Annotated in this window: 66 protein-coding genes (2 of these 66 running past the window's edge); 18 read left to right on the top strand and 48 right to left on the bottom strand. The window is 66.1% G+C overall.

Going from position 1 to position 52,551, the window contains the following annotated elements:
- Positions 1–4,035: the 5' portion of a MobF family relaxase gene (gene mobF / locus ACQPYR_RS43515; RefSeq protein ID WP_433635606.1), read on the bottom strand. It extends 1,791 nt beyond the left edge of the window; only the first 4,035 of its 5,826 coding nucleotides appear in the window; it begins with the start codon at positions 4,033–4,035; its stop codon lies off the left edge, out of view.
- A gap of 272 nt (positions 4,036–4,307) precedes the next feature.
- Between mobF and ACQPYR_RS43520 the strand changes: the two genes are divergently transcribed.
- From ACQPYR_RS43520 to ACQPYR_RS43535, 4 genes are read left to right on the top strand one after another with little or no spacing between them, the layout of a single operon-like run.
- Positions 4,308–4,856: a hypothetical protein gene (locus tag ACQPYR_RS43520; protein ID WP_433635607.1), complete on the top strand. Its 549-nt coding sequence runs from the start codon at positions 4,308–4,310 to the stop codon at positions 4,854–4,856.
- A gap of 28 nt (positions 4,857–4,884) precedes the next feature.
- Positions 4,885–5,595 (top strand): hypothetical protein, encoded by a 711-nt coding sequence (locus ACQPYR_RS43525; protein ID WP_433635608.1) that lies wholly within the window; start codon positions 4,885–4,887, stop codon positions 5,593–5,595.
- Complete coding sequence (locus ACQPYR_RS43530) at positions 5,592–5,903, top strand: hypothetical protein (RefSeq protein ID WP_433635609.1); 312 nt, start codon at positions 5,592–5,594, stop codon at positions 5,901–5,903. The genes ACQPYR_RS43525 and ACQPYR_RS43530 overlap by 4 nt, the downstream gene beginning before the upstream one ends.
- Before the next feature lie 9 nt (positions 5,904–5,912).
- On the top strand, positions 5,913–6,110 hold the full coding sequence (locus ACQPYR_RS43535) for a hypothetical protein (RefSeq protein ID WP_433635610.1): 198 nt from the start codon (positions 5,913–5,915) through the stop codon (positions 6,108–6,110).
- A gap of 252 nt (positions 6,111–6,362) precedes the next feature.
- Here the strand turns inward: ACQPYR_RS43535 and ACQPYR_RS43540 are convergent, their stop codons facing one another.
- The 17 genes from ACQPYR_RS43540 to ACQPYR_RS43620 all read right to left on the bottom strand — a co-directional run bounded on the left by ACQPYR_RS43540 (position 6,363) and on the right by ACQPYR_RS43620 (position 19,028).
- Positions 6,363–6,791: a hypothetical protein gene (locus ACQPYR_RS43540; RefSeq protein WP_433635611.1), complete on the bottom strand. Its 429-nt coding sequence runs from the start codon at positions 6,789–6,791 to the stop codon at positions 6,363–6,365.
- A 29-nt stretch (positions 6,792–6,820) separates the two neighbouring features.
- The gene (gene nrdH, locus ACQPYR_RS43545) at positions 6,821–7,066 is read right to left on the bottom strand and encodes a glutaredoxin-like protein NrdH (RefSeq protein ID WP_433635612.1); all 246 of its coding nucleotides are present in this window, start codon (positions 7,064–7,066) and stop codon (positions 6,821–6,823) included.
- A gap of 172 nt (positions 7,067–7,238) precedes the next feature.
- Positions 7,239–7,679, bottom strand: a complete 441-nt coding sequence (locus ACQPYR_RS43550) for a hypothetical protein (RefSeq protein WP_433635613.1) — start codon at positions 7,677–7,679, stop codon at positions 7,239–7,241.
- Between the two features lie 28 nt (positions 7,680–7,707).
- Positions 7,708–8,469 carry a hypothetical protein gene (locus ACQPYR_RS43555; RefSeq protein ID WP_433635614.1) on the bottom strand — a complete coding sequence of 254 codons (762 nt, stop codon included), beginning with the start codon at positions 8,467–8,469 and terminating at the stop codon, positions 7,708–7,710.
- The gene (locus tag ACQPYR_RS43560; RefSeq protein ID WP_433635615.1) at positions 8,466–8,681 is read right to left on the bottom strand and encodes a hypothetical protein; all 216 of its coding nucleotides are present in this window, start codon (positions 8,679–8,681) and stop codon (positions 8,466–8,468) included. Before ACQPYR_RS43560 ends, ACQPYR_RS43555 begins: the two co-directional genes overlap by 4 nt.
- Positions 8,682–8,758: 77 nt before the next feature.
- A complete protein-coding gene (locus tag ACQPYR_RS43565; RefSeq protein ID WP_433635617.1) occupies positions 8,759–9,739 on the bottom strand; it encodes a DUF3560 domain-containing protein in 981 nt (326 codons plus the stop codon).
- 154 nt (positions 9,740–9,893) lie between these two features.
- Positions 9,894–10,601 carry a hypothetical protein gene (locus ACQPYR_RS43570; RefSeq protein ID WP_433635618.1) on the bottom strand — a complete coding sequence of 236 codons (708 nt, stop codon included), beginning with the start codon at positions 10,599–10,601 and terminating at the stop codon, positions 9,894–9,896.
- A gap of 220 nt (positions 10,602–10,821) precedes the next feature.
- Positions 10,822–11,253, bottom strand: coding sequence for a hypothetical protein (locus ACQPYR_RS43575; protein ID WP_433635619.1), 432 nt, complete (start codon positions 11,251–11,253; stop codon positions 10,822–10,824).
- A gap of 199 nt (positions 11,254–11,452) precedes the next feature.
- Positions 11,453–12,334 (bottom strand): hypothetical protein, encoded by an 882-nt coding sequence (locus tag ACQPYR_RS43580; RefSeq protein ID WP_433635620.1) that lies wholly within the window; start codon positions 12,332–12,334, stop codon positions 11,453–11,455.
- 146 nt (positions 12,335–12,480) lie between these two features.
- Complete coding sequence (locus tag ACQPYR_RS43585; RefSeq protein WP_433635621.1) at positions 12,481–13,797, bottom strand: hypothetical protein; 1,317 nt, start codon at positions 13,795–13,797, stop codon at positions 12,481–12,483.
- A gap of 251 nt (positions 13,798–14,048) precedes the next feature.
- Positions 14,049–15,437, bottom strand: coding sequence for a DUF3560 domain-containing protein (locus ACQPYR_RS43590; RefSeq protein WP_433635622.1), 1,389 nt, complete (start codon positions 15,435–15,437; stop codon positions 14,049–14,051).
- Positions 15,438–15,565: 128 nt separating this feature from the next.
- Entirely contained in the window at positions 15,566–15,886 is a 321-nt protein-coding gene (locus ACQPYR_RS43595) for a hypothetical protein (RefSeq protein WP_433635623.1), read from the bottom strand.
- 80 nt (positions 15,887–15,966) lie between these two features.
- Positions 15,967–16,698: a hypothetical protein gene (locus ACQPYR_RS43600; protein WP_433635624.1), complete on the bottom strand. Its 732-nt coding sequence runs from the start codon at positions 16,696–16,698 to the stop codon at positions 15,967–15,969.
- Between the two features lie 212 nt (positions 16,699–16,910).
- On the bottom strand, positions 16,911–17,312 hold the full coding sequence (locus tag ACQPYR_RS43605) for a hypothetical protein (RefSeq protein ID WP_433635625.1): 402 nt from the start codon (positions 17,310–17,312) through the stop codon (positions 16,911–16,913).
- 91 nt (positions 17,313–17,403) lie between these two features.
- Positions 17,404–17,961 carry a hypothetical protein gene (locus tag ACQPYR_RS43610; RefSeq protein WP_433635626.1) on the bottom strand — a complete coding sequence of 186 codons (558 nt, stop codon included), beginning with the start codon at positions 17,959–17,961 and terminating at the stop codon, positions 17,404–17,406.
- Positions 17,955–18,560, bottom strand: coding sequence for a hypothetical protein (locus ACQPYR_RS43615; RefSeq protein ID WP_433635454.1), 606 nt, complete (start codon positions 18,558–18,560; stop codon positions 17,955–17,957). The genes ACQPYR_RS43610 and ACQPYR_RS43615 overlap by 7 nt, the downstream gene beginning before the upstream one ends.
- 78 nt (positions 18,561–18,638) lie before the next feature.
- Positions 18,639–19,028: a hypothetical protein gene (locus ACQPYR_RS43620; RefSeq protein ID WP_433635455.1), complete on the bottom strand. Its 390-nt coding sequence runs from the start codon at positions 19,026–19,028 to the stop codon at positions 18,639–18,641.
- A gap of 98 nt (positions 19,029–19,126) precedes the next feature.
- Here ACQPYR_RS43620 and ACQPYR_RS43625 point away from each other — a divergent pair, with 98 nt between their 5' ends.
- Positions 19,127–19,333, top strand: coding sequence for a hypothetical protein (locus ACQPYR_RS43625; protein WP_433635456.1), 207 nt, complete (start codon positions 19,127–19,129; stop codon positions 19,331–19,333).
- Positions 19,334–19,352: 19 nt separating this feature from the next.
- Here the strand turns inward: ACQPYR_RS43625 and ACQPYR_RS43630 are convergent, their stop codons facing one another.
- The 3 genes from ACQPYR_RS43630 to ACQPYR_RS43640 all read right to left on the bottom strand — a co-directional run bounded on the left by ACQPYR_RS43630 (position 19,353) and on the right by ACQPYR_RS43640 (position 20,469).
- Positions 19,353–19,673, bottom strand: a complete 321-nt coding sequence (locus tag ACQPYR_RS43630) for a hypothetical protein (RefSeq protein WP_433635457.1) — start codon at positions 19,671–19,673, stop codon at positions 19,353–19,355.
- Between the two features lie 54 nt (positions 19,674–19,727).
- Entirely contained in the window at positions 19,728–20,018 is a 291-nt protein-coding gene (locus tag ACQPYR_RS43635; protein WP_433635458.1) for a hypothetical protein, read from the bottom strand.
- A 166-nt stretch (positions 20,019–20,184) separates the two neighbouring features.
- Complete coding sequence (locus tag ACQPYR_RS43640) at positions 20,185–20,469, bottom strand: hypothetical protein (protein WP_433635459.1); 285 nt, start codon at positions 20,467–20,469, stop codon at positions 20,185–20,187.
- 750 nt (positions 20,470–21,219) lie between these two features.
- Between ACQPYR_RS43640 and ACQPYR_RS43645 the strand changes: the two genes are divergently transcribed.
- Positions 21,220–21,396, top strand: coding sequence for a hypothetical protein (locus tag ACQPYR_RS43645; RefSeq protein WP_433635460.1), 177 nt, complete (start codon positions 21,220–21,222; stop codon positions 21,394–21,396).
- Between the two features lie 101 nt (positions 21,397–21,497).
- Here the strand turns inward: ACQPYR_RS43645 and ACQPYR_RS43650 are convergent, their stop codons facing one another.
- Together ACQPYR_RS43650 and ACQPYR_RS43655 are read right to left on the bottom strand one after the other, a co-directional pair.
- Positions 21,498–21,794, bottom strand: a complete 297-nt coding sequence (locus tag ACQPYR_RS43650; protein ID WP_433635461.1) for a hypothetical protein — start codon at positions 21,792–21,794, stop codon at positions 21,498–21,500.
- Positions 21,795–22,076: 282 nt separating this feature from the next.
- On the bottom strand, positions 22,077–23,126 hold the full coding sequence (locus ACQPYR_RS43655) for a DUF4192 family protein (protein ID WP_433635462.1): 1,050 nt from the start codon (positions 23,124–23,126) through the stop codon (positions 22,077–22,079).
- Between the two features lie 848 nt (positions 23,127–23,974).
- Here ACQPYR_RS43655 and ACQPYR_RS43660 point away from each other — a divergent pair.
- A complete protein-coding gene (locus ACQPYR_RS43660) occupies positions 23,975–24,160 on the top strand; it encodes a hypothetical protein (RefSeq protein ID WP_433635463.1) in 186 nt (61 codons plus the stop codon).
- Between the two features lie 163 nt (positions 24,161–24,323).
- Here the strand turns inward: ACQPYR_RS43660 and ACQPYR_RS43665 are convergent, their stop codons facing one another.
- The 16 genes from ACQPYR_RS43665 to ACQPYR_RS43740 form a co-directional block, all read right to left on the bottom strand.
- Positions 24,324–25,301 (bottom strand): phosphoadenosine phosphosulfate reductase family protein, encoded by a 978-nt coding sequence (locus tag ACQPYR_RS43665; protein WP_433635464.1) that lies wholly within the window; start codon positions 25,299–25,301, stop codon positions 24,324–24,326.
- Between the two features lie 81 nt (positions 25,302–25,382).
- Positions 25,383–26,294, bottom strand: coding sequence for a hypothetical protein (locus ACQPYR_RS43670; protein WP_433635465.1), 912 nt, complete (start codon positions 26,292–26,294; stop codon positions 25,383–25,385).
- A gap of 85 nt (positions 26,295–26,379) precedes the next feature.
- Complete coding sequence (locus ACQPYR_RS43675; protein WP_433635466.1) at positions 26,380–26,913, bottom strand: hypothetical protein; 534 nt, start codon at positions 26,911–26,913, stop codon at positions 26,380–26,382.
- 154 nt (positions 26,914–27,067) lie between these two features.
- A complete protein-coding gene (locus ACQPYR_RS43680) occupies positions 27,068–27,979 on the bottom strand; it encodes a hypothetical protein (RefSeq protein WP_433635627.1) in 912 nt (303 codons plus the stop codon).
- A 288-nt stretch (positions 27,980–28,267) separates the two neighbouring features.
- Positions 28,268–28,738 carry a hypothetical protein gene (locus tag ACQPYR_RS43685; protein ID WP_433635467.1) on the bottom strand — a complete coding sequence of 157 codons (471 nt, stop codon included), beginning with the start codon at positions 28,736–28,738 and terminating at the stop codon, positions 28,268–28,270.
- A gap of 101 nt (positions 28,739–28,839) precedes the next feature.
- Positions 28,840–29,577: a DUF2786 domain-containing protein gene (locus ACQPYR_RS43690; RefSeq protein ID WP_433635468.1), complete on the bottom strand. Its 738-nt coding sequence runs from the start codon at positions 29,575–29,577 to the stop codon at positions 28,840–28,842.
- Between the two features lie 122 nt (positions 29,578–29,699).
- A complete protein-coding gene (locus ACQPYR_RS43695) occupies positions 29,700–30,104 on the bottom strand; it encodes a hypothetical protein (RefSeq protein ID WP_433635469.1) in 405 nt (134 codons plus the stop codon).
- A 281-nt stretch (positions 30,105–30,385) separates the two neighbouring features.
- Positions 30,386–32,365 carry a ParB/RepB/Spo0J family partition protein gene (locus tag ACQPYR_RS43700; RefSeq protein WP_433635470.1) on the bottom strand — a complete coding sequence of 660 codons (1,980 nt, stop codon included), beginning with the start codon at positions 32,363–32,365 and terminating at the stop codon, positions 30,386–30,388.
- A gap of 159 nt (positions 32,366–32,524) precedes the next feature.
- Positions 32,525–32,668, bottom strand: a complete 144-nt coding sequence (locus tag ACQPYR_RS43705) for a hypothetical protein (protein WP_433635471.1) — start codon at positions 32,666–32,668, stop codon at positions 32,525–32,527.
- A 42-nt stretch (positions 32,669–32,710) separates the two neighbouring features.
- Positions 32,711–33,112, bottom strand: coding sequence for a hypothetical protein (locus ACQPYR_RS43710; protein ID WP_433635472.1), 402 nt, complete (start codon positions 33,110–33,112; stop codon positions 32,711–32,713).
- Positions 33,113–33,234: 122 nt separating this feature from the next.
- Positions 33,235–33,672: a hypothetical protein gene (locus ACQPYR_RS43715; RefSeq protein WP_433635473.1), complete on the bottom strand. Its 438-nt coding sequence runs from the start codon at positions 33,670–33,672 to the stop codon at positions 33,235–33,237.
- 69 nt (positions 33,673–33,741) lie between these two features.
- Positions 33,742–34,407, bottom strand: a complete 666-nt coding sequence (locus tag ACQPYR_RS43720; RefSeq protein WP_433635474.1) for a hypothetical protein — start codon at positions 34,405–34,407, stop codon at positions 33,742–33,744.
- 103 nt (positions 34,408–34,510) lie between these two features.
- Positions 34,511–34,708 (bottom strand): hypothetical protein, encoded by a 198-nt coding sequence (locus ACQPYR_RS43725; RefSeq protein WP_433635475.1) that lies wholly within the window; start codon positions 34,706–34,708, stop codon positions 34,511–34,513.
- On the bottom strand, positions 34,705–34,902 hold the full coding sequence (locus ACQPYR_RS43730; RefSeq protein WP_433635476.1) for a hypothetical protein: 198 nt from the start codon (positions 34,900–34,902) through the stop codon (positions 34,705–34,707). Before ACQPYR_RS43730 ends, ACQPYR_RS43725 begins: the two co-directional genes overlap by 4 nt.
- Before the next feature lie 26 nt (positions 34,903–34,928).
- The gene (locus tag ACQPYR_RS43735; RefSeq protein WP_433635477.1) at positions 34,929–35,351 is read right to left on the bottom strand and encodes a hypothetical protein; all 423 of its coding nucleotides are present in this window, start codon (positions 35,349–35,351) and stop codon (positions 34,929–34,931) included.
- Positions 35,352–35,577: 226 nt separating this feature from the next.
- Positions 35,578–36,567: a DUF4192 family protein gene (locus ACQPYR_RS43740; protein WP_433635478.1), complete on the bottom strand. Its 990-nt coding sequence runs from the start codon at positions 36,565–36,567 to the stop codon at positions 35,578–35,580.
- 837 nt (positions 36,568–37,404) lie between these two features.
- Here ACQPYR_RS43740 and ACQPYR_RS43745 point away from each other — a divergent pair.
- Positions 37,405–38,259: a hypothetical protein gene (locus tag ACQPYR_RS43745; RefSeq protein ID WP_433635480.1), complete on the top strand. Its 855-nt coding sequence runs from the start codon at positions 37,405–37,407 to the stop codon at positions 38,257–38,259.
- Positions 38,260–38,556: 297 nt separating this feature from the next.
- Here the strand turns inward: ACQPYR_RS43745 and ACQPYR_RS43750 are convergent, their stop codons facing one another.
- Positions 38,557–38,706 (bottom strand): hypothetical protein, encoded by a 150-nt coding sequence (locus ACQPYR_RS43750; RefSeq protein WP_433635481.1) that lies wholly within the window; start codon positions 38,704–38,706, stop codon positions 38,557–38,559.
- A 280-nt stretch (positions 38,707–38,986) separates the two neighbouring features.
- Positions 38,987–39,418: a hypothetical protein gene (locus tag ACQPYR_RS43755; protein ID WP_433635482.1), complete on the bottom strand. Its 432-nt coding sequence runs from the start codon at positions 39,416–39,418 to the stop codon at positions 38,987–38,989.
- A 120-nt stretch (positions 39,419–39,538) separates the two neighbouring features.
- On the opposite strand from ACQPYR_RS43755, the gene ACQPYR_RS43760 reads away from it, so the two are divergent.
- Entirely contained in the window at positions 39,539–39,730 is a 192-nt protein-coding gene (locus tag ACQPYR_RS43760) for a hypothetical protein (protein ID WP_433635484.1), read from the top strand.
- A gap of 77 nt (positions 39,731–39,807) precedes the next feature.
- Here the strand turns inward: ACQPYR_RS43760 and ACQPYR_RS43765 are convergent, their stop codons facing one another.
- Together ACQPYR_RS43765 and ACQPYR_RS43770 are read right to left on the bottom strand one after the other, a co-directional pair.
- Positions 39,808–39,990, bottom strand: coding sequence for a hypothetical protein (locus ACQPYR_RS43765; RefSeq protein WP_433635485.1), 183 nt, complete (start codon positions 39,988–39,990; stop codon positions 39,808–39,810).
- Positions 39,987–41,072, bottom strand: a complete 1,086-nt coding sequence (locus ACQPYR_RS43770) for a hypothetical protein (RefSeq protein ID WP_433635486.1) — start codon at positions 41,070–41,072, stop codon at positions 39,987–39,989. Before ACQPYR_RS43770 ends, ACQPYR_RS43765 begins: the two co-directional genes overlap by 4 nt.
- A gap of 114 nt (positions 41,073–41,186) precedes the next feature.
- Here ACQPYR_RS43770 and ACQPYR_RS43775 point away from each other — a divergent pair, with 114 nt between their 5' ends.
- Positions 41,187–41,999 carry a hypothetical protein gene (locus tag ACQPYR_RS43775; protein ID WP_433635487.1) on the top strand — a complete coding sequence of 271 codons (813 nt, stop codon included), beginning with the start codon at positions 41,187–41,189 and terminating at the stop codon, positions 41,997–41,999.
- A 57-nt stretch (positions 42,000–42,056) separates the two neighbouring features.
- Here ACQPYR_RS43775 and ACQPYR_RS43780 read toward each other — a convergent pair whose 3' ends face one another.
- Positions 42,057–43,325: a hypothetical protein gene (locus tag ACQPYR_RS43780; RefSeq protein WP_433635488.1), complete on the bottom strand. Its 1,269-nt coding sequence runs from the start codon at positions 43,323–43,325 to the stop codon at positions 42,057–42,059.
- Positions 43,326–43,438: 113 nt separating this feature from the next.
- Complete coding sequence (locus ACQPYR_RS43785; protein ID WP_433635489.1) at positions 43,439–44,653, bottom strand: helix-turn-helix domain-containing protein; 1,215 nt, start codon at positions 44,651–44,653, stop codon at positions 43,439–43,441.
- Positions 44,654–45,022: 369 nt separating this feature from the next.
- Here ACQPYR_RS43785 and ACQPYR_RS43790 point away from each other — a divergent pair, with 369 nt between their 5' ends.
- The 4 genes from ACQPYR_RS43790 (at position 45,023) to ACQPYR_RS43805 (ending at position 48,418) form a co-directional block, all read left to right on the top strand.
- A complete protein-coding gene (locus ACQPYR_RS43790; protein WP_433635491.1) occupies positions 45,023–46,399 on the top strand; it encodes a UDP-N-acetylmuramoyl-tripeptide--D-alanyl-D-alanine ligase in 1,377 nt (458 codons plus the stop codon).
- Between the two features lie 16 nt (positions 46,400–46,415).
- Positions 46,416–47,279 (top strand): phosphotransferase enzyme family protein, encoded by an 864-nt coding sequence (locus ACQPYR_RS43795; protein WP_433635492.1) that lies wholly within the window; start codon positions 46,416–46,418, stop codon positions 47,277–47,279.
- Between the two features lie 97 nt (positions 47,280–47,376).
- The gene (locus tag ACQPYR_RS43800) at positions 47,377–47,967 is read left to right on the top strand and encodes a hypothetical protein (RefSeq protein ID WP_433635493.1); all 591 of its coding nucleotides are present in this window, start codon (positions 47,377–47,379) and stop codon (positions 47,965–47,967) included.
- 49 nt (positions 47,968–48,016) lie between these two features.
- Positions 48,017–48,418 (top strand): hypothetical protein, encoded by a 402-nt coding sequence (locus tag ACQPYR_RS43805; protein ID WP_433635494.1) that lies wholly within the window; start codon positions 48,017–48,019, stop codon positions 48,416–48,418.
- Positions 48,419–48,537: 119 nt separating this feature from the next.
- Here ACQPYR_RS43805 and ACQPYR_RS43810 read toward each other — a convergent pair whose 3' ends face one another.
- The gene (locus tag ACQPYR_RS43810; protein ID WP_433635495.1) at positions 48,538–48,753 is read right to left on the bottom strand and encodes a hypothetical protein; all 216 of its coding nucleotides are present in this window, start codon (positions 48,751–48,753) and stop codon (positions 48,538–48,540) included.
- 128 nt (positions 48,754–48,881) lie between these two features.
- Between ACQPYR_RS43810 and ACQPYR_RS43815 the strand changes: the two genes are divergently transcribed.
- The 3 genes from ACQPYR_RS43815 to ACQPYR_RS43825 all read left to right on the top strand — a co-directional run bounded on the left by ACQPYR_RS43815 (position 48,882) and on the right by ACQPYR_RS43825 (position 51,031).
- Positions 48,882–49,124, top strand: a complete 243-nt coding sequence (locus ACQPYR_RS43815; protein ID WP_433635497.1) for a hypothetical protein — start codon at positions 48,882–48,884, stop codon at positions 49,122–49,124.
- A 17-nt stretch (positions 49,125–49,141) separates the two neighbouring features.
- Positions 49,142–50,539 (top strand): DNA recombination protein RmuC, encoded by a 1,398-nt coding sequence (rmuC, locus tag ACQPYR_RS43820; RefSeq protein ID WP_433635498.1) that lies wholly within the window; start codon positions 49,142–49,144, stop codon positions 50,537–50,539.
- A gap of 111 nt (positions 50,540–50,650) precedes the next feature.
- Positions 50,651–51,031, top strand: a complete 381-nt coding sequence (locus tag ACQPYR_RS43825) for a hypothetical protein (protein WP_433635500.1) — start codon at positions 50,651–50,653, stop codon at positions 51,029–51,031.
- A gap of 40 nt (positions 51,032–51,071) precedes the next feature.
- Here the strand turns inward: ACQPYR_RS43825 and ACQPYR_RS43830 are convergent, their stop codons facing one another.
- A complete protein-coding gene (locus tag ACQPYR_RS43830) occupies positions 51,072–51,473 on the bottom strand; it encodes a hypothetical protein (protein WP_433635501.1) in 402 nt (133 codons plus the stop codon).
- A gap of 192 nt (positions 51,474–51,665) precedes the next feature.
- On the opposite strand from ACQPYR_RS43830, the gene ACQPYR_RS43835 reads away from it, so the two are divergent.
- Positions 51,666–51,857, top strand: coding sequence for a hypothetical protein (locus tag ACQPYR_RS43835; RefSeq protein ID WP_433635502.1), 192 nt, complete (start codon positions 51,666–51,668; stop codon positions 51,855–51,857).
- On the opposite strand, the gene ACQPYR_RS43840 is transcribed toward ACQPYR_RS43835, so the two are convergent.
- Positions 51,854–52,551: the 3' portion of a hypothetical protein gene (locus ACQPYR_RS43840; protein ID WP_433635504.1), read on the bottom strand. The gene runs 130 nt beyond the window's last position; only the last 698 of its 828 coding nucleotides appear in the window; its start codon lies off the right edge, out of view; it ends in the stop codon at positions 51,854–51,856. The genes ACQPYR_RS43835 and ACQPYR_RS43840 overlap by 4 nt on opposite strands.

Raw genomic sequence — 52,551 nt, forward strand, 5'->3', positions numbered from 1 at the left:
GAGCAGGGCGCGGAACCCGCGACCGCGCTGCACCGATTGGTAGAGCACTTCGGGCAGGGCCCGGTCGAGTAGATAGCGGCCGCGTTCATCGGACAGCTGCCGTATGTAGGCCTCGTATTCCGCGCGCATGCGGGTGCGGCGGAGCGCGGGGTCGGGGGTGTCGTCGAGGTCGTCGAGCGCGGCCTGGCGCTCGGCGGCGGTGCGGGGCGCACCTGGCTGGTTGGCGGCCAGTTGCGTCGCGTCTGTGCCGAGCAGCCGGGCTCGCAGTTGTTCGGCGTAGTCGGCCAGTGCGATGTCCATGCCGGGATGCCGTGGCGGCACTGGGGGCACAGCGCCGGGATATTCGGCGTCGCGGACCGCGTAGAACCGGCCCCGGCTCTGGGTGGTGGACAGCACGGGGTGGGAGTTCATCGCGACGGCCGCCGCGATCAGTGCGTCGGTGTCGGTCAGGGCGTGGACGGCCAGGGTGTCGACCGGTGCGGTCGCCGATGAGGCGGCCGTGGTGTGGGGGAGGTGTTCGTGGATCCAGCGGTCGGCGCGTGCTCGGAGCACGGCGGTGGCGTCGCGGGCGGTGAGCAGGCTTTCACCGAGATCGGCTCCGCCCGCGGTGGTGATGTGGGCGACGAGTGCGCCGGTGTCGAGTCCGTGGTGATCTGCGACGGCGAGCGTGGCGAGCAGCACCGGCAGGTGCGCGCTGTTGCTGACTTCGTGGAAGATCGCGGCCGGGAGGGCGCGGTCGAGCAGGTAGCGCCCGCGCGCATCGGCGAGTGTCGCGGTGATCTCGTCGTAGATCTCGCGGACCCGTTTGGGGTCGGTGATGCGGGCCTGCTCGGTCCGCATCACCTCGGTAGCGGTCAAGTTGTCGTCTTCGCGGGCCATGACCCGCAGCCACATTTGACGCTCGGTGAGGGGCTCGTCCGGATCGTCGGGCTGGAGTTCGACACCGGGGTCGGGCACCGAATCGGTCGCGAGGAAGACGCCGTTGTATTCGGCGCCACGAGTCAGACCCACGTAGGCGAGCGCGCGGCCCAAGGTCGCGTTCATGAGTAGGTAGGCGCGTTTGACGGTCATGCCTTGCGCGCGGTGCACCGTGGTGGCGTAGCCGAGTTCGACGTGAGTTTTCACGTAGTCGGCGGGCAGTAGGACGGTGCCTTTGTGGTTCTCACCGGCCACGGTGAGCGACCCGTCCTCGTGCACTTTCCGGATGCGCCACAGGTCACCGTTGTCGACCGGTGATCCGCGGCGTCTACCGCCGGTGACGCGCAGCTGGTTGTTGTTGCGGCGGGTCACAATCGTGTCGCCGAGGTGTCCGTGCTGACCGTCGGAGAGCGCGATTCTGGGGCCGCTGGTCTTGACGCGGCCTTCCAGAGCGTGCGCGGTCTGGGCTGCGGCGTTGAGTGCGGCGACATCGCGGCGCGTGGCCGCCATCATCAGAGCCGATGTGCCTTTGGCGACGTCGCGGAGATAGGCGGTGAGGATCTTGTCGCGCAATTCGTCGGTCATGCCCGAGGTGATCCGGCCTGAGTCGGAGTACCACTGGAATGCTTGGCGGGGATCTCCGTTGCGGACTTCCAGGCTCGCGGCCGCTTCGCCGCGAGTCTTGAATCGGACAACGGTCACCAGCTCCGGCGCCTTGGTCTCTGTCGCGATCAGGCGCATCAGGCCGCCGGATTCGACAGCGGAGAGCTGGTACGGATCGCCGATGTACTTCACGACCGCACCGTGGCTGTCGGCGAGCTGCTGCAGCTCGAACAGGTTCGGGGTGCTGGCCATCGCAGCCTCGTCGACGAGCACCATCGTGCCCCGTGCTAGCCCCGGGTCGATGCCGTTGCGGGCCTGCCACAGCAGACTGTCGATGGTGCGGGCACGCACGCCGATGTCGTCGCTGAGCACGCGTGCGGCGGCGGCAGACGGTGCGAGTGCGATCACAGTGCGGCCGTCATCTGTCCACGCTCGCACCGCCGCTTTCATCGCGGTCGTCTTGCCTGCACCAGCTGGGCCGATCGCCACATCGAGCCGCATTCCCGACGTGCACAGGTGCCGCACGATGCTGCGTTGGCCCTCGTTGAGGCGGAAGTCTTTACCGTAGGTTGCGCGTCCTTCGTGTTCGACAGCGGCAATCGCTTTGTCGACAGCGGTTCGTGTGATGAATTCCGTTGTCGGTGTGAGCGCGGATTCGCGCATGTAGTTCTCGGCGGCGAGCACTTCCTCGGAGGTGTAGCGCAGTGTCGTCATGGCGAGGGTCTCGAATTGGCTCTCGCCGTTGCGCCGTTGGACGCTGAGCGGGGGTTCGTCGGGGTTGATGGTCAGCTGGATGCTGTGCCCGTCGCGTACCGCGCGCACGACTTCCTCGACGGCGGCGCGGTTGGCGGCATCGTCGGGGAAGTCGCACTCTTTCAAGCGGTCCTCGACGGCGGCGCGGATGTGCATCTCGTTCCAGGTTGCACGCCGCCGAGAAATCTTGTCGGTCATCTCCTCGGCGATCTGGCGCGGCTCGTAGACGGCGCGCTGTTGTGCGACTACATGGGCTTCTACCCGGTCAAGGAGGTTGTCGGGGCTGGTCGGATCGAGCAACCTGCGCACCTGGCCGGCTGCGGCCGCGTGCTCCTGTGTCGACGCGAATACACATCGGTCGAGTCCTGCGAACAGCGCCGCATCCATCGTCGCGGTGTTCGCGGCGATCACCGCGGCTTTGCCGCCGAGCTCGACTCCGACGGCGATCGCGACCCGTTCGGGATCATAGGGCCGGGGCGCTTCCGGGTGCTTGTGCATGTAGTCGATCTGGGCGACGAACTGCGGTCCTGTGCGCCCGTCACCGAGAAATTCCTGACCGCGCTCGTCCCATTCGGTGACCATCTCCCGCAGCGACTTCGGGATCGGCTTTGCGTCGCGAGTGTCGAGTGTCGCTTGCTGGGCGAGCTGGATCTGTATGCGCTTGGAGGGGTTGCGGCCGTGCGTCTCGCGGTATTCGGCCACCAATTGCTCGGTGCGGCGAACAATGTCCGCGCGGCGGGAGAAGTGGGCGATCATCGCGTCGCTGACGCCGTCGACCTCGAATACTGGCTCCTTGTCGGGGCCGCGTTCGCTCGTGCGGAACTTCCACGAAAGTTCGCGTTTGATCTTGCCGGTGATCCGCGCGTTGTACTGGCAACTGAGCCCTGTTGCTCCGCCGAACAGCGAGCGGGCATCCAACGAACTCCACTGCCCATCGCTGCCCATGATCTTTGTAGATATGGCGCAATGAGTGTGCGGGTTCGGGTCTCCGGTTCTGTTGTCGTAGTGCTCGAACATGGCAACCGCGAAGCCTTCGGCGTCGATCTGGCGGATGCCTCCACGGCCGCGGCGGGCCAGTGCGAAGTGGTCTTCAGCCCACTGGAGAGTTTCGAATACGGACTCGCGATGGATCCTCATGAGGGTTTCGCGCAATTTGTCGTCGGCCAATCCCCACAGAATGCTGACGGACTTGACCGGGGTGAATACGCAGTCAAAGCCGGTGACGGCACGGCGGGTTTGCTTCTTCTCCGCGCCCAGGGCCGCATTGATCTCGGCCTTGGTCGGCTTGTGTCCCGTCGTCATGCGCAGATGCTCATGCGCGGCGTCGGTGCGCAGAATCATGCGTTCGTCATGGTTGGGGCGGCGCTCGTGCTTGCGGATCCACTCGTCGATCTTGCGGTCGTAAATGACGCTGATCGGGGTCTTCTTGGTGGTGAACTCCGAGTGCATCGGACCGATCTTCGCGGCCTCGACAGCCTGCTTGGCGGTTCTCCCGGCGGCCAGTTCCTCGGCGATCAGTCGGTCGGCGTCCGGATGCAGTCCCTCACCGAAGAGTGCCTGCATCTGTCGTTCGGTGACTTCACCGGTCATCCCCAGCAGTTCAGCCCCTTTTCCGAACCATTCACCGGCAGGGGTGCCGTGCTCGGTGTAGTAGTCGGTCAGGTCACGTGAACGTTCGCGGTCGCGGTCAGCGGTCGCAACTTGACGTGTCAAGTATTCGTATCCGTCGCCCGCGTGAAGGGGGTGCGGACCGGACATCATGGTCGCGATCGTAGCGCGATTTTGCCGTTAGTAATGGAGAGTTTTTCTGGGGATCCACGATGGTGCAGAGGGTGTGTCGGTTTTTTTGGCTCTTTGCGGGGCCCTCTAGGGCCCCGTGCCCTTCGCCCTTCATCGGCCGATCGGGCGGGTGCGCGGAGCGTTGGTACGTGTGTTCGTGTGAGTGGTGAGTTACCGTTGGTGATTATGTGGTCTGGGTCGGGGGGTTGGGGCCTGAGCTGAGAACCGTTAGGCGAGTGGAAGGACGGGCGCGCATGGCACCCAAGCAACCCGCGAGCGGCGACGTGTCGGCACGCAAGGCGGCTCGACTACGCGCGACGCAAGCGACCAAAGCGGCGGCCGCCGTGCTCGCGGCCAACCAGACTGATTTGGCCGACTTCTTCGCCCGGCGTGCGTCGGCTGCCGAACGCCTCGCGACGGCGACGAAGCGCCGCGAAGATGCGATCGCGGCGGCCAATGCGCGCCGTGATCGAGCGATCGCCGCCGCGCACAGCGGATACGAGCGCGCCACCGCCAAAGCACTGGCGCGGCAAGGGGCGGCGCTGCTGCGCATCAAGCGGCGCGGCGCGACCGAAACCGATCTGCTGCGCTTGACCGAGTCGGAGGGCCTCACCAGCGGCGAGCTGCGCAAGATGCTCGCGGCGGCCGAGCAGCTGTCCGCGGCGGACGCTTCGGCGGTGGAGACTGTGGCGGAGACGGGCGAGTCGGCCGAGTCAGCGGAAGTCGAGTCGACTGGCGGTGACGCGGCCTGGGAAGCGTTAGGCGGCGGGGAACCGACCGAGTCTGTGTCGGTGGGTTCGTAGGGCGGGGTGTGTTGTCGTGTCCGGAGCGGTGCCTGAGTCGGAGGAGCCGACTCAGCTCGTGCTCTTCGGTGAGCTCCCCGCGCGTGCTCCGGGTGCCGCGAACCTGCGGCAGCGTTCTCGCGGGCCGGATTCGGCTATGCCCGATGGGGTGCTGAGGGCGGGCGACGCCGACGAGATCGCGCGGTTCGATGAGTTCGTGGTTCGCGGGCCCGCGCCCGAGGATTGCTGGATCTGGCGCGGCGCGATCAGTGATGACGCGTACGGGCGCTTCTGGATTTGGCGCAACGAGGCGCAGCTGGTTGTGCGGCCGCACCGGTACGCCCTCGCCCGATGGGGTGAGCCGGTGCCCGATGAGCTCAACGCACTGCACGGCGGGTGTGACAATCCGGTCTGTGTGCGATCACAGGCCCTGGACGGGGCACCGGCACACGTGTACCTCGGCACACAATCGGAGAACATGGCGAGCATGGGAGCCAAGCGGCGCGGCGGCGGGAGCACACCCGGATGGCGGCGCGATGGGCTGACCGTCGCGCAACGGGTGGCGCGGTCGCTGGCGCTGCGTGACGCGGTTCGCGACGGCTGGGACGGGCCCGCCGTGCGGGCGGTTCTGCTGCGCTCGGCGGCACCGGCGTTGCTAGGGCTGGAAGACCTCGGGCCAACGCAGGGCTCAGACACGTTAGGTACAAGTCCGGGTCGCGACGGCGACGCGGGAGAACAGGAAGATGGGGGCCGGGAATGACGGCGATCGTGTCGGTGGTGGCGCTGGGTGGTTTGCTCGCGTTGTTCGCATGGGTGTGCGGGTCGTTCGTGGCGCGCGTGGCGGGGGCTCTGCTAGTGCTCGACAGCCTGCTTCGGCTCTCGGCGAGCCTGCTGTATCCGGCCGGGCTGCTGGCCGGGCTCGTGTGGCTTGTAATCGGCCTGGCGCTGTGGCTGCTGGGGCACCGGCTGTATGTAGCCAAACATCGGCGCTGGCGCTCAATGCTCGCGGTACGGGCTTGGTCGCTTCCGGGGCTGCGCACGCTCGCACCGGTGCCGCGTCACGCGTAGCGCGGGCGCATGATGATCGGTGTCGGATCGGCGGCTGCTCACCGGCCGTTGTCAGGTGCGGTGCTCGCGTGGGAGGGGAGGCGCAGCGGTGATATCGGCATCGGTGGGCATCGGCTGACGGTGTACGGGCCGTGTGTGCTGGCGGTGGCTGGCACCGGCGTTCGCGAGGGTCGCCTGTGCCGCGCGGAGGTCCTACGCGGCACATAGGGGCGGCTCGCCGGTCTCGGGCCAGAGGCGAGTGGCACCGGGACAAGCGACGGGTGGTGTCAGACCGAGCCCGGTGGGGGTGCCCGTGCTGGATCGCGACGGCGCCGGCTGGGGTGACCGCCTCTGCGGCACCGGGCTGGGAGGTGATTGTGCGGGAGCTGCGCAGCTGGGGGACGGTGCTGTGTCGCGGTAGCTCATGTCATCGGTGACCGGCGGCCTGATGGCGCGTCGGCCGCGCGGGCGGCGGGTCCGTCAGCCAGCGCGGCGGGCCTCATAGTCGATGACCGAGACCGGGATGATGTCGCCTTCGACCACGGTGTGCGCCATGTCCTCACCCCACACCGTTTCGATCATCGCCTCGTATCGGCGTTCGATGTTCCCGGTCAGCACGCCGAGCGGGTACGTCTGGCCGATGATGCGGCCGCGCAGGATGCACAGCGGCTCACCGCCGCGGCAGCCGAACGTGTTGAGCCACAGGATCGGCGTGCCGGGCCTGAGCTCGTCGACGGGCGGCGGGTACTCGGCGCAGAGCAGCGCGGTGGCGGCCTCGAGGGCGCGTTCGAGACGTTCGGCGGCCTGGGTCTCGACCTCGGCGTCCGGGCTGTCGATGGCCATGCGGTGGGCCTGCACCGCCTCGGCCAGCTCGGCGGCGACGCGGTATCGGTTGATCGGTGCAATCATGACGTGGTCCTGGTTCTGGTGAGCGGTAGCTAGGCGGCGGTGCGGGCGAGTGCTCGGATCCGGTCGGGCCGGAACCCTGACCAGTGGTCGGCGGCCTCGGCGTGCTCGACGACCACGACCGGGGCAGTCAGGTAGCCGAGCGATATCACGTAGTCGCGGGCTTCGTCGTCGGCGCTGATGTCGATAACCGCGAATTCGATTCCGGTTTTGTCGAGTGCTACATATGTGGCGTTGCATTGCACGCACGCGGGTTTGGTGTAAACGGTGACATTCACTGATTTTCTTCTATCGATAGAAGTTTCCGGATCGAAGTCGATTCTATCGATTGCAAGACATTCGGACAATTGTCTTGCGGGAAATTATGGGGGCAATTTTCGACGGTATTTGCGGGTGCCGTTTGCAATTTCGGATGTCATTCCGGCCGCCAACCGGCGGCCGGAATTCGGATCATCTCACGGTGGCGAGGGCGGCGGCTTCGGTCTGATCGATCTCGGCGCGGTACCTGTCGACGTCGTAGTCGGGTATGAGCATCTGGGCGTCCTCGAGCAACAGGTGGGCCCGCTGGTGGTCGCCTGTTGCAGATGCCTTGTCCGCTTGCTCGACCAGTGCTTGTCCCTCTGCGATGCGCCGTGTCCGTCGCTCGATGCGGTCGGCCCGGCTGCGCGTGAGTACCTCGGGGTGCGCGTGGATGTATTCGGCCATCGCGTTGCTGATGACCTCGGTTCCGTACTTCTCGCGTAGCGGCTTGCAATATTTTTCGGCAGTGTATCGGGCGGCGCGCTCGGGTCCGAATTCGAAATGGCCGTCGTAGTTTTCTGCCGCGTATTCTTCAGCTACTGTTCCGAGCAATGCCTGATCGACCAAACCGAGCTTGATGCGGTTTTCCATAGCGGTATTCTCCTGATGAATTTCGGTGCTAGTGCGGCGGGTCGGGTTTGATGTGTCCGGTTGCCGATCGGGCGATCCGGTAGAGGATGCCGCTGGGTTTGCGTCGTGCTTCGACTTTGTCGGCGCAGTCTGTGCCGCAGGATTGGGCCGATGTGGTCGCTGAGTTCTTGGTTCGCCAGTGGGTTGTCCAGCTGCGGGGGCATCCGGCTTCGGCCCATGTTTTCCCGCATGCGGCGCATACCGCGGGTTGCCACTGGTCGCGGTGGATCACGGCGCTGTCGCCTTGGCATGCGAAGCAGTAGGTGATGGCGTTGGGGGCGTGCGGGCGGCCGCCGGGTCCGTCTTTCGATACGGCGCATCCACAGCAGGAGGTGACGAAGTCGGGATCGAGGGTTTGGGCCGCGATCTCGGTCAAGCCACACGCACAGATGATGTTGCCGGTGAGTGGATGTGCGGCGAACTGGTGCACGTGGCTGCGGCCGGTCGTCGTCTTCATCCATGCGCGTACCGTGTCGGCGCGGGCGTGCGCGACGGCGGCGGTGCGGCGGTAGTGCTCGGCCTTGTTGCGCCATTGCTGTGCGTACTCGGTTTCGGGCGGGCACTGCCCAGTTTCGGCGTCGGCGTCGGCGGCGTATGCCTCGGTGCGCGCCGCGCTGTCGGTGAGGTCGGTGATCGCCTGGTGCAGCTTCTCGAGTGGATAGGCGTTGCGGGCGAGCAGTGTTCGCAGGTCGGCGGTCGCTGCTTCGATCTCTTCGGCGGTGAGTGTCGGAGCGGGATTCGGGTTGGTCACCGTGCACGCTCGCTGAGCTCGCGGCCGGTCCGGCAGATCTGCATGGTGGGCTGCCAGGAGGCGTCGGCCTGGCTCCAGTGCGCTGGGCCGGGTGTGCCGCACACCGTGCAGTCGCTTTGTACGTGGTCGTAGTAGGTGTAGAAGGCATCCAAGTGGTCTTGGCCGCGAAACCCTTGTTCGCGGCGCGCTTGGTCGAATGTGCGATTGGCCATGGTCGTTCCTGATCGGGTTGCCCCTGGCACCGATGGCGGCCGGTGCCAGGGGATTTCATTGGGTGGCGGCGCTGTGCCTACGCCTTGGTCGTGGTCAGGTCGGCGGCTTTGCGGTGCTCGCGGATCTCCTGGTACGGCACGGTGCCGTTGTGGCCTGCGATGTATCGGCTTTCGACGGTGACGGTCTTCGCGTTGGCCCGGACCACGCGGTACCAGTCGCCGCGCACCTTGACGGCGTCGCCCTTCGCGACGTCGGCCTTGGTCAGCCCCAGGGTTTCGCCGTCGGCGATCTGCTTGGCGCGCACGGCTTTCCAGTGTTCGATGTCGTCGGCGCGCTGAGCCATCCGCGCGGTGACTTTCTCGCGGTATTCGCCTGATGCGGGCTTGTCCTCGTACACGTACGGTGGGCGGCCACGCTTGCCGCCGTCCAGGATCCGTTGGTCGGCGCGCTGCTCGGCTTCGAGTGTGTCGATGCGGTTGGCGACGGTGACGGGGTTGTGCCGGTGCTCGGTGGTGCGGGCGGCGGCTGCGGCGCGGCTGGCGGCTTCGTCGGCGGCGTCGTGTGCTTTGACGGACCGGCCGAGCGCATCCCATGCCTTTTCGATGCTGCGGCGATGCCGATGCTCGGAGTGATGGCCGATCTTGATCGGTTCGCCCATCGGCGGTACGCGGCCTGCGGCGCGGCGGCTCGCGGCATCAGCGGCGACGGCCTTGTCGGCGCGGCGGTCGGCCTTCGTTTCAAGGGCGTCGACGCGGTCCTCTTGGCGTTCGGCGCGGGCGGCTTCGGCTTCGGCGGCGCTGCGGTGGGTGCGGTCGATCTGGAGTTCGACGTCGAATCCTGAGGCGCGCAACGCTTTCGCTGCGGCGTCGATGTAGTAATCCTTCGGCTGGCGGTCTCGCGAGGACACGATGATCCATTGCTGGAGGCTGGGAGCCCACCTCCAGTGTCCGATGCTCTGGCGCAGTTCGGCCATGACTTCGTAGCTGCCGTCTCCGCGGCTGGTGCTTTCGAGCAGGGTTCCGTTTTCGGCGGTGTGGGCGATGGTCAAGGTGGTCATTCTGGTTGGCCTTTCGCGTCCTGTGCGGGTCGTTGTGTCGGGCGCGTAGGCTGCGCCGACACAACTCTATTCTAGCAATTTAACGCAAATCACGCAAATCACGCATTGCTGTCCTGTTGCGTTCTACGGCCGCCGCCGGCAGCGGCGGCGGCGGTTAGTCGTCGGGCGGCGGTGGGGGTTCGTCTTCCGGTGGGGTGTCGGTGGATGCTGGTTCCCTCGCCGTGGCCGGGTAGGCGAGTGCGCGCAGGGTGTGCACGCGGTGGCGGTGGGCGCGCCACTGCTGGACGGCTTCGCCGGTGAGCTGTTCGAGGTCTTCGATGTCTGCGCATGCTTCGGCCATTTGTGTCATGCGGCGGCCGATTGCCTCGAACGTTCGTCGGTAGCTGTCTTCGACGACTTGGCAGGCGTCGGCCCATAGGCGGACCGGCATTGCCATCGTGTAGACCTCGGCGACGTAGGTCACCAGTCGTGGCAGTGTCGGGCGGGTGGGGTAGATGTCTACGCCGTCGAGGTCGAGGGGGCCGCGGGCGCGTGCGATGACGGCTTGGGGTGTGGGCTCGGCTCCGGCGGCGACGAGGTGGCGGATCACCCGGATGACGACGGAGGGTAGGTATTCCTCGATGTCGGTGTCGGCGACGAGGGCCAGCACGTCGGCGGCTTGTGCGGTGGATGCGTTGAGTAGTGCGGCGACGAGGTGGTTTTCTGGTTTGGCGACGATCACGGTGCGGGTTTCGAGGTGTTCGGCGATCGCGGCGTAGACCTCGGCCTGTGGGTCGGTGTCCTCGTGGCGGGTTTCGGCGGGCTCGGGTGCTAGCCGGAGGTCGGGGCCCTCGGCGGCGGGGTGGTCGCTGTGTGGCTGCATTCCCCGTCCTCTCGTGGCCGAGTCGGCGAACCGCGCCCGTCGGGCGGGCGTACTGCTCGGGGCGCTGGCGCGTTGTTGTCGAGTGTATTGATGGCTTTGGGCGGTTGCCATGATCGTGTATTCCGTTCTGGCGCTGGCGTTCTCGTGCCGTGTTAGGTGGTCTCGATGCCTTGGGCCGGGCGGGTTGCGCGCGCGGCGGGTCGGGATGGGTTCGGGGTGCTTACCCTGCGGCGGCGAGTTTCGGTGCGGGCAGGAGCATCGCGCGGCGGTGTGTGGTCCAATCGAGTCGGGGGTTGATCAGCTCGGCGTCGTCGATGAGTAGGGCCGCGCGCTGGGTGTGTCCGGCGCGGTGGGCGGTGACGGCGGCCGCGGCGAGGCGTTGTCCTTCGCGTTCGCGCGCGGCGTGGCGGGCCGCGTATTCGGCGGGTGTGCGGGCGAGTAGTTGCGGGTGGCGCTGAATGTGGGTGTAGGCCTCGTACTGGAGGGATTTGAGTCCATAGACGGGGACCAGCGCCCGCAGGTCGTAGGCGGCGACGTAGCAGGCGGCGTCGTATGCCGCGCACGGGCATTCGAGGGGCGAGAAGTAGCCCGGTGCGTAGTCTTCGACGGCAAGAACGATCAGGGCGCGGTGGAGCAGGGTGATTGCGGGCATCGGTGGTGTCCTTCCGGCGTGTGGGCGGTGGCGGGTGTGGTTCCGGTGGGGTGGCGGGCCGGCATGGCGGACCGGTGAGGGCTGGGTGCTGGCCGCTCGAATTAGGCACAGCACGGAGCGCAGCGGAGTTCCGATTCCGCGGGGCTCCCGCAGACCACCGGGGCAGGTTCGGCTGGCGGTGGTCGGCGGGGATGGATGGCTACGCGCTGTGCGGGGCGCTGTCCTTGTAGGCGCGCACCATGATTTCCAGGCCGGGGCCTGCGTTGACGCCGTAGAACGTGCGGTGGCCGCGCCGGAATTTCCACCAGTGCGACCGGCGGCGGGGCCGGTGGTCGATGACGCGGGCCAGCTCGTCGCCGTTCCATGTGGTCAGGGTGCGGCCGTCGCTGGCGATGTAGCCGACTACGCGGCCGGGGCCGTGGGTCAGCGAATCCAGATCAGCACGCTTGCGGTCGGTGTAGCAGCCGTAACAGTAGGACAGGTCGGTGTCGGGGTCGATGCTGTAGCCGGAGTCGATATCGGCGCGGCCGTCGGTGCGGATGTTGGCGTATTCGTGGCCGCAGTCGGCGGTGCCGTGGCGGGCGTACCAGCCGCATTCGATGCCGTTCGGCGCGGTGTAGGGCCGAAACGCTTCGGGGGCTCCGTAGTGTTCGGCGTGGCGCAGTGCGCGGCGGCCGCCGTTGCGTACGGGGTGGCCTGCCAGAATGCGCGCTTTCGCCGCGCTGGGCGTGCCGAATTGGGCGACCCATGCCCGGATGTCGGTCATGGTGTCGGCGTCGATCGTCCAGGCGTCGACACTTCCGGCCAATGCGAGCCCACCGGCACCGGTGCCCGGTTCGTCCAGACCGAGCAGCGTGCCTACGTGGTAGCTCGCGCCGGTGAACTGTCCGATGCGGTGGCCGTGCACGGCCGGAGTGCCGATCTGGGTTGGATCGTAGAACTCGACGATGGATGTTTTGTCGGTCCTGCGTTTTGTGCTGGCGCTGTAGAGCGGGGAGCCTGCGGGGACATAGCGGACGGTGAATCGGCGACCTTGGCGGGTGGTAAAGATCCGGTCGAATTCTGGTGCGTTGGTGGTCATTTCGGAGTTTCCTGTCTGCCCGGGGCATTGGTGGTGGTGGGCGTTGGTAGAGCCCGGGCCACCCTCTCTGTTTGCATTTGTCACACATTTAGGGCATGGGGCGGCCCGGGGTGTTCTCGGGAGTATGGGTCGGTCAGCTGGTGGCGTTAGCTGGTGGCTGATGCCTGGGCCGCGGCGGCGGCGTACTGGGCGGCCGTGGCTTCTCGCTTGCGTTGCGCCGCGGTCAGATTCTCGATTTGGGCCGCGAGTTTTGCGGCTTCTGCGTTTTCGTCTGCTTGGTGTTTGCGTGCGTCGATGCCGACGGCCGCGCGCCACAGCTGGGGTAGGTCGTCGCGGGTGATGTAGTGCGCGAGGATCGCTTGCACGATGGCGGCGGTGCGGTCGGCGGTCTTGGCGGGTGCGGATCCGCCGCGGACTCGCATGCAGTTGATGCGCCAGCCGTCGAGGGTGCCGACGTTGTCGAGGGCGAGAACGGTTCCGCCGCATATTTGCGCACCGTTGACGACGGGGAGGTCTGGTCGTTCTTTGCTGCGGTACTTGTAGCGGTCGGTTCCGTCGTCGGCACCGTATACGACGTAGACGCGGCGCAGTTCTTCCGAGAGTGCGGCGTCATCGATCAGAACTGTGATCGTCCCATTGAACCTCGGCCCGTGCACGCGGTAGCGGCTGGCGGCGTGCTCGATGTCGGTGTCGAGCTGGGCGCGGGCGAAACCGAGCGGCCCGAGGTCGAGCAGCACGGAATCAGACCCATGGTCAGCGCTCTCGTCCTGGCGTGCGGCGCGGCGGGCGCGGCTTCGCTGGGCGATCATCGGGCCGAGCAGCTGTGCAAGCTGTTGGGCGGGGCGGCCGGAACCGACGGTGATGGTTGCGGACTGTTCGTCGAGGTTGGGGACGTCGGGTTCGCCGGTGGCGTCAACGGTGTAGCCGAGTCGCTCGGCCTCGGCCGTCAGCGTCTGCCACAGTATGGCTGCGGGGTCCTCGACGTGCTCAGGTTCGGCGGGTTCGTCGGCGAAGTCCTCGAGCGGCTCGGTCTGGCTGATGTCGTAGACCGAAATCATCCGGAAGCGGGGACGGCGCTTGTCGCTGCTGTCGTCTCGGTTGTCGCCGGGCTGCGCGTCGCTTCCGGCGGAGTCGGCGTCGTTGCGCTTGTCGCGCTTGTTCCTCTTGCCCGGCGCGACGACGCGCAGAGGGTCCTGATTGGGTGTGCGGCCGCGCAGACGCCATCCTTTCGCGCTGTCGATGTCGGTAACGGTGATGCCCAGTTCCTCGGCCTGCTTGTAGATCAGGGTCAGGTTGCGCAGGCTGTAGCGCAACAACCGCGCACAGACCAGTCCGCCAGCGTGCCCAATGATGCCCGCGATGTAGCCGGGGTCGTCGAGTGCGGCGTCGGCTTTGTCGTAGCGGGCTTCGTCCGCAGCTTTGAATGCTGTGATTTCCTCGGCGGTGTACTGATGCTTACCCATTTTTGCTTCTCACGTCCGTTTCTTGAGCTGTTCTTCTGTTTCTAATTCTAACGCATTTCACGCGTATCACGCAATTTCGTAGTGATGATCCAGATCACTTATTCGCGGGTTGCTCGATCGATGATGTCTCCGGGGCGGAATGCGGCCCTTCGGTGTGGCCCGGGCCGCCCCACTCTGTTTGCGTTTGTCACACATTGAGGGCATAGGGCAGCCCGGGGTATCTCGGGTGGGGGGTTAGAAGGGTGGGCCGCTCACGCGGTCGCCTGGTCGGCTTCGCTGTCTGCCGATGCCCGCACGTAGCTGCGTGCCTCGACGAATGCGCGCATGAGGTTGTGCACCTGCTCGGGCCACCACACCGGTCCGTCGACTGGCAGCGACGCAATTTCGGTGTCGTAGCGGGCCGTGAATCCGCGCGGGATCGGTCGCGACTTCACGCGCACCGCCGGAAGGTCGACCAGTTCGCCGCGCGGTGTGGAGCCGTACCAGCCTTCCGGGTGCGGCCAGTAGGCGTGATACTCGGTGCCCTCCACGGTCCAGTACCAGTGCTCACCCTGTAGGCCGGTCTTGTGCACCAGCTTGGTCTTGCCGCGCTTCTTGCCGGGTTTGGCCGGTACCTTCTGCTCGACGTCTTCGACGAACAGCTGCGGCCACCTCTCGCGCGCCTCCTCGGCGGACAGGTGGCCTCGCACCTCGTCGTAGGGCAGTGGCTGCACCGATACGGGGCGGCCGTTCTCGAGGTCGGTAAGCCGAACGACCTTCGATCCGACTGTGTAGCGACCGGCGACGGAAATCGAGGTCTTGTTGACGCGCCCGATCTCGTGCCATACGCCGAAGCGGGCTAGGACGAAGTCACCTTTGGCGAAGTCGTCCGGTCCCCAGACCTTGACCCCGGACGCCTCGAGTACGGCGGTCCAGTAGGCGTGTTCCTCGAGCGTTTCGCACAGATCAGCGCGATAGATCGCGATGGCATGCACGTTGGTGCAGGCGTTGATGTCGCGCTCGAGCTTGCGCAGCTCGGCTTCGATCTTCTTCAGCCGCCGCTGCGTCGTGCCTGGGTCCTCTGCTGCGGCCTGCATGATCTCGGCGGCGGCCGCGCGGGCGAACAGACCTTGCGACTCGCGATAGAGCCCGATCGCTTTGCCTTCACGCTGCCACAGCCGGTCGAGTAGGTTGCGGTGACGGCGCTCGGAGTGGTGGCCAACAAGAATGGGCTGGCCGTTCAATTGCTCGTAGGTTGAGCGGTTCGCAGACTGGATCGCGTTCGATTCCCAATCCTTGCGCCGTGCTCGGTAGGCGAGGGCGGCGGCGCGCAGGTCTGCGCGATCGTATTTTTCCTGCCGGAACTCGGCGAACCCGACCGCGGGGGTGGTGTCGTCGATGGTGACGGTTACCTCGTGCCCAAGTTCGCGGAGGCGTTCTGCCGCGGTGTCAATGGCGTATCGGTTGTGTCGTCGACGCCGTGAGTGGGGCAGATACCAGGCGGGCCAACCGAGTTCGTCGTCTTCGGGCAGCGAGTCGTACCGGTCGAAGGAGAAGTTGCAGGGGTATTCGGTGAGAGCTTCGCCGATGGCCTTGTCGCGAAATGTGCCGTAGACGAGAGTTCCTAGCTGGCGAGTGTGCACAAAGGTGATGGATGCCATTGATGGAAATGCTTTCTCTGTTTGGTGAGCGGGTGGCTGTAGCGCCCCCGTTTCCGTATCTGCAATCTTACGCATGTCACGCATATCACGCAAACTAGCGATGCATGATCCAGATCACTTGCCGGGGGTTACTCGATGATGTCTCCGGTGCGGAATGCGGCCCATGCGGCGCGGTAGGCGTGGAGGAAGGTCGGGCCGTCTGCGCAGGAGATCGCGCGGTGATCGGCGGCGGCGTCGTAGAGGGATACCGTCCATTCAGTGATGTCGGCGCGGTCGGTGGCTAGGTAGTGGTCTTGGGTGGTGATCAGCAGATACAGCGTGCCCAGGGGATCGGCGGCGGGGCCTGCGGCGGCTTCGATGGCCAGAAATCCGCCGCCGGTGCCGACGATGCGGGGGCGGCCGCCGATCTCGGCGAGTAGTTCCATTTCGGGGCGGTGGGCGGCGAGCATGCGCGTCTTGTGGGATCGGGGGCGGGGGCGTCGAGAGTGGTTGTGAGGCATGGCGAGTGTCCTTGCGTGCGGGGTGCGGGTCAGAGGGTGGCGACCAGGGCGGCCGCGGCGTACTGGCGGTGCTCGCGCGCGCGGTGGGCGGCGTCGCGGCGGTCGTTGGCGGGTTCGTAGAAGTCGCCGCAACTGCATGTCGCGGAACTGGTGCCGTCGTGCATGAGCCCGCTTTTGCCGCCTCCTCGGCACAGTCCGGCGCTGAGCGCCCATTCACCGGGCCGCAAGTAATCCCCGGGCCGGTACCAGCCGCGCGGCTGACGGGTGGACGTGCGGTGTTGTTCGGCGAGCAAGGCCAGGCGCGCAGCGAGGGTGAGCCGCACGGCCGCGCTGTTGGCGGTGTCGCTGGCGATGAGTCCGCGGTCGGCGAGCCGTCGCGCGGTGGCGGGGGGAATGCGGCCCAGGAAGCCCACGTGAAGGCTTCCGTCGGTGCGCCAGCGTGCCCGGGAGGGGTGCTCGGCGATGTGCTCGAGGTCGGCGCGCATGGTCTTGGTGAGGCGGGCGGGGGTGAGAGGTTCGGCGGTGATGGTGGCGGTACTGGGCTCGCCGGTGAGGTGGTGGACGGTCCATCGCATGATGAATCCGCCGGATCGGCGGGCCTCGACGGTGGCGCGGCGCACGCGAACAGCCCGGCGCAGCAAGGAGACGGTGTCGGCCTCGTTGTTGGTGGTGGTCCAGGTGACGGCGCCACCGTCAATGCGGGTGACGCGGAACCGTAGCCCGGTGAAGGTGGGCGCGGCCGTGGGGCTGTGGTGGGTCATTGTGCGGGGCTCCTGGGCGCGGCGTGCGCGGTCTTGGGGCGTGGGTCTGGTGGTGTTCTCGGGCGGGCCGGGGCCGGGAATCGGTGGGGGCTGGGTGCTGGCCGCTCGAGTTGGCGCAGCACGGAGCGCAGCGGAGTTCCGATCCGCTGGGCTCCCACCGGCCACCGGGGCGCGGGTTCGGGCTGTGGTGGTCGGCGGGTGCTCGGGGGTGGTCAGTTGGTGGTGATCTCGACGACGACGCGCGGGGTGATTGCTTCGACAAGTTCGGGGTAGGTGAGGGCGGGCGTGCCGGGGCGTATTGCCTCGGTTGTGGCGCGGGCCTGCGGGGTGATGGTCGCGCCGGTGGTGTCGATTCCGGCGGCGGTGAGGGCGTTTCGCACGGTGCGCACGGTTGGCGTGAGGTGGCCTCGGTCGGTGCCTTCGTGGGTATGCCAGGTCACGGTGATTGCCAGCGTGCGGCCGGTGAGAACTTCGCTGCGGGCTACTATCTCGCCGATGCGGCGCAGGGATCGTGCGAGGTCGTAGCGGGCGACCAATGCGGCGAACCGATGCCATCCGGTCAGCAGGGGAATGGTGGTCGTCCAGCGCAAGGCCTCGGGTCGGGTGACGTGCATCTGCGGGTCTCTCCTGATGTCGTTTTTCTGTTCGGACTTGTCACGCATTCGGCCCGTGGGTGTGTGGTGCCCGCGGGCCGAATGCGTGGGGTTAGAACGATTCGGCGTATTCGGTTTCCAGGGTTCGGATGATGCGGGCGAGGTGTTTTGCGGCGCGCTGGCATACCTCGGGGGGTGTGTGGCCGGGCTGGGGTGGCCGGGCGGCGCGGGCGGTGAGTTCGGCGAGGCGTTCGCGCAGGGCCGCGCGGTAGTGGCTGGGCAGTGTGGCGGTATCGGCGGGGATCTGGCCGACCAGTAGGAGGCGGGCGAGAACGGTTTGCACGACTCCGGCGGCGTCGGGTTCGGCGGCGTGGCATGGGCCGGGGCGGACGTAGAGGCGGAACATGCGCATGATGAATCCGCGTGCGTCGGCGGTGAGCGGCATCCGTTCGCGGGCCTGCTCGGTGTCGGCTTCGGGCTTCCAGGGACCGGCCACGGTGTACCCGGCGGCGGTCAGGGCGCTTTCTGTTGTGGCTGCGGCGTTGTGGTCGATGTGCTCGACATATTGCAGGACCTCGACGCCATAGCCTTGATCAACGACACGCCAGACCTGCACGTCCGGGCCGTTGTAGTTGGGGTGATCGACCGGGAGGCGGCGCGCGATCAGCATTGGCGCTGCCCTTCCTGGGTTCCGGTCTGCGACTGCTGGGCGGTGGCTGGTCGCTGCGGCGCTGTCTTGCCCGGGGCTACCTCGTCCCAGGTGAGGCGCGACAGTTTGGCGGCGGGATAGGCGGCGCTGAGCCGCTGGATGGTTTGGGCGGTGGTCTCGTCGGTCGCGTAGCTGGTTCGCTCCATGCCAGCGAATAGACCGCTTCGGGTGTAGAGGTTGACCAGTGCGGGCCGGTCGGGGCCGTGGTCGATCCACTCGGCATAGTTGCCGTTGGGCAGGGTGAGGCGCACGAATTCGATATCCATCCTGTGATGTCCTTCGGGGTCGGCGGGCCGGGCGGTGAGGGCGGCGCGGATCTGCTCGCGGGTCGCGCCGTGCGCGGCGGCGCGGCGGATCTCGGCGCGAATACAGCCGCGCAGATCGATGCGGCGACCGGTCTTCTCGGCGGGCACGGTGACCAGTGCCGCGCTGCACTCGGTGACCGCTCGCAAGGCGGCGTCTCGGACGCCGGTGCGGTAGGCGTCGGCGCTTGCCTGCTGCTGGGCGTCCTGGTCGTCGATCGGCCAGTACAGGGCGGAGATGTCGGGGCGAGCGTGCATGGTGTTGCGTCCCTTTCCATTCGGGGCAGGCGGCGGGCACGTAGGCTGTGCCCGCTGCCTGCGCGGGTCGGTGAGTGGTCAGGCGGCGGCCGACGCGGACGGCACGGAGAGGTCGCAAAGCTTCGCGTAGCGGCAGGACAGGCCGATATCGAGGCCGTAGGCCTTGATCACCGGCTCGGGCTCGCCGTTGGCGCGGCTGGTGTTGAGGCTGGTTCGGCGCTTGTCGTCGTCGTCCCAGATGAGCACCGGGTCACCGACGTTGAAGCTGCCGCGTACGCGCTCGGCCATCTGCCCAATAGAGAAACTGACGTCGTAGACGGTGCGGCCCGCCGGTGTGCGGCCGCCGTTTCCGTCACTTTTGTCATGGTTCTCGATGACGGTGAGATAGACGACGGTGCGGCTGCGGTCTCCGTTCTCGAATATGTGCAGATCGGAAATGCGGGCGATGTTGCCGGAAATGCGTCCCATTGGTTCGGCTCCTTTTCGGCGGTTGGGTTGGGTTAGTTGTGGTTGTTCTTGTTCAGGTACGCCAAGGCTCGGAGTGCGAGAGTTTGCAGGATGAGGGGGTGGACATCGGCATAGCGGTAGTCTCCGCTCCCGCGCTCGGTGATTTTGAGGTGGAACGTCGCACCGAGGTCGAATACTTCTATTTTGTCGCCTCCGACGTCGTCTACTTCCACCACTTTTTTGCCGGGGTGTCTTCTGTTGTTGTCGTCGCCGGGGTTTCCGGGCACTATTCGCGTGACTCTGGCCATGATGAGGCGATCCGTTGATATCGGAAACGATGACGTCTCACCATCGGATCCCATAGCAGATAAATTCGTCTCGGCGGCTTGCCCATTTTTCGATCCGATTGTCGTCGTAGCCAAGCAGTTTCGCGAGCCTACGCGCGGTCTCTTTGGTCGTGTGGTAGTCGAATACGACTTTCCAGTGTCGGCACATTCCGGTCTCGCCGGTAGCGAACACGGTAAACAACGACTCGTTTACCGAATGGATTTCGGTTCCTATCTTGAATCGGGTGCTAATCTTGTACGGAACTCGGTTGGCTCCGTTGATCGGCACCGTAACGGTTTCGCGTTCCTTGATTTCGATAGCGTGCGTGACTGTGCTCATGAAATTACCTTTCGGAGATTCAACAATTGATAACTCAGGCTTGCGGCAAATGCGTTAGTCGTCGCCGTACCACGATTCACCGGCATATCCGGGGTCGAAATCGGCAGGCTGCTGCTCGGGGTAGCGCTGGCGAAGGCCTTGCTCACGCTCTAGCGACTCGGCCAGGTGGTAGGCGCATTCATAGATCGTGAGGCCGGTTAACGAGGCGCGGTCGGTGACCTCGCCGTGGCAGTCGCCGGTGTTGCCGCGCAGGCACGGCTGTGCTGCGGCGTGGCGGCGGGCTGTCTCGATGGGGTCGGGCACGACGGATTCGCATTCGACGCACCACATTTCGCCGGGCTTCAAGCGGGATTGCTCGGGGTAGAAAGGCGGATTGCGGTAGCCGTATCCGCTGTTGTGGTGACAATCGCGAGTGGCTGCGGGGGTGTCACGTACAAGTCCCTTCGAGTCAATTTCTGTGTGCAGATGTCACGCAATTTGTAGATGGGTACGCGGCGGCGGGGTAGCTGTCCTACTTGGCGGCCTTGTCCTGGTAGTACACCCGGATGTTGGGCCACCTTTTCAGCAGTTCGGCGCGGACGTTGTCCTTGGCCAGTGCTGCGCGCAGGAATTTCGGGTCTCGGACGGCGCGGACGTTGTCGCCGTCGATGAGGGCGGCGCACGTGCGGACGTCGAGAATGGTTTTGGTGGTGGGGTCGAAGATTTGGCGGCAGACGTCGTACTTGATGAATTCCTCGATGAGCTTCTTTTCGAGCGGGTGGGCGGGCATCTCGTACGCGGGGATCTCGGGGGTCATGCTGGTCTCCATTTCCTTGGCCTTTCCTCTCTGCCTTACAACTCTATTCTATCAGTTAGCACGCATATCACGCAATTCTAGAGGAGTTCGCGGGAGTGGTCTTTTTCACTGTTCTTTTTTGCTTTTTGGGGTTGCGTTTTTGCTGGTTGTGCCTTTGGGAGGTCTGCCTCCCGGCGAGGGCGGGGGTTGCGGGGGCTGGCCCCCGGTGCGCGGCCGCCAGGCCGCGGGGTGGTTCGGCGGCGCGGGCCTTGATACGCAAGGGTGGCGGGTGTCGGTGTGTTCCTTCGGTCGGCCTGGAGTGGCGAGTGCGCGCCGGGTCTCGGTGTGCCAGGTGGAGCGCCCGCAGCGCAGCGAGGACGTACGACCTGGCATGCCGGGGCCTGGTGTGCGACCGTGGCGGAAGGTCGGCCGAAGGGGCGCGCCGGCACCCTTACGGGTCCGCGCCGACGCGCGAGCGCAGCTCGCGGGCGTGGGTGACCCGGTGACGGCCGCCGGGTGCGGCGCCGGAGTTCCCATGTTGGAGGTGATGGCGCTGGGTGGTGATTGTGCGGGAGCTGCGCAGACCGGGCAGGCTCTCGGTCGCGGCAGCTCTGAATATCCGGGTGCGGGTGGTGACCGGCGGCCGGGTGCGGGGCTGGGGTGGTCGGTGTGAATGCCGTGGGGTGTGTGTGGTGGGTTGTTTGTAGGCTGGTGGGATGGGTCGTGCGGGTGCGCGGTCGGTGCGGTCTGGTTGGGGAAAGGATGGCTGTTGTGAGCGGTGTTTCGGAGGTGGAGCGGGAGGCGGCGCGGCTGTTGGTGGAGTTGTCGGCTCCGTCGGCGGAGGATGTCGCCGGGGTGGTGGCTGGTGAGCCGGTGCGGTATCGGGCGGTGCCTGATGGTGTGCGGTTCGATGTGAGTTTTCCGCGTGAGAGCGGGATCGATCTGTAGGTACACGGCGCGCAGCCGATCGCCGTGGGGCTGTGTGGCGGTCGGCGCGCGGATCGTGGTCCGGTCCAGGGCTGGTGTGGCTGTGTCCCCGGCCCGGGTGGTCACAATGCCAGGGTTGCGGCGAGGCGGGCCTGGAGTTCGGCGGCGTAGCTGGTGACGGTGTCGTGGTGGTCACTGCGGTCGGGGTCGGCGTCGAACACGATGCCGTCGTAGACGGCTGCGTCGTTGACGTTGATGCGGACGCGGCCGGTGGTGTCGGTGGTGTCGATCTGGATGCACAGCGCGCCGTCGGTCTCGGACCAGCCGACGAAGATACATGCGCTGGGTTCGGCGGTGTCAGCGGTGTAGATGGCGAGTCCTTTGTCGGGCAGTGGCTCGGTGGTGATCGGGTCGTGCATGAGGGGTCTCCTGTCGGTTCGGGTGGGACGGGGAAGGCTTGGCACCGGCCGCGTAGCGGCCGGTGCCAACCGCTTTGCGGGCTGTGGTGTTGGGTTGGCCGGGGCTGGGTTTGGTGGGGTTCGGGTGTGGGCCGCTGATGTCGTCTGCACGAGCGCAGCGAGTTCCGTTGCGGCCGTTGCCGATAGGGGCCACGGCCGGGTGCCTGGGGTGGGGGCGTGTGCTCGGCTGGGGTACCAGGGGCGGACCCCCGGGGGCCGGGGGTCCGTCTGGTGTGGGGCTGACTACTCGGCTGGGTAGAGGTCGTAGTCGGGGGTTTCGATGCCGAACCGGCGGGCGGCGATCGGTCCGAGTGCCAGGAACCGGCGGGCGGTGTCGGTTTCGACGTTGGCGCGGGCGGCGGCGAGCAGGGCGCGGCCGATGACGGGCATGGTCTCCGACAGGTGGCCGCTTTCGCCCAGGACCGCGAGTCCGCAGCGGTAGAGCGCGTCGCGGGCGTGGAACGGTCGGCCGTCGACGTGGTACAGGACAGCGGCGACGGCGAGCATGTGGGCGCGGTGGATGCCCTCGAGTTGGTTGGCGATGTGGGTGTAGATCCGCGCGGCGGTGGGGATGTCGATTACGGCGAGTCCGAGCAAGGCGTCTCGGGCTGATCCGGATACCTCGACCAGAACGCCGATGCGGGCGGCGAGTCCTTCGGCGGTGTTGTCGAGCAAGCGGGTGCGCTCGTCGGCGGCGAAGTCCGCGCCGATGACTCCGCCGTCGGCCCAATCGGGGTCGTAGGTGCGCAGGTATTCCACGATCGTCTTGCGCACCTCGTGGAGCGTGTCACGGCCGAATCGGGGGTTGTCGCGCTGGGTGGTGCGGGCGTGGTCGGTGTCGGCGGGTGTGATCTCGGTGAACAGGCGTGTGATTTCCTCCGCGTCGGGCAGGGGGCCGAATCCGTCGACGATTGCCGCGATTGCGGGCGCGGTCATGGCTGGGTCGGGCAGGATGCCGTATTCCTGGGTGCGCAGGTCGGTCCAGTGCTGACCGGCGGCGATTTTCGGGGTCATGATCACGTTCAACAATGAGATACCGGCACGCTCGGCTGCTCCGGTGATCGCGTCCAATGCGAATACTCCTTGCGCGGCGTGGTCGGCGTCGGCGACGGCGACCACGCGGATTGCGAATTCTTCGGAATCGAGGCTTCGACCGGCGAAAATTTCGACAGCGGCGGCGTTGTCGAATTCCTCGAGGTTGATTACTCCGATGGAATGCATGGTGCCGTCATTGTGAATGACGGCGATAATGATGCAGTGTTCGAGGTTGGGCACGCCGTATGTGGCGCTCATCAAGAGAGCGGCGGTTGAGGAAACGAATTCTCCGCCGGTCATTTTGATGTAGTCGATCATTTCGAGCCCTTCCGCAAGTCGGCGCGGTGTCCGTTTCGGATTCCCTGTCGCTCACCAACTTACAAACTCTATTCTACAGTTATCACGCATATCACGCATTTTTAAGCGGGTTGACAAGGTGTGGCCTTTCTCACTCCGAAATATTCGGATTTGAGGGCGTGAACGGGCCTTTTGTGCTCTCTGGAGGGGTCGCATCCAGGTTTTTTTGGCCCTGGTGTGGGTCGGTCTGCACAAAGAGGCGGGCAGGCACCGCCTGCCCGCTAAGGCCTGCCTTTCGCGCGCAGAGGCTCACGGGTCAAGGGTGGCCGCCAGGCCATCGCCGAAGGCGACGCGACGAAGGAGCGCCCTTGAGGCGTGAGGGGCGCGTGAACATAATGCAGGCCGACCCACCACCAGGGCCACGCGGCCAACGGCCGCGCAACCACGCGCCTACCCTGGCCGCGAGATTCCGTGTCGGCCACTGCACTGGTCGCGGGGTGCCGGTGCTCGGATCTGGACTGGCGCCGGTCGGGGTGTCCACCTCTGCGGCACGAGGCTGGGTGGTGATTGTGCGGGAGCTGCGCGGATGGGGGACGGTGCTGTGTCGCGGTAGCTCACATCATCGGTGATCGGCTGCAGGCCGCCGGCCGCGCGCGGTGCTTGTGTAGGGACCTGCTGGGCGCGGCATGCGGGTGTGTCCTGCGGGTATGGCGGCGTGGGTGCCGGGAGTGCCTTACTCTGGTATGGCCGGGCGGATGTGCCGGGTGCGGGGGAATGACGTTGTACGCGAGTGGGATTGAGGTAATGCGATGAAGGCTGATGTGTCGGAGGTGGATCGTGAGGCCGCGCGGGTGCTGGTGTCGCTGAGTCCGGTGTCGGCCGATGATGTGGCGGCGGTGGTGCAGGGCCGGGCGCACGGCGCGACGAAGGCAGAGACGGGCTGGCAGATGGTGCGGCCTCGTTACAACCTGGACGGTTCTCCTCTGGAACCGTAGCGGCAGGCTCGCGGCGGACAGCCGTTATTTCGGCTCGACGGCCGACCGGGAAGTTGTTCCGGTCGGCCGTCGTCGCGTGTGGGCGTCTACTCGGCTTGGCTCGATTGCCCTGCCCTGCTCCGATATTTCGGGTCTCGTTGCGGGGGCCGGGGCTGCGAGGTTCTCACGCTGCCCAGTCCTCGATGACGTCGATGCGTGGTCTGCGGGCGGCGAGGTCGATCACCTCGGCCATCGATAGATCGCGTTGGAAGCGGTGCCCGATCTGGGTTTCGAGGCGGGCGATGGTGGCCGCGTGGTCGGGGCGGAGCTGGGCGGCGAGGATGAGCGAGGACTTGGAACCAAGGACGCAGCAGGAGCAGCTGAGCCGCGGCATCCCCCAGCTGTAGGCGGGATGGGAGCGGGTTGCGGCGTCTGCCACCACTTCCCATACCCCGGCTGTGCTGAGGTGATACACGGGAAGCCATGTGTCGACGTGGCGGCGGGTATTGCTGGCTCCGTGGCCGACTTTGAGGTGTGCGGGTATTTTCTCTTTTCGGGCGATGTATTCGGCGGCCGCGGCGCGTTTGTGCTGGCATTCTATGCAGGGGCATGTGGCGCTGCTGTCGTGGGAATAAGGGGCGAGTTTTCGTCGTGCCGGGGATTCTTGTGCACGTAATCCCATGACGTTGAGCAGCCGGATCTGGTTACGTCGGAGGCGTTGACGCGTGTCTCGGACGAGATCGGTCATAATGACCCGGATAGGGCCTCTTTTATGGTCCGATGTGCAGAAACGGTTTTTGCTGTCGGGGAACATTCGGCGCGCAGCGATATGTGCGAGCAGGTCGGGGCCGTTTCTGCGTGCCACTCTGAAAGGTACCTTGTAGTGGGCGGCGTGCTCGGCGGCGAGTTCTTTTACTCCTGACCATTCCATTATTCCCAGATCAGCGTGAACGCAGACGACGCGATCGGCGACCCGCGCGGCGTGTGCGGCGCGCATTGTTATTTCGAATGCTGCTTGAGAATCTTTTCCGCCGGAATTATTCAAGAGAATGATGTCGTAATCGCACAGTTCGGGGGTTTCGGTCGAGAGCACGGGAGTCGTGAATTCGGGCAGGTCCAGGCAGAGCTGGTTCGAGGCCGCGCTTGGGAGGCGGGCGGTCATGGCGATTTCCTTCGGACTAGCGGGCCGCCGCGACAGCTGCGGGCGGATGGTTCCGCCCGCAGCTGTGTTGGCGGGGTCTGTTCAGGCGGCGGTGGGATCTGCTGGTGTGGTCGGCGTGGCCGCTGGTGGTGTGGCTGCGGCGCGGTTGAGGTCAGCCAGGACGGTGAGTAGGGCGTGGGTGGCATCGGCGGCGGCGCATTCCCAGGTGCCCGGCTTGGTGCGGTCTGGCCGTTCGGGGGGTGGGCTGGTGTAGGTGTGGGTGGCGAGCTGATCGAGGGTTTCGGCGTCGTCGAGCTCGATGGTGATATGTGGCCAGGCGTCGGCGCGGTCGTGGACGCGCACGGTGAGTTCGACCGTGTGCCCGGTGGCTGGGTTGATGAGTAGTTCGCCCTCGTCGGCTTCCTCAACGGCGTCGGCGAGTAGGGCGGCCCATGCCTGGCTCCAGTTCGCGGATTCGGCGAATGGGTTGGGCGGGGAGCTCAGCGACTCGTGCATGAACGTCTCGCGGAGCGAGGTGTGCAGTTCTGCGGGCTCGATTCGCAGAGCGACTACCGGTGTCGTGGTCGGGGCGGTATCGGTTGTGGTGGTCAGTGTTCGGGATTCCTCTGGGTCCTTGGTGGTTCGAGGTCGTTGGGCGGGGCAAGGGTGGTGTGGTTGCTGGCAGGCGTGGATGCCCAGGGCCGTGACGCCGCCTTCGGTGTGGGCGAGGATCGCCAGTGCCTTGGCCACGGCGTTGAGGGCCTGGCCGCGTTTGGTGCCGCCGTATTGCAGGTCGTCACCGTGGCTGGCGATTGTCTGCGCGGCCGCGGGTGCGGCGCGCTGGAGTTGTTCGTCGGTCCAGTGGCGTGTGGTTGCGATCCATTTCGGTACCAGCGCGAGCAGGCTGGTGGTCAGGTTCGCGGCGAATGCTTCGGTGCGTGGGTCGTTGCTCGGGGACCGGTCGACTTCGACGACGCAGCCGAGCGGGCCGTTCTGGGTGGGATTGTCGTTCATGGTTCCTCGTTTCTCCGACAGAGTTGTTCGTTGCCGGGATGGGTTGCGGCAGAAGGGAAGTAGAGGTGTTGTTGCTGGTAGTGCGTTATTTGGCGGTGTAGCGGTGCTGGGTGCGGTGAATCCATCGCCCGTAGGCCGTCTCGGGTTCGGTGATTCCGCGGCGGCGTGCTCGGCGGTGGTCGAGGACGAATCGCAGTAGCCGGGCGGCTTTGGTTTCGGCTTGTTCGCGTAGTTGTGGCGGGCAGGTCGAGGCGATGGTGGTGGCGCGCTGTTTGATGTCGAGGGTGATGTCGGTTTTGGCGACGATGGCTCCGAGTCCTTGCGTGCGGACGAACAGGGTCGGGCGGGCGTCGACGCGGTTCGGGTGGGTTTCGCAGGGCCACAGGAGGATGGATTCGTTGCGCCAGGATTGGTAGGCGGTGTCGGGGGAGACTCTGATCGAGGCCGGTGCGAGGCGGGAGGGACCGTGGGTCTGCTCGTAGTACTGGTGGAACGGCCACCAGCCCGCGCCGTAGTAAATTCCCCAGTCGTCGAGCTCGTAGTGCCATTCCCCGGCGGGTGTGGGCACGGCCCAGCCGTCGAAGTAGCTGCCGATGGGGTCGGTCGGTGTGAGTGGCATGTGTGATTCCTTGTGGTTGCCCGATTGTCGGAATGGATTGGTGCAGAAGGGAAGTCGCGCGCCAGAGCACAGGCGTTCTGGCTGGGCGCGATGAGGTGTGGCGGTGAGGGCGGGCCGGGCGGTGTGTCCGCCCGGCCCGTGCTCGCTGTGGGGTTCACGCGGCGTTGGGGGCCTCTACGTACCAGGTGGCGTTGATGGTGTCGTCTTCGTCGTCGTCGCCTCGGCATCCCCACGGTGAGCAGCCGCGTTCGATCTCGAGATCGGCGACGGCGTCGAACATGTCGAGCTGGCGGGAGCGCCATTCGGCGGCGGTGACATGGTCGATGGGCGCGCGGTCCAGCGGCATGCACGAGCGATGCAGGAATGCTTGCCCACGTAGGGGGTGGCCGTTGGCGTTGGCGCGCGCCGCGCCGTGGCGGATGGCGTAGTCGAATGCGACGGCATCCGCCCATTCGTCGGGCCGGTTGTCGCGCATATCGCGCCAGTAGGCGTTGGTGTGGTACGGGCACCCGATACAAGCGCTTTTCGGGGTGTTTTCGAATCCCTTTGTGCGTAAGTATCTTTCGCAGTCCTGGCGGGTCCAGCCGTGGGTTGAGCGGCCGGTGCCGCCGGGTAGGAACAGCAGCGGGAAGTGGCTGCGGGTGTAGGCGACGTTATCGGTGGCGCGTGCGGCGCGGGAGGATTCGTCGATGGAGTAGCCGACCCATTGTTCGGCGAACACTCCGTCCGGCACCGGCGAGGGGTGTTCGAATCCGAGCAGTCGCCGCACGCAGGGTTTGATGGCGGCGATCTTGTATTCGGCGGTGCATGCTCTGCGCAGCATTCCGCGGCTGCCGTCGGGGAGCAGGATGTAGAGCGGCATTTGCGCGAAGCGGGCGTCGGGGTTGAGTGCGTCGTTGCGGATGTGGCCGCGGCGGACGCGGTAGATGGGGATTCCTGCGGGTGTGGCGACCTCGGTTTCGAGGCGGGCGAGGTGGGAGTAGACCGCGGCCGGTTCCCATCCCGTGTCGGCGAAGATCGCCGCGTCGGGTTTGGGCAGTATGCCTTCGGCGGCTAGTTGCAGCACAGCGCTGGACTGGATTCCAGCTCCGAGCGAGATCAGCCGCAGCGCGGGGCCGGGGCGGCCGGTGGTGAGCGTGGTCATGAGGCTGGGGCACCGTTGGGTGAGTTGGACATGGTGGCTGGCTCCCTTGGGAGAGGTGGTGGATGTGTGGCCCCGCGCGGGCGGCGCGGGTTCGGCCCTGCCGGGGCGGGCGGGGGTCCGGGGGCAGCGCCCCCGGTGCGCGGCCGCCGGCCGCGGGGGTGGCCCGGTCCGGCCGGAACTGGTTCGGTGTTTCGGCTGGGCCGGGTGGGGTCAGCGGACGGGGCTGAATCGTCCGAGCCAGTTGTGCAGGGTGGTGAGTGCTTGGAATGGGTGGCCGTCGCGGACGTCTTCGTCTTGCTGCTGGTAGTCGTCTTTTTCGCGGTCCCAGATTTCGTCTACGACGGTGGCGATTGCGCGGCGGATCTCGGGAGCGATTTCTTCGGCGCTGGCGTGCGCGGCGGGTCGGCGGTCCTCGGTGTCGATCACGTTCGCGGCGAAGGCGGCGAGGGTGGCGAGGGTGTCGGCGCCGGGATTGTCGGTGCTGTCGTAGTCGGTCAGTGCCGCGTAGACCTGGCGGCGGTAGGTGACGTGGCGGACGTCGGCGACGACGGCACGTAAGAGCTGGTGGGTGTGGGCGTCGGTCGCGCCGTGCTGGTGGCAGACCCGGGTGAGGGTGCGCAGCAATTGCGGTTCCTTGGCCAGTGCTGGAGCTTGGTAGGCCAGTGTCGGGTTGGTGGGCATGGTTGGTGTCCCTTGTTGTGCGCGGGGGCACCGGGCATGTGTGCGATGCCCGGTGCCCAAAAGGTGTTGTAGTGGTGATGGTTTCGGCAGCTGAGTGGGTGTCAGTCGCCTATCGCGCGGCGGCCACGGAGCTGGCCGCGGTCGGCCAGGTCGGCGCGGTCGCCTGCGGCGCGGCCTTGGTCGTAGGTGCTTTTCCTGACTTCGCGGCTGTAGCCGGTGCTTTTGGTCTTGGGGTATGCGGCCACTTGGGCGGCTTCGGCCCGTTCGGCATCGGAGACCAGCACCAATGCTTGTGTGGTGGTGCCGCTTTCGGTGTCGCGCTCGGATGCGGCGAGTTCTTCGGCGGCGGAGAGTCGTTCGCCGATTCGGCTGGCGTAGCCGAACATCCAATCGATGCGGTAGCCGTGGGTGTTCTGCCGGTGACCGGTGGGTGGTGTGAGCCTCGCGGCGGTCGCCATCATGGAGATGTTGAGGATCGAGTAGAGCAGCCGGACGCGGTCCGTATGGATCTTGACGCCGAAGATCTTGACTTTCTGGCTGGTGCGGGATCGTTCGATGAGGACGGCGGTGCAGTGCAGTGCGGTGCAGAGTGAGCCGAGCAGATAGCGCTGTTGGGCGATGTATTTTCCGGTGATTTGGAAGGTCAACGCTTCGACGACGTTGTTGCCTTCGCGGAGGGTGCCGCGTGCTTCGCTCTCGCTGATGCCTTCTTTGGCGATGAGGGCGAACGCCTTGTCTCGGCAGGCGTCGGCTTCTTCGGGGGTCGTGGCGTTGTCAGCGCGGGCGAGCAGTGCGCCGATGCGTTTGGTCATGGTGTCGCGGGTGCGTTCGGTGGCCATGTGGGTTGGTCCTTCTGGGTGAAAGTAGGAGGCACCGGGCGCGTAGGCTGCGCCCGGTGCCTGATAGCGGTCTATTCGTGAGTTATGTTGTGGCTGTGCGGGTTTCGTGCTCCTGTGTGTGGTCAGGCGTGGACGGGGAAGCGGAAAGGTGGTTTGTGTACGCCGGACAGGCGCAGCGCGGGGTGGATGTTGCCGCCGAGGATGACGGCGGTGCCGGTCGCTCGGGTGTGGTCGGCGTCGTCGACCCGCACCATCGATGGGGTGCCAGGGTGTGAGGTGGCGGGCACGAGTCGCCAGCTCCGGCGTATGAAGGTGTCTGTGTGGCTGATCAGCGCGTAAAGCGGATAGGGGCTGTCGGCGACGATGTAGGGGGTCAGTTCATCGAACAGCGGTACGCGCTCGCCGGATTCGGGCAGTTGGTAGTGGCTGCGCAGGTAGCCCACGATCAATGCTGTGGTGTGCGTATCGGTCAGGACGACGCTGTAGAGGTCGAAGACCGGATCGTGGTCGTAGTCGTGGCTGGTCATGATTTCCTCTCCGAAATCGGATGTGGCGTGGGCGCGGATACGCGCTCGGCGGGGCCGCGCAGCGGCCCGGCTGATGGCGGGTGTGCGCGGCCTGCGGCTGTGCGCGGGTAGTGGGGCGCGGCTCGGGTGGTGTTCTCGGGCGGGCCGGGCCGGGAACTGGTGGGGGCTGGGTGCTGTCCGCTCGAGATGACACAGCACGGAGCGCAGCGAAGTTCCGATTCCGCGGTTGCCGGGCCGGGCGGACCGGAACCGTGGTGGTGGTTCCGGTCCGCGCGGGCTGGTCAGGCTGCCAGTGGTGCGGCCTGGTCGGCGGCGGTGCCGGGGTCGTCGCCCTGGTCGGCGTCGGGGGTGTCGGCTTGGTCGGGCTCGGCGTCGGTGGTGGGCTCGGCAGGTTCGGCGGTCGGCGGTGCAGGCTGTTCGGGGGCCGGAGCGGGGGTTTTCTTGCTCGTCCTGGGTTTGGTCGCCTTGGTCGCGGTGGCCTTCGGGGCCTTGGTCTGGCTGGCCGGGGCGGTCAGGGTTCCGGCCTCTTCGACTTCGGCCTTGGCTTCGGCTTCCAATGCTGCGGTGAGGGTCATCTCACCGAGTAGGGCAAGTTCGAGCGGGGTGGGCTGGTAGCCGGGCTTGTGGTTCCTGCCTTTGCCAACTGCGCTGTTGCGGAGCTGGTCGAGCATTTCGCGCGGCGCGCGCTTGAGGTCGACGGTCCAGAACACCCCGGATCCTGGGTGCAGGACGCGCCAGTATTCCGGTTTCTGCAACTTGTCCGGGTACAGGTAGTTCGGGCGCTGCATGCGTGCCTCGAGCGAGCCGAGCGCCAACCCGATGAGCATGACGGCGGCGCGCGGGTCGGTCATGTCGTCAAAGTACGTGCCGTTCTTGGCGATATCGCCTTCTTTGACGTCGAGCAGTTCGGCGGCCACGGCAATGGCGTTGTGCTCGTTGATGATTCCGGGATCGGTGAACAGCAAGCGTACCGCCCACGCGAGCAGACCGGCCGGGAGCTTCTCGGCCGCCTTGCCGTCGCGTCCCCACAGCTTCGCCAGCAACTCGGTTTCGAACTTGCGGCGGTTCGTGGTAGCGGCACGGGCGTACTTGTTGCCCGCGAGAACGATCTTGTTGTCTGCGCTCTTGCGTGCCTTCTCCTCGGCGCTGGGGATGTGCGGGGGGTTGTAGCTGTACTTGAGTCCGGCCGCTTTGCGGTCGGTGCAGTGGTAGACGGGTTCGAAATACCGATCGATTCCCCCTTCGGGGTTGTCTACCTCGTCGTATTTGAGGTACACCGCCCACTGCTTGGGGTCCTTGATGTCTTCCTCGCTGGCGGCGCTGCCGTCTGCCCGGTACAGGTTTTCCAGCGGGCAGCACGTGTGCTCGCTGGCGTACGGGCCGGGTTTGGCGTCGAGGATGGTGAATCCGCGTTTGGTGTAGGACTCGGCGGCTTGGGCGTATGCGGCGCGCCTTTCGCGTTCTTCGCGCAGCTTGGCTACTTCGGCGTTGAAGGTGCCTTTCTCGGCGGCGGTGAACAGCCGCTTTTCGGCGGCGTCGTCGTCTTCGAACTCGATGAGGGTCTCGGCTTGGCGGAAGCTCAATTGTCCATCGGCGGCGGTCTGGCGGGCGTGCGGCGACTTGCGCAGGGCCTTGACCGCGCGCAGCTCGGCGGCGTCGCGGCCGAGTTTGCGCGCGGCCTTGGTCGCGGTGACGCCGGGCAGGTCCAAATAGTCTTCGACCGAGACGAGAACGTCACCGGCGGTCATTCCCTCGCGGTCTTCGTTCTCGGTCAGCTGGGCTTCGATCTTGGCTGCCTTGATGGCGTCGGCGTCGTCGCCCGACAGGGTTTTCAACACGATGGAGACCTTGTCCACACCAGCTTCACGGGCGGCGAGAATGCGGCGCTGACCGGCAATCATCTCGATCTGGCCGTGTTCGTTGATGAACGCGGGCGGTTCCTGGACGAATCCGTGTTCCTTGACAGAGTTGATGGTGCGTTTCTTGACCGACACCTGTGTTTGGCGGACGTTGTAACCGATCGTGACGTCGTCGGGGTGCACATCGATCACGATCTTTCCCGATGGGCTCGCGGCCAATCGTTCCCGGAGTTCGGTGATCGTGAATCCGCCTGCGGTCGGCTCGTCACCAGTTTCGGGCGTGGTGTCGGCGGGGGCGGTCGTATCTGGCTGAGCCGCACCGGGGGCGGGGTCGGCGGGGGCGGGGTCGGCGGGGGCCTGGTCGGCATCGACGGCGTGCGGCTCGATGGTGCTGATTGTCATGATGGTGCTGTGTCTCCTATGGTGGAGGGCCGAAGCGCCGGGCGCGTAGGCTGCGCCCGGTGCTTCGGCCATTTGGTTGGGGATTGCTGTGATGGTGTTCAGCCGGGCGGGCTGCGGGCTGATCGGTTGCGAGGTTTCACCGGGCGGCGGTCGGCTGGCCTAGATGTATCCCAGTTCGAGCAACCAGGATTTGCGGCCGTGCTCGCATGTGCCGTCCGGCTCGACCCGGCAACCGTCGGTTGCCTCGGCGACGCCGTCCGATACCCACATTTTGAGCTGTTCGAGTGATGGTTTTTCGATCATTCTGTTTTGTTCCTTTCTGTCGTGCGGATTTTGCTGAGTCGGTCAGATGTCGAATACCGGCGAATCCGGGTCGAAATATGTAGTAACGGCGGTGTCGCCGTTCTCGTAGCGCGTACGCAATTCGGTGAGTGCGGCGGTGTAGATCTCGCCGAAAATCTTGCGGTTGAAGCGCGCGGCGTCTTGGGTGTGAATGGTGACCTCGCGGCGGCTGAAACTGAGATTCAGTCGCTGCGTGACCGCGTATTTTCCGATCGTCTCGTGCATGATGCCGAGAATCGCCCGGTATCCGGTGCCCTTGTGATAGGAAACCTTCAAGGTTGCCCGCTTCTGCTCTCCCGATTCGGCCATAGGGCCGACTGGCCAGCTCGCGGTGAGGAGGCGGTCTCCGGGGTCGCGGCGGGGAATTTCGAGGGGACCGGTCTGCTGGGTCTCGGTGGTGCTCATGTGTACCTTTCTTTTCTGGTTGGCACGGTTTGTGCCGTTAGTTGCTTCGGCGGTGGCGGTCGGATGCCCACCTGTCGAGGTGGGCGAATAAGGGTTAGGTGCGGGCCATGGCTGGCGCGGGTTCACCAGTTGGAATCGGGGTCCTCATTGCCTGGCTCGCTGTCGATCAGTTCGTAAGCCAGCGCCCAGCTCGGATACGCGCTCAGCGCAGCACGATGTTCGATCAAGTAGGCGTCTAGCGCTTGGTGGGCTTCCTTGATCTCGGAGCCGTAGTCACGCGCGGGCAACCTGTTCGGGTCGCAATCGGGGTAGGCAAGTTCGGGATTGTTGGCCAGCGTTTCGATGTTGATGGCGTTGCGGCGCAATTCGAGCGCGCGCAAGTGCTCGGGGCATGGGTCGGCCGGATCGGGGTCGGAGTCCATGCGGAATCGCCACGGCGGCGGCTCGTCGAACCGGAGTTGCCACGGCGTCGGCTCATCGAACGGCGCGTATGGGCTCACCGCTCGGCGTTGGGCTCGCGGTCGGAATGCGCGAATGAGCGCGCGCGGGATGAGGCGCATTGTGTGTCCTGGTGGGTCTGGCGGGGGCCGGACGCGCGGCGCGCGCCCGGCCCCCGTGTGGTCTGGCGGTCAGAACGGGGCTTCGTCGTCGTAGGTGTCGGGCTCGGCGGCGTCGCCGTTGAGCTTGCGACGCTCAGCGAGGTATTCGGCCAGCTCGAGGGCTTCTGGGTAGGACGCGATCAGGTCGACCGCGACTTCGTCGTCGGGGTAGACGGCGATCCGGCCGACGATTTGGCCTCCGTGGTGGCCGAAATGCGCGCAGGTGGCTCGCGGCTTCGGATGGCGGATGTTCAGCGGCAGGCGTTTGGTGATCTCGCGCAGGATCTCGGCCCGCTTGTCCTCGGCGGCGGCAATCGCGTTGCGCTTGTCCCGGCAGGCGGGCAGGGCTTCGCGCATGGCCGGGATGATGTCGGTGCGCAACGCCATCATGATCTCGTCGGGCACGTCGGTGGATTGGGTCTCGCGCAGGCTGCTGTAGGTGCCTGGCGGGGCGTAGTCCTCCAAGTCGGCAAGATCGGCTTCGATCTTGAGCGTTCCGGTTGGGGTGCCGTTGGTCTCGTGCAGCAGTGTGATTCGGATTCGCTCGTCGTCGGCGGGGCCGATGAGGTAGGCGACGCTGCGCGGTTCGTTGGGGCTGCCGGGCTCGGCTGTCCATCCGGGCTCGGTGTTGCTGAGCTGGGCCGCGATATCGGCGGTCCAGTGGTCGACGGTGCGGCTGGTGATGCTGGTTTGCAATTCGGTTCCTCTGTAGGGGGCAGGCACCGGGCGCGTAGGCTGCGTCCGGTGCCTGCGGGTTTTGTTTCTGCTCGTGTTGTCGGGTTCGTGTTGTTGTCGGCTTCTAGATTCCGTTGGCCTCCTCGTATTGGATTCGGTCGCGGTCGATGAGCTGGTTGACGCTCAGACCCTCGAATTCGGCTTGATGGTCGATACACAGCGCGTCGGAATGTTCGTCGGCGTTGGGGTCGGCGCACCACGGGCAGGCGGCCGGGGCGGCGGGTCCTTTCGGCTGATCGCGGATTGTTTCGCCGCCGCTCATGCTCGCTCGATTTCCATATCCGGCGCGATGTAGGCATTTCCGCGTGCCCCGGTTTCGCAGCGCTGGTAGGTGATGTAAATCTGAGTCTCGTATTTCTTGGGATCGGTCAGGATTTTCACCGGACCCCATTTCCGTGGTGCCAGCATCACACAGTCTCCGATCTTCAGTTCATGTGCCGTGATGGTGCTTTTCATTCCTGTAATCGTCCTTATGAAAGGGGTTATCGGAGATTCGGCAACGGTTCGGCGGTCAGGATCTCGTCGGCTTTCGCCGCCAGTGCGTTCACGATCTTTTGCCAGCTGGCCGCCTGGCGTTGCGGGCGCTGGTGCAGAGCTCGCTCAAGAATGTTGGTGCCGGGGTCCAACGCTGGTTCCGGCTCGTCTACCCCTCCTCGGTACTTGTAGGCCGATCCGGGGATGGTCCACAGGTGGTTCCACACGGGGGTGCTGGCGTCGAATATCTCGGCGGTGAACGCGAGATGGTCGAGGTAGTCACTGGTCATGGACAACGTGAAACGGATTCGGTGGCCGGTGGGATGGATCCCGAGAATCTGCACGAATGGCCAGGGGATCCGGCGGGCGCTGAGGTCGCGCCGAGAATGGATATCGTCGGCGGTGAGCGTGGGGGGCCATTGATCTGTCATGGTTGAACTCCGTTGATATTGAGGGTCCGGCGCTTTTCGCTGGACCATTCTGTTTCGCCGCTTTGGCCGGGTTCACACTGTGTAGTTTTCAATGAGCTGAGTAGTGGTCCGGTTTCCCGCCCCATCTCCTCTGTTATTTATATCTTACGCAATTCACGCATATCACGCAATTTCACGGGTTGTGATCCGGGTCACTCGGAGAATTGCGTAGGCTGCGGTTTTCGGGTTATCCGGTGTAGTCGGGGACGGCTATTCCGAATTTTGCGGCGGCGATTTGCCCGGCTGCGAGAAAGCGCCGGATGAGGTCGGGCCGGAATGCGCGCGCGTGGGCGGTGGTCACGAAATTGATCATCGAGAGGTTTTCGACCTTGGCGGCGCGGGCGGCGGTCTGGGCGTGGCTGATGGCCTCGAAGGAGGCTACCCCGTGGCCGGTGACGTAATAGAGGGTCGCGGCGGCAGCGAGCAGGTGAGCGCGAGCCAGGCCGCGCAACTGGTTGGCGATATCGATATAGATCGACGCGGCGGCGTCCAGATCGATGAGCCCCAAGCCGAGCATGGCATCACGCGCGGCGGGGTCGAGGGTGACCAGGATGCTCACGCGCGCGGCCAGGGCGGGGCCGGGGTAGCCGTTGACGGCGATCCGGGCGGCGAGTTCGCGCAGCACGGTGGCGGCGAATCCGGGCCGGTTGCTGTGGATTTCAGCGGTGCGGCGGGTGATGAAATCCGGCGTAGTGGTGGGGATGTAGCGCGCGGCGACATCGGCTCGGGCCTCGAGGATGCGGTGTCCTGCGGCGACGACGGCGACCGCTGCGGCGCTGGTGGCCGGGTCGGGGATGGTCCCGCCGCTGTGGGTATCGAGGTCGGTCCACATCGCGCCCCGCTGGATGCGCCAGGTATGGGCGCGCGAGAGTACCGCGATGCCGTGGTTTTCGAGGTGTTCGCGCGCGAGGTCGGCGAACTCGAGGCCCGCGCTGGTGCGGTCAGGGTGGGCGACGACGACAATGCGGGCGGCTTCCATCTGGCAGTCGTGGGCCACGCGGGCGATGTGTGCGGCGAATCCGGCTCGGTCCTGGTCGATGGTCGCAGGGATCACCATATCGATGTGTCCGCGCTTGGTGAAGATCAGACACATCCTGTTCTCGGGGAAATGCTCCAGGATCGCCGGGATGGCGGCGATCAGATCGCCGGTGGTCAGCCGCTCGAGTGTGGTGGTCAACGCTGTGGCCTTTCTGCGCGTGGGGCGGTCGGTTCCCTGGCGGTCCGCTCTCTCCCGCCTGACTCTATTCTAGCAGATTTACACGCATATCACACATGTCACGCATTCGGTTTGTGTGGCGATCCGCACATTTCTTTTTGCGTGTTTCTGCTGGTCAAGTGGTGTTTTTTGTGCCTTTGGGAATGCCCTGCCTCCCTGCGAGAGTGGGGCTCTCGCCCCGTTGCGCAACCTTTTGCTGTTGCGGTATTTCTGCGGCTGGAAGTGGAACCGGCGCGGGCCTTTTGGCCCTGGGTGGGCTGGCCTGTGCGGGGAGGCGGGCAGGCACTGCCCGCCCGTTGAAGGCCTGCCTTTCGCGCGCAGAGGCTCACGGGTCAAGGGTGGCCGCCAGGCCATCGCCGCAGGCGACGCGACGAAGGAGCGCCCTTGACGCGTGAGGGGCGCGTGATCACAATGCAGGCCAGCCCACCCAGGGCCACGCGGCCGCAGGCCGCGCAAGCTCTTGCCCGGACGCCAACTCGCGGGCGCCGGCCCGGGGTGAGCACCTCTGCGGTGCCGGGCTGGGTGGTGATTGTGCGGGAGCTGCGCCAGCCGGGGACGGCACTGTGTCGCGGCAGCTCTGAAGAGCAGCGGTCAGAGGCGGGAACCGCAGGACTGCAAGGGTTTTCGATGTGCACCGCGGTTAAGTGAGTGAAGTATCTCCCTCGCCTCAAATTGCGTAATTTGCGTTAAATGCGTAATATAAAGATACAGAATTGACAGAGTGGGCGGGCCGGTTTCCGATGGTTGGGCTGGTCAGGTTCGCTGCCGAGATGATCATGAGAGATGGAGGTGAGATCGATGGCGCAGATGTCGGCGCTGGTCACCGATACGCGAGGGCCGAGGATGTGCCTGGCGGGCAGGTTCCCGGATGCGATGCGTGATATGCGTAAGATTCGTCAGGTGCCTGAGCTGCGCCTGATCGACATCACCAAGCTGCGGAGAAAACTGGCCGAGCAGGTGAACGAGACCTACGAGCAAGAAGCCGTTACTGTCGTGGCCTGGTTCGACCAGCCCGGGGGCGTGTTGATGCCGATGAAGTACTGGCATCTCGGGCAGCGGAGTCAACCGGTGGACGAGATGCTGGTGGAGCGGATCGGTACGCGAGCTGGTCGGGACAAGCTGCGGGTGCTGCGGGATGAGCTGCGTCGCGGCAAGCACACGATCATGACGGTCTGGAGTGACGACCGGGCGGCATTCGCGCCGTACGAGTGGACGCGCCGCGCATTCCCGGAATGGGAACTGCCGGAGGTTCTGAAGGAGCCGTCGGGGGACAATCGGCCCGCTGGGGATTGTGTGCAGGTGGTGTATCGCAAGTCGCAATCTGCCCGTGTGTTGCTGGACGAGTTCGCCGATGCGGCGGATCCGCAGTGGGAGGTGGATCGGCGGTTGTCGGGAGGCCCTGGTCGGATCCCGTTGGATCGGCGGCCCTGGTTGCGTGGGGTGGTGTATGTCGAGGACGGCGTGGTGGCACGGGTGCGAGCGTTGGACCCGCGAGGAGTGTGGGAGGACGTGTCGGACAAGGTCAGTCTGGCACCGGTGTCGGCTCCGCTGACGCGTGAGCAGGTCGAGGAGCAGTTGCCGACCTTGCGGATATTCCCGGGAGAGCAGCGGCTGGCGGCACAGGGTTCACCGCGGGAGTACATCGAGCTGTAGCCGCGCCGGCTGGAGGGCAAAATCGGATCGCGCGCGGTGGGAGTATCCATATGGATACTTCGGCGGCGGCGGTGCGGGCGGGAATCGCTTGTGTCTGTGTTCGGTTTCCCTGCCTGTCCATGTCGCGTGCCGCTCGTCCGGAGCAAGGCGTCATGGCCGCCTGGGCTCGCTGAACTGAGGCTGCTCATCGCCGAACGCCTATATGTGCTATATCGGCGTGTGAATCCTGGCTGCTCGGAGGGTTTCCATTTGGATACCCTCCGTGTCCGTGCGCTGTATGGAAGCTGGTAGGCGGGGCTATTCGGTGCCCATGTCGCGGCGTGCGCGGTGCATCTGGTCGTGGTGCTCGCGGGCGTGTTCGACGGCGGCGCGCACCACCGCCGATGCGTTCTGGATGGTTGACGTGGTTGTCGGTGCGGGGCCGGCAGCTGACGCGGACAGGTGCATCGTTAGATGCTTATATGTCCATATCGCAGTGGGATTTCATAGACCCGCGTGGCCTTATCCATCGGCGCGTCGTCAGCCTGTATGGCTGCTCGAGGGCCGGGGTGAACAGCTCGATCTGACGGTGATCGAGATCCTTTCTCGCACAATGTCAGTGAAGTATCCGATCGCAGAAAGTTGGGTATCAGTTCTGCTCATAGCCGTCGCTCACCCCGCAGAGACTAGACCTTTCCCAGGAGGAACGGCCTGACGATCCGCCCACCAGCTCGATCGGGCACTTCGACTAGAAGCCCCACGGGCCGAGTATGTCGAGGTCGACATGGGTGCGGGGTGGTGGTCCGGTGGTGGGGCGCAGCCAGCGCACCGGGATCTGCAGCGGCCGCACTTCCGGGAGCATGACGGGCCAATCTCTGTCGTCGAGGATCTGGCCGCGCACGCGGTACCTGCCATAGGGCAGGCCGAGCGCGGCGGCTTGCTCATCGGAGAGTTCCACCTCGGTCAGCGAACTCTCGGTGACCCGCAGCCCTTCGACCATCGGTGTATTACCAGTGGTGTCGAGCGCGGTCACGGTCAGTCGAAACCGGCAGCCCATCATCCACCACCACGACCACTCCGGCGTGCCGGGCTGGGCACGATCTGGGTAGCGACTTATTGGCAGCCGGTAGGGCACGAAAACGAGGTATGTGCCCCCGATCTCTATATCGCGGGCCCGCATGCACTCAGCATGTCCACCACACTCGCACCCGCACAAGAGATACCGAGTCTCTGGTGCACCACGGGGTGGGTCGGCGAGGCAACACACTGTTCCACAGCCCGCGAGCTAGCCTTGGGCACCATGCAGACTCTCCGCAACAGCGACGTATGCCCTGGATGCGGCGGCGTGATGGACGATTTCGAGTCTTTCGCCGTCGGCGGGCAAATACAGCTGCGGTGCCGCGACTGCGGCATGCAGGCCGACGCGGCGCTGCACCCGCACGGACACCTCGTCTGGGATCCGGCCACCGCGCGATTGCTCGAGGTGGTGTGAGCAGAGGCGCGGAATCCGGCGGTAGCGAGTTACCTGCACCCCTGTCCTGTCCCGGAACCGTCAGGAAACTGGACGGTTTAGCGCCGTTCTTGAGGTGCTTGTGCAGCGGTGATCGTGGCGTAGGCGCTGACGCAGTTCCCGTCTCGGCGGGGTCGGGTGCGGCCGTCCCAGGCCACGCTTATCCCGGCGGTGTGCAGGGTCTGCATGATCGCGGTGATCTCGTGAGGCTGGCCGATCAGTCGTATCTGCACGTCGCTCATGTGTGGTCCTGCTGGTCGGTGGTCTCGGGGTGCAGGGTGATCCGGTTCGCGTGTGGGCGCAGCAGCGGACGGGCAGCGATCTCGGCGGCCACGGTGTCGCGGCTCGGGTTCCCGGTGGCGTTGGGTGTCCAGCGCAGCCGCCAGGTGTCGGCGCGGTAGTCGTAGCGCGGATCCACCTCCACACCGTGGGTCTCGCTCAGGTCGGCGGCTAGGCCGCGGACCAGGGTCGCGCGCTCGATCGGCAGCACGGTGATCTCCCGCAGCGGTGACGGCTCACCCGGACGCAAACCGCGCAGACGCTCCCAGTCGATCGCGTCGAAACCGAGCAGGTCTTCGCACGCGCCGATCGTGTACAGGGCCACGGTCACATACCGGCGGCGGCTGATCTCGGATTCGATATGTTTTGCCGCGGTGAGGAATCCGGCCGCGATGAGGTAGTCGAAGTCCCGGCGCCGCAACTGCAGATGCTGCGCGGCCTGGTCCGGGCCCAGCAGCCGGGCACGGCGCAGTGCCTCGCCGAGTTCCTCGTCGGTGGCCAATGCCTCGACGTCGGCGCGTGCCCATCGGTCGAACCTGCCTGCCTCGAGGCCTCGTTCCCGTGTCACTCGCGCGAACTCGGCCCGCTTCCACCCCAACCGCTCGCACGCCTGGTCCCGGGTGAGTGAGGCCTGTTGCCAGGCGAGTCGCTCGGCGACCAGCTGCGCGATCAGGCCCGCGTGCTCGGTGGCGACCTGGTCCAGATCATCTTGGTCGTAGAGGGGATGGCCCTTGTAGTCGTCCACCTCCACCAACAGCCCGCGCTGGGCCAGCGCGTCGACCTCCACGCCAGCCACCGTCAGCCCGTCGAGGCGATGCGCGATCCGCTCCGCCGCGCGAGTGGCCCCGATCGGCGGTCCGTCCGGCAGCCCATCTCGAATCTGTGCGATCCGGTCCGCGGCGTCGGCGATCAACTCGGCCGACCATCGACCGGCACGATCGGGCGCACCGATCGTGCCCTGAGCTCGCGCCGCCTCGAACTGCCACCGCGCCAAGCCCAGCTCACGCGACGCCTGAATCGGGCCGAAGTCCTTGCCAGCACCCATACCCACAGTCCCCTTCTCTCGAGCAGATTCCAACACTGTCGAACCAGACGATAGACCTACTCACCGACATATGAAAAGTGATCTCTAGCTGCGAATTTAATGTAAAGTATCCATATGGATGCTTCTCTGGATGGGTCGATGGCAGCGGGTCGCAGCGACGCCGATCGCGTGCTCGAGCTGATCGACAACGCACTGGGTGATCCCGGGGTCGGCCCCGATGCGGACGGTGACACGGGCCGGGGGACCCCGCCGGACGACAGTGATCCGGATGACGACGGTGACGGCGAGGACGAACCCGCCGAACCTGCGCGCCACTGCTCGACGGGCAAGCTGACCATCGCCCAGGCCCGCATCGTTGATGGCTGGCGCCGCCAGCTCACTGTGTCCGATCGGCGCTGGAGCACCCCGAACCGTCGCCCGCCCGCGTCCAGTTCCGACTGCATCGCCGCGGCGGTGATCGACCTGCTCGACCGCGCCGAACCCGATTACCTGAAGTTGATCCGCTACGCCGATCGCATCCGCGGCGATCTCGCTCTCGAGCGCGGGCATGGGTTCCCGCTCGCATCGGTGGTCAGCTTCTATCTGCCCGCCGACTATGCCGACCGGGCCGATGCCCTGCTGGCGGATGCGCGGGCACACCACGCCGACCTCCTCGACCAAGCGCGTGAACAGGTACTGGCCGAACTGCCCAGCCGGGCCACTGCCACCGCCCGCGTCATGCGGATGATGTCGGTGATCGCCGCGCTGAACATCCCGAGCAAGGTGTACAAACTGCCCGTCGGCACCCTCGCCCGACTCGCTATCGAGCGCTGGTCTCGCCGATCCCCGGCGACCGTGGTCGCCGCAGCCGTCAGCCATGGCCGCGAACACCACGAACAACTCCACCGCGCCCGCCGCGACATGGGCATCGGCGACCCGCGCCGCTGACAGAAAAGTCGCCGAGTATCCATATGGATACCTTTCCCACCGGATCAGCTGGGGCAGTTACGCCTCGGGATGGTCGGGGCACACCATGCCGACCTCGGGTACCTCGTGCCAGTGCCCGCGCACGGTGAGCCAGCGCCGCACCAGCATCGGCAGGGTGCCCGTGGCGTGCAGCTCGGCGGCCCAGCGTCCGAGCAGGAAGGGCGCGTTGTCGGGGGCGGTGCACAGCATGCATTCGACATCGGCCACCGGCAGGGCCGGATCCGGGCGGCACCGTTGGCAGTGGCGGCGTTCGACCAGGCCGCCCTCGAACTCTGGATCCTCTTCGAGCCAGATGACCTGGATGTCTTGCTTCAAACGGCCGCGTTCGGCGTCCGCGGTGGCGGTGTGGCCACAGCCGGGGCAGGTGACGGGGGCCTGCGGCAGGTTCTTGTGCGCGGTCTGGCGCATCCGCCACGCCGGATTCGCGGTGCGAGCGAGCCGGTCGGCCTCGCGCCTGGCGAGCTCGTCGCGGTCGGGCTCGTCTGCGTCGTCGGTCTCGATGACGATGGGCGGCAACGGATCCGGGGCCGCGACGGGTGCGACGGGCACGGCCTGATACAGCGGGGCCTGCGGTTCGTCGGCGGGTGCCGGGGCGAGAGGTTCCCCGGGCTGCGAAGTGTCGGGCTCCCGGACCGGATCCGATGCGGTGCGCGCCCGGGCGGGGAGTCCGTCGATGAGCAAGGCGTGCGGCACCGGGGTACCGGGGGTGGCCACGGCTTCGGTGTCCTGGACGCGAGCGGCGGGTGGGGCCGATTCGGGTTCGGGCTCAGGGGCGGAGTTGCGGGCGCCGCTCGGCGGCGGGTCGGACGCCATCGCCGGGGCCTGCGGCCGCGGGGCCGATCTCGGCGGCGGTGCGGCGGTTGGTGTCGGGCGGATAATCGGTGCGCGAGAGGCGTTTTCGGTGGCGCGCTGGGCGACGCGCTGGGCGTATTGGTTCATCCCCTGACGAGTGCCGCGTCCGAGCGCGGCGGCGAGTTCGGACAGCGACACGCCCCGGTCGCGAGCGGCGGCGAGCAGGTGGCTCTCGACGATGTCGACGTACTCACGGTGCGCGGCCAGCAGTTGCAGCGCCGCGATCACGTCGGTGGCGCTCACGTCCTCAGCGGTGGGCAGTCCGCGGCGGGCCCGGTCGTCGTGGAAGGCCGGAGTGATGGCGGTGCGGACGGCCTCGACGGACTGCCAGGGGCTGATCCATCGGTCGTCGGGGTCGGCGTAGCGCTGCAGGCGGGCGCGCAGGGCCAACTGATCGGCGGACTCCATGATCGGCATAGCTGTAAACGTATCCATTTACAGATCGTCGCGTCAACGCTTTCGTTTACCGAGACTTGCCGTCAGTGGTGACGCGTCACTACTGACGTCGTGGAATCTGTCTTTCCCGGCTCAGTGGGTACCCGCTGGCGCTAGGTCAGGACGAGTTGGGGTGCGCGTTTGCGGATCTTCGCCAGGGCCGCGTCGGCTCGGGTGGATTGCAGGGGTGCCAGGATGGGGATGGCGATCTCCCACGCCGCGACGGCTCCGCCCGGGTCGCCGTTCTCCCATCGGGCCAGGCCGACATCGGCCATGGTGCGTCCGTACACGCGGCGATGTTTCTGGGGATCCCAGAATGTGGTGGCGAGCAGGTGGTGGGATTCGGCTTCACCCCATTCGGCCAGTGCTCGTAGTGTTTTCGCGGCTTGATTGTTCACCGTGGCCTTGTCCCCGCCCCACCAGGCGCACCACGCGGGTAGTTCACCGACGCCGGCGGCGTCTATCCACGGCTCGACGGTGCGCAGTGCGTCGTGGGCTTCACGCCTGCCGCCGGTTTCGGCGTGGCATCGGGCCACGGCGATGGTGAACAGGGCTTGGGTGGACGCGTCGACGCGCCCGTGGGCGCGGCGTGCTGCTTCTTCGGCGAGGTTGACGCTGAACATACGGTTGCCGAGGTCGGCGCCTTGCAGGGCGAGTATCCGGAAGATCCACCCGTCGTGGCCGGGGACCTGGGATTCTTCGGCCAGGCCCAGCGCGGTGAGGTAGTAGCGTTGGGCCATTCCGTCGAATCCGGCGTCGTGGGCTTTGAAACCGGCCAGGTACGCCAATTCGGCTGCGGCGGAGAGCGCTTGGGATTTCACTTGGCTGCTGGCGAAGCGCGAGCGCAGCAGGTCGGCTACATCGGTGGCCAGGAACTCCGCTATCGCGGTGCGTCCGACTCCGCCGCCGCGGTGCTCGTCGAGGCGGCAGAACGCGTCGGTGACCTGGCGTAGCGCGTCGATCTCGCCCATACCGACGATGCGGTCATCGGCGATAGCGGCGATGCGCCCGACCTCTGGTGTCAACCCCAGTGCGGTGGCTGATAGGGCGGCGGAGTAGGTGGCGCGGCGCAGGAACGAGCGTCGATCCACATCGGCCTTCCCGAGCGTCGATAGCGAGGTCACAGGGTCGGTGGCGGCACCACCGAAAACTCGTTCATACCAGGAAATGACATCCGGTGGCGCGGTGCGCGCGCCGGTTTCGTAGTGTCCGAGTGCTGCGCGGCTGTAGGGGATCTTGCGCGAGAGCCCGCCGAGTGACACCCCTGCCGCCTCCCGGGCCGCCCGTAGGCGTGCGCCGATGACAGCTGCCTCTCGGCTGTCGGCCATTACCGGATGGTAGTCGCGAACTGTAGACAGCTGTAGCCGATTTCGGGTTCGCGGGCGCACACGCTGAAGGGACCATAACCATCTGGCCGACACCGAGAGAAGGGGTGGAGATGATGCTCGATCTGCTGGCGAGTTTCGCGCTCGGAATCCTGCTCGGCTCCGTCGTGACCTGGTGCGCACGCGAGCGGCGCCGCCTGCGCCTACCTGGGCGGCACGCGCACCGGCCGCGCCGGTGCAGGCGACGATGACCCCGCCCGCCCGTTCGCGGTAGGTCGACCACCATCGAAGGGGAATGATCTTGCTCAGCCACATGTTCCGGGCCGCCGAGGGCCACACGTCTATCGCTCGAATTGGAAAGGACTCTCACCGATGATTCCCATGACCCTTGCCGAGGTTGCCCAAGCCACCGGCGGGTACCTCGATGGCACCTCGGACGAGCTGGCTACGGTCACCGCATCCACCGCGTTCGACTCCCGAAATGTCGTGGCGGGTGGGCTGTTTGCCTGCCTGGCCGGGGCTCGCACCGATGGCCATAACTACGCCGCCGACGCGATCGGCGCCGGTGCGGTCGCCGTGCTGGCCACCCGCCCGACCGGTGTCCCGGGCGTCATCGTCGGTGATGTCGTAACCGCGATGAGCGATCTCGCGAGGGAGGTCGCCGCCCGCTACACCGGAACAGTGCTCGCCATCACCGGCTCGGCGGGCAAAACTTCCACCAAAGACCTTCTGACCCAGATCCTTGCGCGTCATGGCCGGGTGATTGCCACGGAGCGGTCATTCAACAACGAGATCGGGTTTCCTCACACCGTGCTGCGCGTGGAGGCCGATACCGACTTCCTGGTTCTGGAGATGGGAGCCCGGGGCAAAGGCCATATCGAACAGCTCGCGCGGATTGCACGCCCCACGATCGGAGCCGTGCTGGGTGTCGGCTCCGCACACCTTGGCGAATTCGGTACCCAGGAGGCCATCGCCGAGGCCAAACGCGAACTGGTCGAAGCGCTCGATGAGGCCGACACGGCGGTCCTCAACGCCGACGACCCGCTTGTGCGGGCCATGGCTGATCACACCATCGCGCACGTCCTGTGGTTCGGCACCAGCGCCGACGCCGACGTACGCGCCGAGAACGTCACCCTCGATGACCAAGCCCGAGCCTGCTTCACTCTGCGCTACGACACCGACAGCGCACCGGTGCGGCTGCGGGTGGTGGGTGAACATCACCTCACCAACGCACTCGCCGCGGCCGCGCTGGCATTGAGCGCGGGTGTGCCGTTGTCCGCAGTGGTGGAAGCGCTCAACGAGGCCACGCTGTTGTCGGGCAGTCGCATGGAGGTATCGACGCGAGGCGATGGTGTGACCATCATCAACGACGCGTTCAACGCCAGCCCCGAGTCCGTCTCGGCGGCCTTGCGCTCGCTGGCGATCATCGCCGCTGATGACCGCCCGTCGATTGCGGTTCTCGGTGAGATGCGCGAACTCGGCGATCGCGCTCCACAACTGCATGAGGAGATCGGCCGTCAGGTCGCCGGCCTCGGCATCGGCCAGCTGATCACCGTCGGCGGGAACAACGCCGAGCTGATGGCCACCGCCGCCCGCCAGGCCGGTTCAACCCACGTCGCCTATGTCGCCTCCAAGGAGCAGGTACTCGGACTGCTGGACGCCCTTGGTGATCGGGATGTCGTGCTGATCAAAGGCGCGAATTCCGCCGCGCTGTTCGAGACCGCCGCCGCCCTGTCCGCCCAACATTGACCAAAGAAGTGCCACCATGACCACAATCGACATCGTGGACCTGGCTCGCCGGGCCTGCGTAGGCGCTCACATTCCCTCGCGCCGGATTGTCCCGATCCGGTTGCGCGACAACGCGATGCTGCGCACCGACGGACCGACTGTCATCCGTGTGCATCAGCGCGGACAGCTCTCCACCGCTGTGCGCGAACTACGCGCCGCCGATTGGCTGCGCTCCCACCACGTTCGCGCACCTGAGCCGCTGGTGCCCGATCCAGTCGTCGTCGACGGTCGACCGGTGACATTCTGGGAAGACCTCGGCGGAGGCGGTCCGGCCGACGCCGCCGAGACCGGCACCATGCTGGCGAGGCTGCACGCGCTGCGGGTGCCCTCCCACCTGGGCTTAGCGCGGTTCGCTCTGCCCGAGTTCACCGCACGCATCGCCCAGTGCCTGACCGACGAAGCCTCGAAATCGTGGCTGAGCGAGCACTGCGCGCAGTTGCGGTCGCGATGGGACGGCCTCGAGTGGCCCGACCCGTGGTGCGTGATCCACGGCGACCCGAGCCCGGCGAACACCATGGCCGCCCCGCAAGGCGGGCATGTGGTGGATTTGGAGCGTTGCTGCATCGGACCACCGCAGTGGGATCAGGCGACGGTGGCCTTCCAGTCCGACACCCTGTCGGACCCGCCATCACGCTGGGCGCGATTCCGCGACGCCTACGGCGCCGATGTCACCGCATGGGAGGGCTACACGGTGATCCGTGATGTCCGCTCGTTCGAGCTGTGTTTGTTCGCGCTGCGCCACGCCGGGGTCAGCGCCCACGCTCGCGCCCAAGCCGACTACCGGCTGGCCTGCCTGCGCGGTCAGAAAGGTGAGCGTCCCTGGAACTGGGTCGCGCCCTGACTCTGGATCGATGAACTCTGTCTACGGACAGAGTTCATCGAAAGGTACTCCGCGCGAACAACTCCCATCCGCGCCGGTACGTGCGACACTGGCGCGGGTGTCGGGATTCACGCGCGATAGCTATCACTACGGTGACCGCCTGGTCTATGAGGCGTTGCTCTCGAAATGGGGCCGCTACCACCGCAACTGCGGGTGCGGGATGGATTGGATCAGCGCTCACGCGGAGCCCGCCGGGTTCACCGTCGTGCGGGCCGGTGGCGGATTCGTCGCGCTGACCGGTCCCGGTCTCACCGAAGGCGTGGACGAGGACGCTTTGACGACGAACGCGTTGTGGGAGGCGGTGACCGGCACACCCGGCACTCAGGATTGGATCGAACAGGTGCAGGTCATCGACCGCAGCCCCGAAGCCCAAGCCGACCGCAAAGCTGCCAGCGACGCCCACTACGCCCAGCTACGCGAACGCAGCGCCCGAGCCGAGACCGAACCGGCGAGTGCCAAACAGATCGACTACCTCAAGGCCCTGGCCGCCGAGGCGGATCCTGAACGCTTCGAGGCCGAATTCGTCAAGGCCATCAAGGGAACCGACATCGACCCCCGCGCAGAGGGCGAAACATCCGAGCGGGCGGTGCGGCGGCTCACCCGAGCCGCGGCCCGCCGACTCATCACCGCCCTGGTCGGACACTCCTGACAGTTCTCAATACGCTGTGAACACGCCAGTTGTGCGTTCGGATTTGCGGGTGGACAGCACCGCAGCGACGGGCAAGGCTGGAAAGGTGGACGCCCCAGGCCGTGACGAGCTGATCGCCGCGATTGCCACCCAGTTCGACCAGCTTGTGTCGACGGCGCGGGCCGAACGCCCCCGTCGTCATGGCGAGGATGCAGATTGGCTCGATCGAGTTATCGGTGAGCTGGAGTCGATAGCTGAGCAGGCGCACGATCTCGTGGTCTTCCGTGTGATCTTCGACGTTGTCCAACGCCACGGCACCGGGCCCTATCCGGCCGCCGACCTCGCGATATTCGCCGATGCCGACCTCGTTGAGGTGCGCAGGGTGATGGCCAGCCTCGTCGCCCAAGGGCTGGCAACACCCGACACGCGCGACGACGGCGGTGATGGCCGCCGACGGGGGAACACGCAGTAGGCCCCGATCAAACGACCAGGGCCTACCTTCGAATGTGTACGCACCCAACTCAATTGGGGCACCGATCACGCTACCCCGGCCTGGTCGGCAGCCATGGCAACCCGGGGGAGCGTGTCAGGTCATTCGAGCCAGTCGGTTGCCTCGCCCGGAGGGCAGGTGAAGCGGGGTTCGGTTGGGATCTCGGTCCCACATTCGGGGCAGGTACGGATCTCGACCGTGCCGTCCGGCGATAGTCGGCCCGGTGCGAGATCGACGTGTTCGCCACCCGGGCATCCGGGACACGGAAGGTAGGCGCGCCAGCGCACCAACTGGCCGTAGGAGTTGTTGTCTGCCAACGTTATTGCTCCGATCTCGGCTTGGCTCCGGCGATGTCGGCGAGCGTACCGGATGCCGGGCTTGCTCAGCAGCGCGTCGTAGGGCTCGAGCGATGGAGGTTCACGGTGGTCCTCGGCAACGGTCTGCCATGGGCCGCCTGGGTCTCGTCGGTGCCGAGATGGGCTGGGTCGATGTGGTCGAGATCGTCGATGTCGTCTTCGCCGGTATTGGCTTCGGGTTCGATTTCGGTGCTGGCTATGAGCTGGGCTGGCGTTGTTGTCGGTGGGGTGTGGCATGCTCTGCGCCGATCGACGCCCCCGAGTTCTGGTCGATCGTCTGCGTCACCTTAACCGGCTCTGTTTCTCCAAAGCCGGTGCCCGAAATCATTTGAGTTATGGAGGGTTTGGCGTGATCAGTTCGATTGCTTTCATTATCGTCGTTGTCATCGTCGCTGCGCTGGCAGCGGGTGCCGGATATATGGTCTCGCGTGGCCGCGCCGACGGTGCCGAGGAACATGCCCGGCAGGAACATCAGCAGGCTGAGCGTGCGCGTAGCGAACGCGACGCCGCGGTAGCACAGGTCCAGGCGTTGCAGCGGCAGCTTCAGGAGGCCGCTACCGTGCGGGGAGGCCTGCAAGCCCAGCTGGATGGGGAACGGCAGCGGTTCGCCGAACAGCTGGGCCTGCTGCGCGGTGCTCAGGAGGAGATGCAGCACACCGTCCGGCAGATGGCCGGGGAGGTCTTGCAGCAGTCCGGTTCACAGCTGATCCAGCGGTTCACCGAAATGACCGATCATCGCGCGAAGGCCACTGCCGGGGAGATGGATCAGCGCAAGACAGCGATCGAAGCCATGGTCACACCGCTGCGCCAGGAGCTCGACAAGCTCCATACCAAGGTGCAGACATTCCACGAAAGCGGTGTCGGCGCGTTCGCGGCGGTGAGCGAGCAGGTGAAGATGGCGAATCACACCAACGAGCGAATCCGCAAGGAGACCGAGCAACTGGTCACCGCGCTGCGCAAGCCCGGAGTTCGCGGGCAGTGGGGCGAGCTGAAACTGCGCACCATCGTGGAGGCGGCCGGCATGGTCGAGCACGTGGACTTCGAGCAGCAAGTGCATGTCGTCACCGACGACGCCAACGTGCGGCCGGACATGGTGATCAAACTCGGTGGCGGCAAGACAATCGTGGTCGATGCGAAAGCACCTTTCGGGGCGTTCCTCGAGGCGCAGGATGCCGACGACGAGGCTGCCCGCCAGGAGCGTGCGTCCGCTCATGCGCGCAATGTCCGCCGGCACGTTGAACAGCTTGCGGCCAAACAGTATTGGTCCCAGTTCGCGTGCACCCCGGAATTCGTGGTGATGTTCCTGCCGGCGGACGCCTTCCTGCACGCGGCCCTGGACCACGACGCCGGACTGTGGGATTTCGCGATCGCCAGCAAGGTCATTATTGCCACCCCGACGAATCTGCTGATGTCGCTGCGCACGGTCGCTTACATGTGGCAGCGGCAGTCGCTCGCCGAAAACGCCGAGCAGATAGCGAAACTCGGCGGCGACCTGTACAAGCGAATCGCCACGATGGTCGAGCACCTGAACGCTATGGGCGCCAGTCTGGGGAAGGCGGTCGAGAACTTCAACAAAACGGTCGGCTCCTTCGAGGGCCGTGTGCTTCCCGGCGCCCGGAAGATGGCCGAACTGCGCGGGGCCGATGCCACATTGAAGGAACTCGCACCCATCGAGCCCAGCGTCCGGGCACTGTCGTTCCCGAGCACCGCCAGTCCCGACACCGACAGCGGCGCGGGCGTGGCGTGATCTCGCCCCGCCGGTCGGCGACAGCGCCGCGCCGGCGGACCAACACTCGACGGCACCGGCGCGGGGCATTCCTCCCGGGTCGGTGCCGTCGGCGGCCTATCGTTGTCGGGCATGGCAACCGCAACGATTTCGATGGACGATGCACTGTTGGCGCAGGTGCGGCAGGCAGCGGGGGAGGACCTGTCGGAGTGGATCGTCACAGCGTGCCGATCCCGGCTGCTGAGTGAGGGCCTGCGCTCGGCCCGCGAATGGGAGCGGCAGCACCCGGCCGAGGCCGCCGCGGCACGCGCCGAAGAGGCCAGGCACTGTCTGGAGGCCGAGGCCGAACGAGAAGTCGAGCATCAAGCACAGCACCAGGCGCGCACCCGCGGCGATGACGCTGAACCCACCACCGAGGATTATCTGGCCGCCTACGGCAACGTCCGGGACCTGCTGGAACGAGCCGAACAGCAACTGCGCGACCAACATCGCCAGCAGGAGGGCAAGCAGTGAGGGCGCCCGGTCCCGGTACCGCCACCCGCTGTTGTTCTGACTACCGGGTGGCGCGACCAAACGTGAGGTCCGCGACGGCGGCGATATAGGCAGCAGCCAAGTGCATCCCACGCAAGCCGCCACCGGCGCTGGCCGTGGTGATCGCCTCAACCATTCGCCCGGCGAGCATGTCATCGATCGCTGTCCCGATCGACAGTTCCTCATGCGCAGGTAGCACGGTCAGCCGGGTCAGAATCTCGGCGTGTATCCGGCCCGGCTCCAGCCGCGCCACCACATCGTGCTTCTCGAGCAGAACATTGGTTGCGAACAGATTGATCACCTCGAGTAGCTCAGCGATGTGCCCGCTCGCATCGATCTCGGCCGCGACCTCAGCGACTCGGGCGCGGTCGTTCTCGACATAGGCGGCAACGAGATCCATCACCAACGAATGGGGCGCAGTCACCCGCACATTCCAGCACATCCGCCGACCTCTACCAGGCGGCTGCGCGATATCCGCTCGTTTGTCGGGGTCGGCGCCTCCGGAACGTCGCAATATGTCAGTACTGGCTTGCCACCACTGACATTTCTAGCGTCTCCTGTCCATGCGGCCAGTGATCGACATGGAGCCGATCTCTGTGCGGGACAACGAGGTTCGATGATCGGCGACGGGTGGATCATGTGCGGGTTGGTGATGGCACTCGGCTTGCCGCTGGGGGTCTTGGTTGCTTTGACCGTGTGGCCTGAACGGATACCGGCGGACCGCACGGTGGAGGCGATCCGGACACGGCTGGCGGCGGGGGGATCCTGCGCGGCGATCCACGATGCTGACCTGGGAAAGTACGACTAGCGTCCACGTGCTTCCCGCCCGCGTTCGAGTCCACGGTTGCGGGCTTCCCGCCCGGCAGCGGTGGTGCCGGTACCGGGCGTTGGTGGCTCACGGTTCAACTCTTGCGTGGGTGGCGGCATCCCCACTTCGACGACGCGCGTTATTTCGCGTGGCAGCATCGCCAAGAGTTTCGCTCGCTCTTTCTGAATGCGGGCCAACTCTTGCTGGCGGGCTTTCTCGGCCACCTTCTGCGCTGCCTGCCGTTCGATGGCTCGCTGCGCGGCTTCCTGTACGCGCGCTTTGGCGTCACGTTGCCTGGCGTCAGCCTGCCGTATCAACTCCGGCACGTTGTGCAGCTCTCGTTGCACTCCACGCGCCTGCCGCTCGAGCAGCCGACCCAGCTTGCGCGCTTTCTCCGCTTCGGCGCGGGACACCTCGATCACCTCGAAGCGATCTGGGAAGTCGCGTTGCAGCGCCTCGAGTTCCTTACGGACTACCGGATCGGCAGCCCCGGCCCGTGTCAGCCATCTTCCTGTGGCGTTCGGGTCACGGGTCAGTAGTTTTCGGTCAAGGGCGAGTTGATTGAGGGTGTGGGCGTCGCCGCGTATCCGGACGCCGCTCTTGTATTCGGTGAAGTCCCGGCCGCCCTTGTCGTTGACGCGGGCGGTGTCGTGAACTCGGGTGTTCCCTTTGCCGTTGCCGAGTTCTATCTTTT

The organism is Nocardia sp. CA-120079 (assembly GCF_050955745.1).
Lineage (GTDB): Bacteria > Actinomycetota > Actinomycetes > Mycobacteriales > Mycobacteriaceae > Nocardia.

Bases quoted from the DNA above. Each gene is read 5' to 3' on its own strand.
- ACQPYR_RS43590 (WP_433635622.1), bottom strand. From the start codon at position 15,437: ATGGCATCCATCACCTTTGTGCACACTCGCCAGCTAGGAACTCTCGTC.
- ACQPYR_RS43760 (WP_433635484.1), top strand. From the start codon at position 39,539: ATGCAGACTCTCCGCAACAGCGACGTATGCCCTGGATGCGGCGGCGTG.
- ACQPYR_RS43750 (WP_433635481.1), bottom strand. From the start codon at position 38,706: ATGCACCTGTCCGCGTCAGCTGCCGGCCCCGCACCGACAACCACGTCA.
- ACQPYR_RS43615 (WP_433635454.1), bottom strand. From the start codon at position 18,560: ATGCACGCTCGCCCCGACATCTCCGCCCTGTACTGGCCGATCGACGAC.
- ACQPYR_RS43815 (WP_433635497.1), top strand. From the start codon at position 48,882: ATGGGCCGCCTGGGTCTCGTCGGTGCCGAGATGGGCTGGGTCGATGTG.
- ACQPYR_RS43575 (WP_433635619.1), bottom strand. From the start codon at position 11,253: ATGCCCGCAATCACCCTGCTCCACCGCGCCCTGATCGTTCTTGCCGTC.
- ACQPYR_RS43585 (WP_433635621.1), bottom strand. From the start codon at position 13,797: ATGGGTAAGCATCAGTACACCGCCGAGGAAATCACAGCATTCAAAGCT.
- ACQPYR_RS43610 (WP_433635626.1), bottom strand. From the start codon at position 17,961: ATGCTGATCGCGCGCCGCCTCCCGGTCGATCACCCCAACTACAACGGC.
- ACQPYR_RS43550 (WP_433635613.1), bottom strand. From the start codon at position 7,679: ATGGAAAACCGCATCAAGCTCGGTTTGGTCGATCAGGCATTGCTCGGA.
- ACQPYR_RS43605 (WP_433635625.1), bottom strand. From the start codon at position 17,312: ATGCACGTCACCCGACCCGAGGCCTTGCGCTGGACGACCACCATTCCC.
- ACQPYR_RS43650 (WP_433635461.1), bottom strand. From the start codon at position 21,794: ATGCACGACCCGATCACCACCGAGCCACTGCCCGACAAAGGACTCGCC.
- ACQPYR_RS43640 (WP_433635459.1), bottom strand. From the start codon at position 20,469: ATGACCCCCGAGATCCCCGCGTACGAGATGCCCGCCCACCCGCTCGAA.
- ACQPYR_RS43520 (WP_433635607.1), top strand. From the start codon at position 4,308: ATGGCACCCAAGCAACCCGCGAGCGGCGACGTGTCGGCACGCAAGGCG.
- ACQPYR_RS43665 (WP_433635464.1), bottom strand. From the start codon at position 25,301: ATGACCGCCCGCCTCCCAAGCGCGGCCTCGAACCAGCTCTGCCTGGAC.
- ACQPYR_RS43695 (WP_433635469.1), bottom strand. From the start codon at position 30,104: ATGACCAGCCACGACTACGACCACGATCCGGTCTTCGACCTCTACAGC.
- ACQPYR_RS43780 (WP_433635488.1), bottom strand. From the start codon at position 43,325: ATGGATACGTTTACAGCTATGCCGATCATGGAGTCCGCCGATCAGTTG.
- ACQPYR_RS43745 (WP_433635480.1), top strand. From the start codon at position 37,405: ATGGCGCAGATGTCGGCGCTGGTCACCGATACGCGAGGGCCGAGGATG.
- ACQPYR_RS43670 (WP_433635465.1), bottom strand. From the start codon at position 26,294: ATGAACGACAATCCCACCCAGAACGGCCCGCTCGGCTGCGTCGTCGAA.
- ACQPYR_RS43825 (WP_433635500.1), top strand. From the start codon at position 50,651: ATGGCAACCGCAACGATTTCGATGGACGATGCACTGTTGGCGCAGGTG.
- ACQPYR_RS43690 (WP_433635468.1), bottom strand. From the start codon at position 29,577: ATGGCCACCGAACGCACCCGCGACACCATGACCAAACGCATCGGCGCA.
- ACQPYR_RS43770 (WP_433635486.1), bottom strand. From the start codon at position 41,072: ATGGGTGCTGGCAAGGACTTCGGCCCGATTCAGGCGTCGCGTGAGCTG.
- ACQPYR_RS43730 (WP_433635476.1), bottom strand. From the start codon at position 34,902: ATGAAAAGCACCATCACGGCACATGAACTGAAGATCGGAGACTGTGTG.
- ACQPYR_RS43710 (WP_433635472.1), bottom strand. From the start codon at position 33,112: ATGAGCACCACCGAGACCCAGCAGACCGGTCCCCTCGAAATTCCCCGC.
- ACQPYR_RS43755 (WP_433635482.1), bottom strand. From the start codon at position 39,418: ATGCGGGCCCGCGATATAGAGATCGGGGGCACATACCTCGTTTTCGTG.
- ACQPYR_RS43560 (WP_433635615.1), bottom strand. From the start codon at position 8,681: ATGGCCAATCGCACATTCGACCAAGCGCGCCGCGAACAAGGGTTTCGC.
- ACQPYR_RS43705 (WP_433635471.1), bottom strand. From the start codon at position 32,668: ATGATCGAAAAACCATCACTCGAACAGCTCAAAATGTGGGTATCGGAC.
- ACQPYR_RS43775 (WP_433635487.1), top strand. From the start codon at position 41,187: ATGGATGCTTCTCTGGATGGGTCGATGGCAGCGGGTCGCAGCGACGCC.
- ACQPYR_RS43700 (WP_433635470.1), bottom strand. From the start codon at position 32,365: ATGACAATCAGCACCATCGAGCCGCACGCCGTCGATGCCGACCAGGCC.
- ACQPYR_RS43535 (WP_433635610.1), top strand. From the start codon at position 5,913: ATGATGATCGGTGTCGGATCGGCGGCTGCTCACCGGCCGTTGTCAGGT.
- ACQPYR_RS43630 (WP_433635457.1), bottom strand. From the start codon at position 19,673: ATGAGCACAGTCACGCACGCTATCGAAATCAAGGAACGCGAAACCGTT.
- ACQPYR_RS43685 (WP_433635467.1), bottom strand. From the start codon at position 28,738: ATGCCCACCAACCCGACACTGGCCTACCAAGCTCCAGCACTGGCCAAG.
- ACQPYR_RS43715 (WP_433635473.1), bottom strand. From the start codon at position 33,672: ATGCGCCTCATCCCGCGCGCGCTCATTCGCGCATTCCGACCGCGAGCC.
- ACQPYR_RS43785 (WP_433635489.1), bottom strand. From the start codon at position 44,653: ATGGCCGACAGCCGAGAGGCAGCTGTCATCGGCGCACGCCTACGGGCG.
- ACQPYR_RS43595 (WP_433635623.1), bottom strand. From the start codon at position 15,886: ATGCTCGCCGCCCACCGCCCCGAAATGGAACTACTCGCCGAGATCGGC.
- ACQPYR_RS43790 (WP_433635491.1), top strand. From the start codon at position 45,023: ATGATTCCCATGACCCTTGCCGAGGTTGCCCAAGCCACCGGCGGGTAC.
- ACQPYR_RS43530 (WP_433635609.1), top strand. From the start codon at position 5,592: ATGACGGCGATCGTGTCGGTGGTGGCGCTGGGTGGTTTGCTCGCGTTG.
- ACQPYR_RS43540 (WP_433635611.1), bottom strand. From the start codon at position 6,791: ATGATTGCACCGATCAACCGATACCGCGTCGCCGCCGAGCTGGCCGAG.
- ACQPYR_RS43565 (WP_433635617.1), bottom strand. From the start codon at position 9,739: ATGACCACCTTGACCATCGCCCACACCGCCGAAAACGGAACCCTGCTC.
- ACQPYR_RS43660 (WP_433635463.1), top strand. From the start codon at position 23,975: ATGAAGGCTGATGTGTCGGAGGTGGATCGTGAGGCCGCGCGGGTGCTG.
- ACQPYR_RS43835 (WP_433635502.1), top strand. From the start codon at position 51,666: ATGATCGGCGACGGGTGGATCATGTGCGGGTTGGTGATGGCACTCGGC.
- ACQPYR_RS43675 (WP_433635466.1), bottom strand. From the start codon at position 26,913: ATGCCACTCACACCGACCGACCCCATCGGCAGCTACTTCGACGGCTGG.
- ACQPYR_RS43600 (WP_433635624.1), bottom strand. From the start codon at position 16,698: ATGACCCACCACAGCCCCACGGCCGCGCCCACCTTCACCGGGCTACGG.
- ACQPYR_RS43570 (WP_433635618.1), bottom strand. From the start codon at position 10,601: ATGCAGCCACACAGCGACCACCCCGCCGCCGAGGGCCCCGACCTCCGG.
- ACQPYR_RS43580 (WP_433635620.1), bottom strand. From the start codon at position 12,334: ATGACCACCAACGCACCAGAATTCGACCGGATCTTTACCACCCGCCAA.
- ACQPYR_RS43735 (WP_433635477.1), bottom strand. From the start codon at position 35,351: ATGACAGATCAATGGCCCCCCACGCTCACCGCCGACGATATCCATTCT.
- ACQPYR_RS43725 (WP_433635475.1), bottom strand. From the start codon at position 34,708: ATGAGCGGCGGCGAAACAATCCGCGATCAGCCGAAAGGACCCGCCGCC.
- ACQPYR_RS43655 (WP_433635462.1), bottom strand. From the start codon at position 23,126: ATGAGCGCCACATACGGCGTGCCCAACCTCGAACACTGCATCATTATC.
- ACQPYR_RS43795 (WP_433635492.1), top strand. From the start codon at position 46,416: ATGACCACAATCGACATCGTGGACCTGGCTCGCCGGGCCTGCGTAGGC.
- ACQPYR_RS43620 (WP_433635455.1), bottom strand. From the start codon at position 19,028: ATGGGACGCATTTCCGGCAACATCGCCCGCATTTCCGATCTGCACATA.
- ACQPYR_RS43765 (WP_433635485.1), bottom strand. From the start codon at position 39,990: ATGAGCGACGTGCAGATACGACTGATCGGCCAGCCTCACGAGATCACC.